The sequence below is a fragment of the Streptomyces sp. NPDC006798 genome, from assembly GCF_040635975.1.
GTDB lineage: Bacteria > Actinomycetota > Actinomycetes > Streptomycetales > Streptomycetaceae > Streptomyces.
The window spans coordinates 1-40510 of the sequence record NZ_JBEYIS010000060.1 but is presented as its reverse complement, the minus strand read 5'-3'; the positions used below and the strand labels follow the sequence as shown (position 1 = coordinate 40510).

39 protein-coding genes are annotated in these 40510 nt (G+C 72.3%); 24 read left to right on the top strand and 15 right to left on the bottom strand.

Going from position 1 to position 40510, the window contains the following annotated elements; genetic code table 11:
- Positions 1 to 106: 106 nt before the first annotated feature.
- Positions 107 to 409 carry a hypothetical protein gene (locus tag ABZ714_RS29820; RefSeq protein ID WP_358828465.1) on the bottom strand — a complete coding sequence of 101 codons (303 nt, stop codon included), beginning with the start codon at positions 407 to 409 and terminating at the stop codon, positions 107 to 109.
- A 124-nt stretch (positions 410 to 533) separates the two neighbouring features.
- Positions 534 to 1322 (bottom strand): hypothetical protein, encoded by a 789-nt coding sequence (locus ABZ714_RS29815; protein ID WP_358828469.1) that lies wholly within the window; start codon positions 1320 to 1322, stop codon positions 534 to 536.
- 209 nt (positions 1323 to 1531) lie between these two features.
- On the opposite strand from ABZ714_RS29815, the gene ABZ714_RS29810 reads away from it, so the two are divergent.
- From ABZ714_RS29810 to ABZ714_RS29795, 4 genes are all read left to right on the top strand, one after another.
- Entirely contained in the window at positions 1532 to 2821 is a 1290-nt protein-coding gene (locus tag ABZ714_RS29810) for a glycosyltransferase (RefSeq protein WP_358828464.1), read from the top strand.
- Positions 2822 to 2910: 89 nt separating this feature from the next.
- Entirely contained in the window at positions 2911 to 3876 is a 966-nt protein-coding gene (locus tag ABZ714_RS29805) for a YafY family protein (protein WP_358828463.1), read from the top strand.
- A 350-nt stretch (positions 3877 to 4226) separates the two neighbouring features.
- On the top strand, positions 4227 to 4355 hold the full coding sequence (locus tag ABZ714_RS29800) for a hypothetical protein (RefSeq protein ID WP_358828462.1): 129 nt from the start codon (positions 4227 to 4229) through the stop codon (positions 4353 to 4355).
- Between the two features lie 87 nt (positions 4356 to 4442).
- Positions 4443 to 4619, top strand: coding sequence for a hypothetical protein (locus tag ABZ714_RS29795; RefSeq protein ID WP_358828461.1), 177 nt, complete (start codon positions 4443 to 4445; stop codon positions 4617 to 4619).
- A 145-nt stretch (positions 4620 to 4764) separates the two neighbouring features.
- Here ABZ714_RS29795 and ABZ714_RS29790 read toward each other — a convergent pair whose 3' ends face one another.
- Positions 4765 to 5460 (bottom strand): flavin reductase family protein, encoded by a 696-nt coding sequence (locus ABZ714_RS29790; protein WP_358828460.1) that lies wholly within the window; start codon positions 5458 to 5460, stop codon positions 4765 to 4767.
- Positions 5461 to 5516: 56 nt separating this feature from the next.
- On the opposite strand from ABZ714_RS29790, the gene ABZ714_RS29785 reads away from it, so the two are divergent.
- From ABZ714_RS29785 to ABZ714_RS29775, 3 genes are all read left to right on the top strand, one after another.
- Positions 5517 to 6245, top strand: a complete 729-nt coding sequence (locus ABZ714_RS29785) for a winged helix-turn-helix domain-containing protein (protein ID WP_358828459.1) — start codon at positions 5517 to 5519, stop codon at positions 6243 to 6245.
- The gene (locus tag ABZ714_RS29780; protein ID WP_358828458.1) at positions 6223 to 6420 is read left to right on the top strand and encodes a recombinase family protein; all 198 of its coding nucleotides are present in this window, start codon (positions 6223 to 6225) and stop codon (positions 6418 to 6420) included. Before ABZ714_RS29785 ends, ABZ714_RS29780 begins: the two co-directional genes overlap by 23 nt.
- A gap of 717 nt (positions 6421 to 7137) precedes the next feature.
- The gene (locus ABZ714_RS29775; RefSeq protein WP_358828457.1) at positions 7138 to 7353 is read left to right on the top strand and encodes an I78 family peptidase inhibitor; all 216 of its coding nucleotides are present in this window, start codon (positions 7138 to 7140) and stop codon (positions 7351 to 7353) included.
- A gap of 105 nt (positions 7354 to 7458) precedes the next feature.
- Here ABZ714_RS29775 and ABZ714_RS29770 read toward each other — a convergent pair whose 3' ends face one another.
- Positions 7459 to 8481, bottom strand: a complete 1023-nt coding sequence (locus ABZ714_RS29770) for a phosphatase PAP2 family protein (protein ID WP_358828456.1) — start codon at positions 8479 to 8481, stop codon at positions 7459 to 7461.
- A gap of 472 nt (positions 8482 to 8953) precedes the next feature.
- Here ABZ714_RS29770 and ABZ714_RS29765 point away from each other — a divergent pair, with 472 nt between their 5' ends.
- Together ABZ714_RS29765 and ABZ714_RS29760 are read left to right on the top strand one after the other, a co-directional pair.
- Entirely contained in the window at positions 8954 to 10600 is a 1647-nt protein-coding gene (locus ABZ714_RS29765) for an MFS transporter (RefSeq protein WP_358828455.1), read from the top strand.
- 434 nt (positions 10601 to 11034) lie between these two features.
- Positions 11035 to 12225, top strand: a complete 1191-nt coding sequence (locus ABZ714_RS29760; RefSeq protein WP_358828454.1) for an acyl-CoA dehydrogenase family protein — start codon at positions 11035 to 11037, stop codon at positions 12223 to 12225.
- Between the two features lie 96 nt (positions 12226 to 12321).
- On the opposite strand, the gene sepF is transcribed toward ABZ714_RS29760, so the two are convergent.
- On the bottom strand, positions 12322 to 12768 hold the full coding sequence (gene sepF / locus ABZ714_RS29755) for a cell division protein SepF (protein ID WP_358828453.1): 447 nt from the start codon (positions 12766 to 12768) through the stop codon (positions 12322 to 12324).
- Positions 12769 to 13073: 305 nt separating this feature from the next.
- Between sepF and ABZ714_RS29750 the strand changes: the two genes are divergently transcribed.
- The 3 genes from ABZ714_RS29750 to ABZ714_RS29740 all read left to right on the top strand — a co-directional run bounded on the left by ABZ714_RS29750 (position 13074) and on the right by ABZ714_RS29740 (position 16101).
- Positions 13074 to 14258: a DUF5685 family protein gene (locus tag ABZ714_RS29750; protein ID WP_358828452.1), complete on the top strand. Its 1185-nt coding sequence runs from the start codon at positions 13074 to 13076 to the stop codon at positions 14256 to 14258.
- A gap of 402 nt (positions 14259 to 14660) precedes the next feature.
- Positions 14661 to 15461 carry a DUF1684 domain-containing protein gene (locus tag ABZ714_RS29745; protein WP_358828451.1) on the top strand — a complete coding sequence of 267 codons (801 nt, stop codon included), beginning with the start codon at positions 14661 to 14663 and terminating at the stop codon, positions 15459 to 15461.
- 163 nt (positions 15462 to 15624) lie between these two features.
- Positions 15625 to 16101, top strand: a complete 477-nt coding sequence (locus tag ABZ714_RS29740) for a hypothetical protein (protein WP_358828468.1) — start codon at positions 15625 to 15627, stop codon at positions 16099 to 16101.
- A gap of 52 nt (positions 16102 to 16153) precedes the next feature.
- Here the strand turns inward: ABZ714_RS29740 and ABZ714_RS29735 are convergent, their stop codons facing one another.
- Positions 16154 to 17083: a DUF4231 domain-containing protein gene (locus ABZ714_RS29735; RefSeq protein ID WP_358828450.1), complete on the bottom strand. Its 930-nt coding sequence runs from the start codon at positions 17081 to 17083 to the stop codon at positions 16154 to 16156.
- A 245-nt stretch (positions 17084 to 17328) separates the two neighbouring features.
- On the opposite strand from ABZ714_RS29735, the gene ABZ714_RS29730 reads away from it, so the two are divergent.
- The 5 genes from ABZ714_RS29730 to fxsT all read left to right on the top strand — a co-directional run bounded on the left by ABZ714_RS29730 (position 17329) and on the right by fxsT (position 25997).
- Positions 17329 to 17469: a hypothetical protein gene (locus tag ABZ714_RS29730; RefSeq protein ID WP_358828449.1), complete on the top strand. Its 141-nt coding sequence runs from the start codon at positions 17329 to 17331 to the stop codon at positions 17467 to 17469.
- Between the two features lie 57 nt (positions 17470 to 17526).
- Entirely contained in the window at positions 17527 to 19866 is a 2340-nt protein-coding gene (fxsB, locus tag ABZ714_RS29725) for a radical SAM/SPASM protein FxsB, inactivated metallohydrolase extension form (protein ID WP_358828448.1), read from the top strand.
- Complete coding sequence (locus tag ABZ714_RS29720; protein ID WP_358828447.1) at positions 19859 to 20623, top strand: AAC(3) family N-acetyltransferase; 765 nt, start codon at positions 19859 to 19861, stop codon at positions 20621 to 20623. Before fxsB ends, ABZ714_RS29720 begins: the two co-directional genes overlap by 8 nt.
- 111 nt (positions 20624 to 20734) lie before the next feature.
- On the top strand, positions 20735 to 22072 hold the full coding sequence (locus ABZ714_RS29715; RefSeq protein WP_358828446.1) for a TIR-like protein FxsC: 1338 nt from the start codon (positions 20735 to 20737) through the stop codon (positions 22070 to 22072).
- Positions 22056 to 25997: an FxSxx-COOH system tetratricopeptide repeat protein gene (gene fxsT / locus ABZ714_RS29710; RefSeq protein WP_358828445.1), complete on the top strand. Its 3942-nt coding sequence runs from the start codon at positions 22056 to 22058 to the stop codon at positions 25995 to 25997. The genes ABZ714_RS29715 and fxsT overlap by 17 nt, the downstream gene beginning before the upstream one ends.
- 80 nt (positions 25998 to 26077) lie before the next feature.
- Here fxsT and ABZ714_RS29705 read toward each other — a convergent pair whose 3' ends face one another.
- From ABZ714_RS29705 to ABZ714_RS29695, 3 genes are all read right to left on the bottom strand, one after another.
- Entirely contained in the window at positions 26078 to 26935 is an 858-nt protein-coding gene (locus ABZ714_RS29705) for an alpha/beta hydrolase (RefSeq protein WP_358828444.1), read from the bottom strand.
- Between the two features lie 228 nt (positions 26936 to 27163).
- Positions 27164 to 28282, bottom strand: a complete 1119-nt coding sequence (locus tag ABZ714_RS29700; protein WP_358828443.1) for an ABC transporter permease — start codon at positions 28280 to 28282, stop codon at positions 27164 to 27166.
- Positions 28283 to 28506: 224 nt separating this feature from the next.
- Positions 28507 to 29475 carry a lytic polysaccharide monooxygenase gene (locus tag ABZ714_RS29695; protein WP_358828442.1) on the bottom strand — a complete coding sequence of 323 codons (969 nt, stop codon included), beginning with the start codon at positions 29473 to 29475 and terminating at the stop codon, positions 28507 to 28509.
- 278 nt (positions 29476 to 29753) lie between these two features.
- Here ABZ714_RS29695 and ABZ714_RS29690 point away from each other — a divergent pair, with 278 nt between their 5' ends.
- A complete protein-coding gene (locus ABZ714_RS29690; protein WP_358828441.1) occupies positions 29754 to 30212 on the top strand; it encodes a pyridoxamine 5'-phosphate oxidase family protein in 459 nt (152 codons plus the stop codon).
- Positions 30213 to 30327: 115 nt separating this feature from the next.
- Here ABZ714_RS29690 and ABZ714_RS29685 read toward each other — a convergent pair whose 3' ends face one another.
- On the bottom strand, positions 30328 to 31017 hold the full coding sequence (locus ABZ714_RS29685; protein WP_358828467.1) for a response regulator: 690 nt from the start codon (positions 31015 to 31017) through the stop codon (positions 30328 to 30330).
- 128 nt (positions 31018 to 31145) lie between these two features.
- Here ABZ714_RS29685 and ABZ714_RS29680 point away from each other — a divergent pair, with 128 nt between their 5' ends.
- Genes ABZ714_RS29680 through ABZ714_RS29665 form a run of 4 tightly spaced genes read left to right on the top strand, consistent with a single transcriptional unit; the run spans position 31146 to position 34692 of the window.
- On the top strand, positions 31146 to 32129 hold the full coding sequence (locus tag ABZ714_RS29680) for a tripartite tricarboxylate transporter substrate binding protein (protein ID WP_358828440.1): 984 nt from the start codon (positions 31146 to 31148) through the stop codon (positions 32127 to 32129).
- Positions 32126 to 32686, top strand: coding sequence for a tripartite tricarboxylate transporter TctB family protein (locus ABZ714_RS29675; RefSeq protein ID WP_358828439.1), 561 nt, complete (start codon positions 32126 to 32128; stop codon positions 32684 to 32686). Before ABZ714_RS29680 ends, ABZ714_RS29675 begins: the two co-directional genes overlap by 4 nt.
- A 4-nt stretch (positions 32687 to 32690) precedes the next feature.
- Positions 32691 to 34190 carry a tripartite tricarboxylate transporter permease gene (locus tag ABZ714_RS29670; RefSeq protein WP_358828438.1) on the top strand — a complete coding sequence of 500 codons (1500 nt, stop codon included), beginning with the start codon at positions 32691 to 32693 and terminating at the stop codon, positions 34188 to 34190.
- A 19-nt stretch (positions 34191 to 34209) separates the two neighbouring features.
- Complete coding sequence (locus ABZ714_RS29665; RefSeq protein ID WP_358828437.1) at positions 34210 to 34692, top strand: GNAT family N-acetyltransferase; 483 nt, start codon at positions 34210 to 34212, stop codon at positions 34690 to 34692.
- A gap of 43 nt (positions 34693 to 34735) precedes the next feature.
- On the opposite strand, the gene ABZ714_RS29660 is transcribed toward ABZ714_RS29665, so the two are convergent.
- Positions 34736 to 35434, bottom strand: a complete 699-nt coding sequence (locus ABZ714_RS29660; RefSeq protein ID WP_358828436.1) for an NAD(P)H-binding protein — start codon at positions 35432 to 35434, stop codon at positions 34736 to 34738.
- 94 nt (positions 35435 to 35528) lie between these two features.
- Between ABZ714_RS29660 and ABZ714_RS29655 the strand changes: the two genes are divergently transcribed.
- Positions 35529 to 36206, top strand: a complete 678-nt coding sequence (locus ABZ714_RS29655; protein WP_358828435.1) for a TetR/AcrR family transcriptional regulator — start codon at positions 35529 to 35531, stop codon at positions 36204 to 36206.
- Between the two features lie 71 nt (positions 36207 to 36277).
- Here the strand turns inward: ABZ714_RS29655 and ABZ714_RS29650 are convergent, their stop codons facing one another.
- Complete coding sequence (locus tag ABZ714_RS29650; RefSeq protein WP_358828434.1) at positions 36278 to 36766, bottom strand: DUF402 domain-containing protein; 489 nt, start codon at positions 36764 to 36766, stop codon at positions 36278 to 36280.
- 53 nt (positions 36767 to 36819) lie between these two features.
- On the opposite strand from ABZ714_RS29650, the gene ABZ714_RS29645 reads away from it, so the two are divergent.
- Positions 36820 to 37200: a GntR family transcriptional regulator gene (locus ABZ714_RS29645; RefSeq protein WP_358828433.1), complete on the top strand. Its 381-nt coding sequence runs from the start codon at positions 36820 to 36822 to the stop codon at positions 37198 to 37200.
- Positions 37201 to 37270: 70 nt separating this feature from the next.
- Here the strand turns inward: ABZ714_RS29645 and ABZ714_RS29640 are convergent, their stop codons facing one another.
- The 3 genes from ABZ714_RS29640 to ABZ714_RS29630 all read right to left on the bottom strand — a co-directional run bounded on the left by ABZ714_RS29640 (position 37271) and on the right by ABZ714_RS29630 (position 40497).
- Complete coding sequence (locus ABZ714_RS29640; RefSeq protein ID WP_358828432.1) at positions 37271 to 38422, bottom strand: DUF5925 domain-containing protein; 1152 nt, start codon at positions 38420 to 38422, stop codon at positions 37271 to 37273.
- Positions 38423 to 38590: 168 nt separating this feature from the next.
- Positions 38591 to 39403: a polysaccharide deacetylase family protein gene (locus tag ABZ714_RS29635; protein WP_358828431.1), complete on the bottom strand. Its 813-nt coding sequence runs from the start codon at positions 39401 to 39403 to the stop codon at positions 38591 to 38593.
- Positions 39400 to 40497 carry a glycosyltransferase family 2 protein gene (locus ABZ714_RS29630; RefSeq protein WP_358828466.1) on the bottom strand — a complete coding sequence of 366 codons (1098 nt, stop codon included), beginning with the start codon at positions 40495 to 40497 and terminating at the stop codon, positions 39400 to 39402. Before ABZ714_RS29630 ends, ABZ714_RS29635 begins: the two co-directional genes overlap by 4 nt.
- Positions 40498 to 40510: the final 13 nt, after the last annotated feature.

Here is a 40510-nt window from a genome sequence, read left to right as displayed (position 1 = left end):
GTCGGCCCCCCCCCCCCCAACGCCGGACTAATCTCCCCCCCGGGCGGCCCCCCCCCCGGGGGCGGGCCCCCCCCCTCCTCGTCGTACCACCGACCCCGGCTGTGGGTCAGTGGCCCCGGCGGGGTGCCGGGGGGAGCGCCGGATAGTGCCGTACGGGATACGGCTGCCACCCCGCGCCCGCGTACGGCAGCCGGCCCCCGGCCCGGCCCGTGGCCTGGGTGGAGAAGGCGAGGAAGCCCAGATGCTCCTCGCCCGTCCGGTCCCCGGGCAGTGCCCGGAACGACCTGCGGTACTCGGCGTACAGCGCGTCGAAGATGGGCGTAGGGGAGAACTCCTCCGCCTCGTGCGCGGGGCGCATGCCGGGGATCGGACTCGGATACGGCTGGCGGATGGGGTCGTAGGTCTGCACGTACCTGCAACGACCCATGCCCCCGGCCCGTCACTGCCGCCGCGGCGGAACCACCCGGCCGCGCCCCCCCCTCGCCCCGGCCGCGCCCCGGGCGGGGGCGCGGCCGGGGCACGGGGTCAGCGGGTCACGTACCCGCCAGCGGCATCGCGGCGGCGACCAGCCGCCCGCCCGCCGCCGCCTTCTCCAGGGCGTCCCGCAGCAGGTCCTCCCGCGGCTGCTGGCCGATCGAGCCCACCGGCGCGCAGAACACCAGCACCTTGTGGGACTTGTTCACCGCCGTCCGCCAGCCGTCGGTGACCTGGAGCGGCTGATGGGCCTTCCACCAGGCGACCGCGCCCGGCTGGAGGATCGCGTGCAGCCGGCCCACGGCCAGCAGGACCGACCAGCCGTCGAGGGTGCCGGGGACCTCGTTGACGTCGTGGACCGGGGCGAAGCCCTGCTCGATCAGGAGCGGCAGGAACTCGTCCCCGTTCTCGCCCGCGGTGCCGGGGCGGGCGATGGGCGCGGTCGGCTCCACCACCAGCGCCGGGTGCAGATCCCCGTCCACCAGGATCAGGCCGCTGGTGACCCCGAGCACGGCCTGGCCGGGCGCGGTGTCGAGGGATGTGGGGTCGGTGGTCATGGGCACAGGGGGCTCCTCGGTACTACCGGTAATGGATTCCGCGGCTCCCCGGAGTTGCTCCTCGGCGAGCCGGACGACCTGCGAGGGCACGCAGGTCGCATGGGCGAAGGCGAGGACGGCCGTCTCCTCGCCGACGAACAGCACAGTGCTGGTCCGCTCCCGCTCGGGGTTGCCCGGGGTGCGGCAGGAAGTACAGGCGTAGACGGCCGGGGTCTCGGAATCACCGGCGACCAGCCGGTCGGCTTCCTCGTCGCCTAGCTCGGCGCGTACGGCCGCGCTGACATCGAGCATGCGGGGCACGGATGGCTCCTCGAACGTGATGGTGCTTTCGATGCGTATCGCACAGGGCCGGGAGGCTCCCCGGCTCACACAGGTTCAACGGGCGACCGTTGCCGGGGTCACGCATGGCCGGAACCCGGTCCGGCGGAGCATCCGCGACAAGTAGAGTCGGGGTCCGACCACTTGAGGCACAGACGTGCGACACGGAGACTCCGACGCGAATGCGCATTTCGTTCCTGCTCCACAACGCGTACGGCATCGGGGGCACGATCCGTACGACCTTCACTCTCGCGCAGGCACTCGCCGAACGGCACGAGGTCGAGATCGTCTCGGTCTTCCGGCACCGCGAGACGCCCTATATGGGGGCGCCGGAGGGGGTCGCCCTGCGCGCCCTGGTGGATCTCCGGAAGGAGAGCCCGCGGTACGCGGGCGATCACCCCGACCACGCCCGCCCCGCCCGGATCTTCCCGCGCGGCGACGGACGGCACCGGCAGTACAGCCGGCTCACCGACGAACTGATCGGGGCCCATCTGCGGTCCCTGGACGCCGATGTGGTGGTCGGCACCCGGCCCGGACTCAATGTGCACATCGCCCGGCAGGCCCGCCCCGGCACCGTCCGGATCGGCCAGGAACACCTCACCCTCGACGGCCACGGCTACCGGCTCCGCCGGGCGCTCGGCTACCGCTACGGACGGCTGCACGCCGTCACCACCGTCACCGAGGCCGACGCCCGCGCCTACCGGACCCGGCTCCGGCTCCCCGGCCTCCGGGTCGACGCCGTGCCCAACGGGGTCCCCGAGCCGACCGTGGCCCCGGCCGACGGCACCGCCAAGGTCGTCGTCGCCGCCGGGCGGCTCACCCGGGTCAAGCGGTACGACGTCCTGGTCGACGCGTTCGCCGAAGTGGTCGCCGAACGGCCCGACTGGCGGCTGCGGATCTACGGCAGCGGCGACGCCACCGGCGACGAGAACGCGGCGCTCACCGCCCGGATCGCCCGGCACGGACTGGGCGAACACGTCTTCCTGATGGGCAATGTCCATCCGCTGGACCCCGAGTGGGTCAAGGGCTCCATCGCGGCCGTCACCTCCAGCAAGGAGTCCTTCGGGATGACCATCGTGGAGGCCATGCGCTGCGGACTGCCGGTGGTCTCCACCGACTGCCCGCACGGCCCGCGCGAGATCATCGAGGACGGGGTGGACGGCCGGCTGGTACCGGTCGGCGACACCGGCGCCGTCGCCTCGGCCCTGCTGGAGCTGATCGGCGACGACGACCGCCGCCGCCGGGCCGGGGCCGCCGCCCTGGCCTCCTCCGCCCGGTTCGACGCGGTCGCGGTCGCCGGACGCCACGAGGCCGTCTTCACCGAGCTGATCGCCCGGAACCGGGCCGCCGAGGGCCCGCTGCGGGCCGTACGCGAGCCCGGCCGCCGGGCGCTCTGCCTCCTCTTCGCCGCCGTCCACGATCTGCGGTCCCTCACGGCCGCCGTACTGCGCCGGATCCGCCGGGGCCGCTGAACCGACCGCGCCGGAATCCGCCGGCCGCACCGCCGAGGACCGCGGATCGAGGACAGCGATGGTCCGCGATCCTTGGCAGACTGCCGGTCATGCTGGAGACCTCCGCACGACTGCTGCGCCTGCTCTCACTGCTCCAGGCCCACCGGGAGTGGACCGGGCCGGAGCTGGCCCGCCGCCTCGGCGTCACCCCGCGCACCGTACGCCGGGACGTCGACCGGCTGCGCGAGCTGGGCTATCCCGTCGACGCCAGCCCCGGCACCGGCGGCGGCTACCAGCTCGGCGCGGGCGCCGAACTGCCCCCGCTGCTCCTCGACGACGACGAGGCCGTGGCGGTGGCCGTCGGACTGCGTACCGCCGCGGGCCAGGGCATCGAGGGCATCGCCGACAGCTCCGTACGCGCCCTGGCCAAACTGGAGCAGGTCCTGCCGTCCAGGCTGCGCCGCCGCGTCGGCGCCCTGAACGCCTTCACCGTGCCGCTGCTGCGCACCCCCGCCGCCCGGATCGACGCCGCCGTCCTCACCGAGCTGGCCAACGCCTGCCGGGACCGCGAGCGGCTGCGCTTCGCCTACGAGGACCACAGCGGGGCCACCACCCGGCGGACCGTGGAGCCGCACCGGCTGGTCTGCACCGAACGCCGCTGGTACCTCGTCGCCTGGGACGTCGACCGGGCGGACTGGCGCACCTTCCGGGCCGACCGGATCCGGCCGACCCCGCCGCACGGGCCCCGGTTCGCCCCGCGTACCCCGCCCGCCGACGATCTGGCGGCCTATGTCTCCCGGGGGGTGTCGACCAGTGCCTACGGCACCCGGGCCGTGATCCGGCTCCATATGTCCGCCGAAAAGGCCCGTGAGTCGCTCTCCCCGGCGGACGGGACGGTGGAGCCGGTCGACGACGGACACTGTCTGTTGCGTACGGGAGCGGCGAGTCCGGAGGTGATGGTGATCCATGTGATGTTGATGGGGGTGGATTTCGACATCGTCGAACCGGTCGAACTGATCGAGCGGTTCCGGGTGGTCCGCGACCGGTTCACCCGGACGATCGACCGGGCCGGATGATCTCCCCGCCGGGGGCGGTACGGCGGGTGTGACCCGGATACGTGTCAAAGGGGCAATGCGTTGATCTTGAATCCCCGAAGGGGCCGGCCCGCCACCCGTTCGGCTCAGTGTCGTTGATGGCGATATCGAGCCGATATCCGGCCTGGGACGGGATTGTGACCTCGATCGAGCGGACCGCGTATCCGCGGTTCAAGCGGCTGATCACCGCGCATGAGCTGCATCTCGCCGCGTCGTGCTCAAGGACATCGACGCCGACGGCCCGGCCCGGCTGGCGCTTGCGGAGGTGACCAGATGACCGCCGAGACCAGGGCGGCCTTGAGGGGCCGGCCGAGGAGGCGCCGGCCGACGAGGTGGTCCGGAGGCTGGGCGGCAAGGTCTCCCCGGCCCTGCTCGCCTTCGCCAAGGCCCTGGTCGTGCAGGCCGGGGGCCTGGCCGCGGTGACGAAGACGGTGGAGGGGTTCGGCGGGTTCGCCCAGTAGTACCGGCAGATCGAGAAGGTCTCCGCCCACCGCGGCAACCTGTGGGAGCCGCTGCTGTACGGGCGGATCGGCCGGTACCGGGCGGTGATGTTCGACCTGGCCGAGAAGCCGGAGTTCACCGCCACCTCGGAGGACGGGCGGGTGCTGGACGCGCTCGCGCACGCCCAGCGGCACCAGAGCGCCCGCGGCGAGTACATCACCGCCTTCGACGCGCGGGGCCGGGAGATCACCCCGGAGGACCTGGCCAGATCTCGCCCTACCTGACCGAGCACATCAACCGGTTCGGCGAGTACTCCACGTACGAACTCGGCATCCAGCCCGACGCGTACGACCCCGAGCCGGACGTCGGCTTCACTCCGCTGCGGGACCAGGGCCCTGCTGCCGCCGGCTTCGGCCGGGCCGCCTGATCTCAGTGGGGCGCGGTGTCGGCGAGGGCGGGCTCTGCGGCAGGCCCCTCGGAGCTGCGGGGTGTCTGGGTGCGGTAGGAGTGGCCGAGTTCCGAGCCGAGTCCGAAGTAGTGGCGGAAGTTGTAAATGAGGGGGCTCCATGCGGCGGGGTCGATGTGGTCGGTGCCCGGAACGACGATCCGGGAGTCGGCGTGCACCTTGCACACGACTGCCTCGACGATGACGAAGTCCCCGGAGACGTCCGGCTGTACCCGTTCGGCACGGGCCTCCAGTTGAATCGGGCATCCGGCGACGCGAGGCGGCCGGACCCGATGGGAGGGCTCGCCGGTCATGCCTGCGGCGGCGAACTTGTCGGGCTCGAAGCGGCAGTCCTTGGGCTTGCCGGAGGGCACTGGATCCCGGCCGGTCAGTGGCGCCAGCCGCTCCACGGCCGGCCACTGGGCGGGGGCCGGCAGGTTGATGACCAGGTCGGGGCGGCTGCCGAGGTTGTACGCGGTCTGCCCCTCACGGCCCAGTCCGATCACAACCGTCTTCCCGAGGGCCCATGCGGATGATATCGGGGCAAGGTTGAACGAGCCGTCCTGATTCTCTGTCGACAGGAGCACCACTGGCGTCCCGAAGTACAGGATGCTCGGCTCGATCTCCAGGTGGGTGGCGACTGTCTGTGCGGGCAGGGTGCTGGGCGGTGCCGTGTTCATGGCCAGAAGCCTAGGGACCGGTTGTTTCGGCCGGGGCCGAAGTGTCATGGGGGACAATGGACCGCATGGACACGCAGCGTGCGCATGTAGCCGGTCCCGACCTGGCTACCGTGGCAAAGCTTCTGGCCGATGGCACGCGGGCGGGTTTCTGTCTGGCCCTGCTCGACGGCCGGGCTTGGACCGCGACGGAATTGGCGCGTCACGTGGGGGTGGCGCCCTCGACCGCGACAGAGCACCTGCACGCGCTCGTCCGCGGGAACCTGCTGGCTGAGGAACGGCAGGGCCGCCACCGCTATGTGCGTCTGGCCGGTCCGCACGTGGCCGAGCTGATCGAGAGCCTCGCCTCCATGGCACCCGAGCGCACCCCGGCCCCCCGCTCCCTGTCGGCGTCTGGCCGCCGTCAGGCCCTCGCCCACGCCCGTACCTGCTACGACCACCTCGCCGGGACCGTCGGAGTCGCCATCACCGATGCGATGCTCGACCGAAGGCTGCTGGACCTGGAGCACGGACTCGGGCTCACCAGGGCCGGAGCGACCTGGCTCGAGGATCTCGGCATCACCGTCCCGACCGGCACGCGCCGGCCATCGGTACGGTCGTGCCTGGACTGGACCGAACGCCGCCCCCACGTGGCCGGCGCCGTCGGCGCCGCCCTGTGCCGTCACGCGTTCGACACGGGCTGGATCACTCCCATAGGTACCACGCGTGCCGTCGCAGTCACCCTCCTCGGCCGACAGGCACTCCGCCGCCATCTCGGCCTGTCCGATGAACTCCTTTCGCAGAAATGAGGGCTTCTACGACCCGTCCGGACACGGCGCCGCCCTGTTCGTGTTCTTCGCGGGCATGGCCGAGTCCGAACGCGAGTACATCCGGGAGAAGTCCCTCGAAGGCCAGGCATCCGCCCGCGAACGCGGCCGACACGGCGGCAGGCCCGAGGCAGTCGGCGACGACATGGCCGCCTGAGGGCTGTCCCGTCATCCGCGGCGGATCGGCGCACGGCGTCAGACGCGGTGCGTCGCACGGCGGAGAGTCGTCCTCGTACTGGGCGTATTCGGACGATTCGGCAACGCGGCGAAGTGCCGTAGCCGTCGTCGTGCGCCCGCCGGGGATTACGGGACAGCCCTGACGCCCGGTCCTCGCGGACCAACGGCGTCCCCGTCCCGCAGATCGCCCGGAAGCTCGTCATCACCTCGGGCGAGAACAAGGGCGAACACCCGTCGGTCGCCACCGTCCACCGCATCCTCGCCGAGGCCGACAGCACCAAGTGAGCCCGGATGCCCATCAGGGCCTCAAGGTCAACTCATTGCCCCTTCGGCCCGTATCCGGGTCACACCCCTACGGGGCCCGGCCGGGGCGCCCGTGGACGCGTTCGTACGGCCGGTGGCAATTCGTCCCGGATACCGATCGGTAATTCGATGCCGGAATTCTCCGTGATCGACCGCTCCGGTGGAATTACCGCTCCGCGCGGCGTCGAACGACCTGTTCGACAAGCCCGGGTTTCCGCTCGAACGACCGTCGTACGACCCGGTCGGTGACGGCGCCCGCAAGGCCCCCGGGAAGGGATCGGCGGGCATCCGGTAACCGTACGGAAGGAGCCCGGGAACGCGGCCGGGAACCGGTGTCGGAACGGGCCGGGGCCCGGGCTTTCGTCACCGTCCGCTGCCGCCTACGGTGGAGGGCATGGCATCTCGACCGCAACCGCCCGCCGAGCCCGACGACGCCACGGAGGCATATGTCGGCCTCGCCGCCGACGCCGCCGGGCGACGGGCCCGCGCCCGGGGCTGGACGACCGTACGAACCCTGCCACCGGGGGCGATCATCACCCTGGAATATCTGCGCGGCCGGATCAACTTCGAGGTCGAACACGACACCGTGATCCGCTGCTGGCGCGGCTGACCCGCCGCGGCCGGAATCCGGGGAAAGGAAGGGGGGCGGGTCGCGGCGTACGGCCGAAAACCCACCCCCCGGACGTCCGCGGAATACCCAGACGGCTCAGCCGGCTCAGCCCCCGGTCATCGTGCGGGAGCCGGGGGAGCGCCCGCCGCCCGACGGGGTGACCGGCTCCCGGCCGCCCGTACGGACCGCTCCGGTACGGGTGCCCCCGGTACCGCCCGGCGACGAACCGGACGCCGCTCGTCGGCGGGCCGGGGAGGCCGGAGCGGGCAGGGTGGCCCCCAGTCGCACCACGGCACCCCGGGCACCCGTGGGCACACCGCGGGTCTCCGGCTCGCTCTGCGGGACCTGATGCGGCCGGGGCCCGCCCGCTGCCACCGGCAGCGACGGCAGGGACCTGCGCCGGGCCCGCCAGCGGTCGCGGCGCTCCAGCAGCCGGCTCTCGGCGCGGGCGATCAACGGCTCGCACCAGGGCAGGGCGAGCAGGATCAGCAGCCCGGCCGCCCAGCCGAGGAGGACATCGCTCAGCCAGTGCGTACCGAGATAGACGGTGGTGAGCCCGACGCCCAGGGAGACCGTCGCGGAGAGCGCGGACAGATGGCGGCGGGTCCGGGGCGTGGTGGCCATATAGGCGAGGATTCCCCAGGTCACCACCGCGTTGGCGGTATGTCCGGAAGGGAATATATCGCCGCCCGCGAACATCTCGGCCGAGCCGATCTGTGTCGCGTAGTGGGGGCCGAGACGGCCCAGGCCCAGCTTCACGGAGCCGACCGTCACATTGAGCAGCAAGAGGGCGACGCCGAGCGCCAGTATCGGCCGCAGGGTGTGCATGCGCCAGGAACGCCAGCCGAGCCAGGCCGCCACCATCACGGCCGTGGGGCCGCGCTGGCCCAGGACGACGAAGTAGTCGAGCAGGGCGTGCAGCTCCGGCCACTGCTGATAGGGCCGGAACAGCATCACCTTCCAGTCGACGAGCACGAGCCAGGTGGACGCCCATACGGCGACCACGATGGCCACATAGAACACGGCCGTCCCGCCGAAGAGGGCGAGACGGGTGCGGCTCATCCGCGGGATCTCTATCTTCGGCGGTTCCGGCTCCCGGTCCAGTCGGGCGAAGAGGTCGGTACGCACTCCATCGACGTTACAGGGAGTGAGTGTGCGACCCGGCCGATCCGGCCGCTTCGTGATGACCATGTGATGTGGAGTATGTCTCTTGACGCGGAATTTAAGACGGCCATTCGGGAAATCCCGGAGCAGCCGTGGCGTAATGCCCGGAGAGCGCCCGCCGTTTAGCCGCCGGACGGCCGGGTTATGCCGGGCCGTACCGGATGGAAAACCCTTTCGGTGCCGGTCCGGGACGCCCCAATTGCCGCTGATCGCATCGCCGTATGAATTTTTTCTCATACGGGAACCGGAGGCCGGGGTGGCGTACGCCACACTCCGCCGCGCCGGGCGGTGAGAGCTGGACCACCCAACGGGCCGCTGAACTCGCGTACGCTTGCGGCTCACTCGTACACCGATGCCGGAACGCCGCTGGGATCGTCCCCGTCCCTCCTGTCGGCCGGGTCCGCCGGGTGCGAGGGAACCAGTGGAGGTAACAGGCATGGCAGGGACGACCGGTGCCGTGGTGCGGCCGCGCGCCGCGGACGGCGGGGCCAACCGCTGGGTCGTCCTCCTCGTCCTCTGCGTCAGCCTGCTGCTGGTCGCGCTGGACGCCACCGTGCTCCATGTCGCCGTCCCCGCCGTCACCGAGGATCTGCGGCCCAGCGGGGTCGAGCTGCTCTGGATCGTCGACGCCTACCCGCTGATCTGCGCCGCGCTGCTGATCCTCTTCGGCACCCTCGGTGACCGGGTCGGCCGGCGCCGGGTGCTGCTGCTCGGCTACGGGATCTTCGGCGCGGCCTCCGCGCTGGCCGCCTTCGCCGACTCGCCCGCGATACTGATCGCGGCCCGGGCCCTGCTCGGGGTCGGCGGCGCGATGATCATGCCCGCCACCCTCTCGATACTCCGCTCCGTCTTCCCCGACCGCCGGGAGCGGGCCACCGCCATCGGTATCTGGACCGCGGTCGCCGCGGTGGGCGCGGCGACCGGACCCGTACTCGGCGGCTTCCTCGTCGAGCACTTCTGGTGGGGCTCCGTCTTCCTGATCAACATCCCGCTGATGGCGGTGATCCTGCCGCTGGGCGCCCGGCTGCTGCCGGAGTCCCGGGGCGGCCTCGACGGGCCGTGGGACGTCTGGGGCGCGCTGATGGCCGCGGCCGGGGTGCTCGGCCTGGTCCTCGGGGTGAAGCGGCTCGGCGTCGGCCACGGCGTCTTCGACGTCGCCACCGCCGTGCCCCTGCTGATCGGGCTGGTCCTGCCGGTCCTCTTCGTCCGCCGCCAGCGCCGCCGCAGCCATCCGCTGATCGACGTCCGGATGTTCGGCGTCGCCGCCTTCTCGACCTCCGTCGGCTGTGTGGTGCTCTGCATGCTGGCCCTGGTCGGGCTGCAGCTGATCGCCGTCCAGTACCTCCAGCTGGTGCTCGGGCTCGGGCCCATGGAGACCGGGCTGCGGCTGCTGCCGCTGACCTTCGCCGCGATGGCCGCCGGGGCCACCGGCTCGTACACCCTGAGCCGGATCGGCCCCCGGCGGATGGCGGGCGGCGGCTTCCTGCTCACCGCCGGTGCCGTACTGCTGCTGACCGCGATGGGCCCCTACGACCGGCCCATCCTGCTCACCACCGGTTTCGTTCTGCTCGGCTTCGGGCTCCAGACGACGCTCTTCGCCTCCTACGAGTCGATGCTGAGCGAGGCGCCGCAGGAGTACGCGGGCGGGGCGGCGGCGATCGGGGAGACCTCGTACCAACTGGGCGCCGGAATGGGCATCGCCCTGCTGGGCAGTGTGATGAACGCCGCGTACGCCCCCGGAGTCGCCGCCCTGCCCGGGGTGCCCCGGGAGGCGAGCGCCGCCGCGGAGCGCTCCCTCGGTGAGGCGTACCAGGTCGCGGACGGGCTCGGCGGGGCCGCCGGGGCCGTACTGCGGCTCGCGGCCCGGGACTCCTTCGTCCACGGCCTGCGGGTGACCCTGCTGGTCAGCGCCGCGCTGTTGCTGGCCGGCGCGGTGGCGGCGCTCCGGCTGCCGAGGACCATGGGCACCGACGAGGCGCCTGGTTCCGGCTGCCTCCCGGCCGCCCGGACGCCGGAGCCCCGCAGGCTCACGGCGCCCGTACCGCCCGCCCGGGGCGCGGGGCACGAGGTGGCCCGGCCTTAGGGCGTGTCTGACGGATCAGGCTGGATCAGCGAGCGGGGTCTGGTGCCGTGGATCGCGAGGCGGAGGAGGGAGTCCACGCGGTGGGGGTACGCCCCCTGGGCTCCGCCCGGGAGGTGCCCCCACCCGCGCCGCCAGGCGCAGGGGGCCGTAGGCGACCGACGACAACGCGGTGAGGCGCGGTGCCAGGGCACGCGAGCCCGGCAAGATCCGTCAGACACGCCCTAGGCCGTCTCCGGCGGTTTCCTCCCTCACCCGGTCGTAACGTCGCCCGGATGTTCGACGGCGGTCCCGCCGCATGCCGCCGTGCCGCCGGTCCGGCCGTGGCGCGGCTCTCACCCGAACGGGGCGGCGCCGCGGTGACTATCGCTGCTAGTTTCCCGGTTGCGGTCGCCGTCCGGCCACCGCCCGTGCCGACGAGCGCCGGAGGCCCCGCCGTGACCCAGCCCGTGAAGCCGCCGCCCTTCGACCCCGACGACCCGCTCGGTCTCGACGACCTCCTCGACGACGAGGAACGCGCCGTCCGGACGACGGTCCGCGACTGGGCCGCCGAACGGGTGCTTCCGCACATCGCCGGATGGTACGAGTCCGGGGAGCTGCCGGTGATCCGGGAGCTGGCCCGGGAGCTGGGCGCGCTCGGTGCCCTCGGGATGACCCTGACCGGCTACGGCTGTACGGGCGCGAGCGCCGTCCAGTACGGGCTCGCCTGTCTGGAGCTGGAGGCCGCCGACTCCGGGATCCGCTCCCTCGTCTCCGTCCAGGGGTCGCTGGCGATGTACGCGATCCACCGCTACGGCTCCGACGAGCAGCGGGCCCGCTGGCTGCCCGGGATGGCCGCGGGCGAGATCATCGGCTGCTTCGGGCTCACCGAACCCGACCACGGCTCCGACCCGGCCGGGATGCGGACCCGGGCCCGCCGGGACGGCACGGACTGGGTGCTCGACGGCCGCAAGGCGTGGATCACCAACGGTTCCGTCGCCGGGGTCGCCGTGGTCTGGGCCGGGACCGGCGAAGGGGTGCGGGGCTTTCTCGTACCCGCCGGGACGCCCGGCTTCGACGCCCCCGAGATCCGGCACAAGTGGTCCCTGCGGGCCAGTGTCACCAGTGAGCTGGTCCTCGACTCGGTCCGGCTGCCCGCGGACGCCGTCCTGCCCGGGGTCACCGGCCTGCGCGGGCCGCTGAGCTGCCTCAACCACGCCCGGTACGGCATCGTCTGGGGCGCCATGGGCGCCGCGCGGGCCAGCTTCGCCTCGGCGCTGGAGTACGCCAGGACCCGGGAGCAGTTCGGCCGCCCCATCGGCGGCTTCCAGCTCACCCAGGCCAAACTCGCCGACATGGCGGTCGAACTGCACAAGGGGATCCTGCTCGCCCACCATCTGGGCCGCCGGATGGACGCCGGGACGCTCCGCCCCGAGCAGGTCAGCTTCGGGAAGCTCAACAATGTGCGCGAGGCCATCGCGATCTGCCGGACGGCCCGGACCGTGCTGGGCGCGAACGGCATCTCACTGGAGTACCCGGTGATGCGGCACGCGACCAATCTGGAGTCCGTACTCACCTACGAGGGCACCGTGGAGATGCACCAGCTGGTCCTGGGCAAGGCGCTCACCGGCCAGGACGCCTTCCGCTGACCGGGCGGCAGAGCCGGGGACCGGGGTCGGCCCGGCCGAATCGAGCCGGGGCCGAGGCCGGGCGACGGGCGGCCGGGAGAACCGGACGCCCGTCGCTCAGCTCTGGTTGAAGAACCCGTCCCGGGGGTGACCGGGGCCCTCGCCGTTGACGATCCGGGTGTCGGCGGGGCTCAGCAGAAAGACCCGGGTCGCCACCCGGTCGATGGAGCCGCGCAGTCCGAACGTCAGCCCGGCGGCGAAGTCCACCACGCGCTTGGCGTCGGCGGGCTCCAGCGCCGTCAGATTGACGATCACGGGCACGCCCTCGCGGAACAGCTCCCCGATGTTCCGGGCGTCCCGGAAGCAGGTGGGGGAGACCGTCGCGATCCGGCGGTTGTCCTCCTGCGGGGAGGCGGAGGTGGCCGCGGCCCGGACGTCGGTGACCCAGGGGTCGCCGGGTTCGGCGCCCTCGGCGTACTCGCCGTCGTAGCCGTCGGCGTAGTAGCGGTCGTCGCTGTCCTCGACGAGCCCAAGCCAGGCACTCGCCTTGCGCACAGATCCCATCGACGCCTCCTTTCTCCGTGGTCCGCCGTCCGGCGGTCTGTTGTCTTCCCTGTCCCTATCGTCGTCCATCATGCGGATCGGGTGCCACGTGGATAGCCGACGTGCGGGGTATTCGTGACGCTACTGGTGCAGAACTTGTGGCGGTTCGTCAGGTTCTTTCCCGAATAAAGCGCATTATCTGCCCAGATGATAAAAGTCGAGCCGGACGGGTGACGGCGGAGCCGCGCAACAGGCGTACGCCGGTGTGGTTACGATGCGGCCGAAACGCGGCGACGCGCCGCGAACGCGCTGTACGGGGGGATGTTGTGTTCGGAATCGTCAGGCCATGTGCACATCGGCTGACCGAGGGTCTCAGGACCGAGTGGATGGCGCATCTGTGCGGCCTCTGTCTGGCGCTCCGCGCCGACCACGGCCAGTTCGCCCGGGTCGCCACCAACTACGACGGGCTGGTCATCTCCGTCCTGACGGAGGCTCAGTCGGAACGGCTCCCCGAGTCCCGGCGCACCGCCGGACCCTGCCCGCTGCGCGGGATGCGGACCGCGCCCGTCGCCCGGGGCGAGGGCGCCCGACTGGCGGCGGCGGTCTCCCTGGTCCTCGCCTCGGCGAAGGTCCGCGACCATGTGGCCGACCGGGACGGGGTGCTCGCCCGGCGCCCGCTCGCCGCCGCGGCCCGCAAGGTGGCCGCGGGCTGGGACCGCGGGGGCGCCCGCACCGGCTCCGACCTCGGCTTCGACACCGCCGTCCTGCTCGAAGCCGTGGACCGGCAGCCGGGGATCGAAGCCCTCGCCGGACCCGGTACGCCCCTGCTGACGGTCACCGAACCCACCGAGACCGCCACGGCGGCCGCCTTCGCGCACACCGCCGTCCTCGCCCGGCGCCCCGGCAACGCCGCGCCCCTCGTCGAGGCCGGACGCCTCTTCGGACGCCTCGCGCACCTGCTGGACGCCGTCGAGGACCAGGGCGCCGACGCGGCCTCGGGCGCCTGGAACCCGCTCACCGCGACCGGCGCCACCCGCGAGGAGGCCCGCCGCCTCGCCGACGACGCGGTGCGCGGCGTGAAGCTCGCGCTGAGCGATGTCACCTTTACGGACGACCGGCTGGTCCACGTCCTGCTCACCCATGAGCTGGAACGGGCCGTGGACCGCGCCTTCGGCCCCCACGAGGGCCGGGCCTCCGCGTCGGGCCACGGCGGGGGCAATCCGTACAGCGGCGGGAACCCGTTCGCCGGGGGCGGCGACCCCTACGGCGGCGGGGCCGCGGGCGCGTCGGGCCACGGCGGCGGCTCCGGCCCGGGCCCCGGCGGCGCCCCCGACCCGGGCGCCCCCCGCCCCCGGGGCTTCCTCGCGGGCTGCGCGGCGGCGCTCTGGGTCGGCTGCACCTGCCAGCCCTGCTGCCGTGGCCACTGGGAGGGCCCCTGGTCCCGCCGACGCCGTCGCGGCGCGAAGGGCGAGTGCTGTGACTGCCTGGAGTGCTGCTCCTGCGACTGCTGACGGGCCGCCTGCCGCTGGGCTTCGGGGTTTCGGGGTCGCGCCGTTGCGGGTAACGGTCGCCAGCCGCCGTCCCCCCGGTGGGTGGTTGCTCGCGGGCCCGGGTTGGCCCGGCGGCCTGGTGCCGTCGGCGGTCTGCACCACCGTCGTGGCTGCTCGCGCAGTTCACCGCGCCCCTGGGTTGCTCTCGTCGTCGCCCTCGGCAGGAGGCGGGCCCCTTTTTCCAGGGACGGGGGAGGGGAGAGCGTTGAGGGGCGCGGGGAACTGCGCGAGCAGCCACCCACCGGGCCGTGGGGCGGGATGCGACGGTAGGGAGTACGGCGGGGCCGCCGACCGCCGGGAGCGTCCCAGTGTGTGGGCTCCGCCAGTGGGGCCCGGCCCCGGGGATGTGGGATCGTGGGGCGTATGGAGACTGCGCCGCCCCGGGACCCCGCCGCCCGCTGGAGGGCCTGGCACGCGCGGCGGGTCGAGAGCGTCGGCGGGCCGTACGGGCCCCTCTCGCTCACCGGGACCCACTGGCTCGGCGACCATCCCGACGGGCGGATCCCCGGCCTGCCGGGGCGCTGGGCCGACGACGGGGACGCGGTCGGGCTGACGGCCGGGCCGGAGGACGGGCTCGTCCTCGACGGCGCGCCCTTCACCGGCCGCGTACGGCTCTCCGCCGACCACGGACCGATCGGCGAGTCCCGGGTGGCGTACGGCGCGCGCCGGCTGGTGGTGCTGGTCAGGGAGGGGCTCTTGGCCGTCCGTGACTTCGACCCCGACGCGCCCGCGCGCCGCGCCTTCGCCGGGATCGAGGCGACCCCCTACGACCCCCGCCGGGTGCTGCCGGGCCGGTTCCGTCCGTACCCCGAGCGGACCGGGGTCCGGGTGGAGAACGCCGACGGCCGCGCCCGCGGACTCGGTCTCGACGGAGAGATCGTCTTCGAGCTGGACGGCGCCGAACACACCCTGCGCGCCGCGGTCGAGGCCGACGGCTCCCTCTGGGCGGTGTTCTCCGACACCACCGGCGGGGACACCAGCTACCGCTTCCGCTTTCTGCGTCCGCGGCCACCCGCCGCGGACGGCTCGGTGACCGTCGATCTGAACCGGGCGCTGCTGCCGCCGTGCGCCTTCGCCGACCACTTCATCTGCCCCTTGCCGCCCCCGGGCAACACTCTTCCGGTGGCGGTCGCGGCGGGGGAGCGGAGCGTGTTGACGCACTGAGGGGGCGCACATCAGGGGCCCGTCCAAGCCGTGCGCTCAACCAGCGGTACCGTGCGCCCGTCCTCTCTACGGACGCGGGGTCCACGGCCCCCGGTGTTCTGGGACGATGTCCACCAGGTCGGAGCGCGCGGGAGTCTCGCGGGACACGGGGGGTCGCACGGCGGTGAAGCGGATCGGTATCACGGGCCACCGGATCATCCCCTCGGAGGGCTATCCGGACATCCGGGCGGCCATGCGGGCCGTCCTGGGGCGCCACGAGGGGAGTCTGGAGGCGTTCTCCAGCCTGGCGATCGGTGCGGACCAGCTCTTCGCCGATATCGCGCTGGAGTGCGGCGCGACCCTGACCGCGGTGATTCCCAGCGATGACTACGAGGACGGCTTCGCCCCGGGTGAGCTGGTCAGTTACCGGGACTACCGGCGCCGGGCCAGCCGTGAGGTACGGCTCGGCTTCCGGCACTCCACGGACGAGGCGTACTACGCGGCCGGGGCGTATATCGCCGACAACTGCGACCGGCTGCTGGCGGTCTGGGACGGCGGCCCCTCCCGGGGACTCGGGGGGACCGCCGACATCGTCCACTACGCCCGCGACCTGGGGAAGCCCGTCACCGTCATCTGGCGGGACGGCATGCGCCGCCCCTGACGGACGGCCGGGGCGCCCCCGGGCCCCGGGATGATGACAGGGCGACCAGGGGTCAACTGCGGTGCCGGACCAGCCAGTCGGTGTGCTGCGGCGAGACGATGCGCTCGGTCTCGTAGACCGCCGACGGCCACTGCCCCTCCGTCACCGAAGTCTCCATCGCCGAGTGCATCGCCGCCAGATCCTCCTCGACGAGGGAGTGCGCGGCGATCAGCGGCCGTCGGCGGCGGATCTCGCTCCAGGCGAGACAGGCCGCGCCGGCCGCCGACAGCGCACCCACCAGTTCCAGGGACTCCGCCACCGAGAACATGTGCAGCAGCGAAAGGGCGAGGGCGAGCAGGGTGAGGAGCCCGATCGTCGCCGACCACACCCGGGTCGCCCGGCGGGAGGTCTCCGCACTGCGGTGGTACCAGTTCCGCTGTTCGATGAGCCGGTCGCGGATATACGTCTCCTTCCGCGGCCCGAACGGCAGCCCCCGCAGCCGCCGCATCGCCGGCGTGATGAGTTCCCCCGCCGCTACCTCGGGAATGCTCGTCCGGGGGTCCTGCCAGCCCACTTTGGTCAGCTCCCGGAGCCCTTCCTCCAGACGGTGGACGAACAATTCGTCGGGATCGTCGGCGGCCGGATCGAACGGTGTTCCATGCACGGAATAGCGCCAGCACATCGACTTGATGTACTCGGCCGCCGAGCGGTTCAGTTGCCAGTGCGACTTCGCCCCGCTGCGGGACGCCCGGGCGCCGGCCAGGAGCACCCCGGCGTACGCCAACGCGCTCAGCGCGCCCGCCAGTTGGAAGCCGTCGACCGGCTGCCAGCCGGGCAGGGCCGCGGCCGCCGCACCCACCACCAGGAGGAGCAGTTGACGCCGGGTGGAGCCCACGGCCTCCCGCTGGCGGCGGATGGCCACGGCGTCCGTGTGATGGAAAAGCGCAGGTAGATCGGTATTTCGGAAGACCGTGCCATCGGGCGGGCCGGGATTGCCGGACATGCCTCCCCCTCTGCGGAAATGCCGTCACCCTGCGGTCGCCCCAGAGATGGAATCGCTTCCTCCGTGCACTCCTGACAGAATATGAAGCAACTCTAACTGTTAGGGGTTCACGTGCTGAGTTGCTCAGGGTGAACTTGAGAGTAGAGTCGTGCCGCCGGGCGCCGCAATGGTGCCTGGTTATCCGTGCTGTACAACCAGATCGCGCGCGATCATGTGTACACAGAACGAAAAAGGACGGCCCCCTCATGACGATCTCCGCATCCTTCGCCGCGGCGAAGCGCAACCGAGTCTCCCTGCCGCAGACCGGCGCGGCGAAGAAGGCGGCCGGGGCCGCTCCGGCCGCCGAACGCCCCGTCCGCACCGCCACGTTCAACTCGTCGCTCTAGTTCGCCTTGGTTCGCGTTTCGGCCACTTTGCCGGGACCGGGCCATTAGACTGGTGGAATGACAGGACCGCTGGTCCCATTCCGCGAGATCGTCCTCAAGGTCCACAGTCGGTGCGATCTCGCCTGCGACCACTGCTATATCTACGAACACGCTGATCAGAGCTGGCGTACCCGCCCGAAGGCAATCTCTGACGAAGCGATTTCCTGGACAGCTCTGCGACTGGCCGAGCATGCCAAAAATCATGCCCTGCCCTCCGTGTCAGTGATCCTGCACGGAGGGGAGCCACTGCTGGCGGGGCCCGCGCGATTGCGCCGCGTCTGCGAGGAACTGACCCGCGCGCTGGACGGTATCGCCGAACTCGATCTCCGTATCCACACCAACGGCTTACAACTGAGCCCCCGGTATCTGGATCTCTTCGCCGAGTTCGAGCTGAAGGTCGGGATCTCCCTCGACGGCGACCGCACGGCCAATGACCGGCATCGCCGCTTCGCCGACGGCCGGACCAGCCATCCGCTCGTCCTGCGCGCCGTCGAACTCCTCCGCCAGGAGCGCTACCGCCATCTCTACCTCGGTCTGCTCTGTACCGTGGACGTGGCCAACGACCCCGTCGCCGTCTACGACGCCCTGGCCGAACTCGACCCGCCGCGGATCGACTTCCTGCTGCCGCACGCGACCTGGGACCAGCCGCCCGCCCGCCCGGACGGATCGCCCACGGCCTACGCCGACTGGCTGCTGACGATCTTCGACCGCTGGGACTCCCGCGGCCGTCCCGTCCCCGTCCGGCTCTTCGAGTCGCTCTTCTCCACCCTCTCCGGCGGCCCCAGCCTCACCGAGTCCCTGGGGCTCGCCCCCACCGACCTGGTCGTGGTGGAGACCGACGGCGCCCTCGAACAGGTCGACTCGCTCAAGAGCGCCTACGAGGGCGCGGCGGCCACCGGATTCGACGTACTGCGGCACTCCTTCGACGAGGTCGCCGCCCATCCGGGGGTACGGGCCAGGCAACTCGGCCTGGCCTCCGTCGGCGAGACCTGCCGGAGCTGCCCCGTGGTCCGCTCCTGCGGCGGCGGGCTCTACACCCACCGCTACCGCTCGCCGGACGGCTTCGACCAGACCTCCGTCTACTGCGCCGACCTCGAAGCCCTCGTCCGCGGGGTCGAACGGCGGATCGGCGGCGAACTGGTGCCCCCCGCCGTCGTCGAGCCCGGCGCGCTGCTCGCCGACGACCAGGACGTGACCCGGATGCTCAGCGGCACCCTCACCGGCGAACTCGCCGACGGAGGCGGCCCCCACTGGGAGGACACCTGGCCGCTGCTGGTCGCCCTCGACGAGAGCGGCGACGTACTCGACCGGCTCTGGGGCCATCCGTACACCCGGGTCTGGCTGACCGACGCGCTCACCGCCGTACGCGAGGAACGGCCGGAGGCCCCCGCGCTGCTCCGGCGGCTCCCGGGCCGGCTCGCCGCCGCCCTGGTCCTGGACGGCTCGGGCCCGGAACTGCGGGTCCCCCGCGACGAGGACGGCGTGCTCCGGCTGCCCGCCGTCGGCGAACTGCGCCCCGGTGCGGGTGTCGGTGACGCTGCCGGTGACAAGGTCCCGCCGGGCGACACCGTCGTACGACCCGACGGAGACGGCTTCCTCGTCACCCTCCCCGGCCGGCCCGTGCTGCGGATCCCGCTGGAACCCGAGGCCGCCGCCCGGGTGCCCGGCTGGCGGGCCGTACGGCCGATCGGCGGCCGGGACGGGGTACCCGTACTGCGGCTGGACGACCTCGACCCCTACCGCGACTGCTACCGGACCCTCGCCGCCGAACGCCTCACCGACGAGGCCGTCGCGGAGTGGGACCGGCTGCTCGCCGACGCCTGGCCGCTGCTGCTGAGGGCCGCGCCCCGGCAGGCCGCCGAAGCCGCGGGCTGCCTCAGTACCCTCACCCCGCTGGCCGCGCCCACGGCCGACCGGGTCCCGGGACCGCGAACCACCGGATCCGGGACGGAACCCGGCTACGGCGGACTCGGTTTGGTCCGGCCGTCGTCACCCGGGGAGTTCGCGGCCGGACTGCTCCGCGGACTGCGCCGGGCCAAGCTGCGCGCCCTGACCCGGGTCGGCGGACTGTACGCCCAGGACGGCGAGTGGCGGCACCCCTCGCCCTGGCACCCGGAACCCGTACCGTTCTCCGTCCTGCTCACGGAGGCGTACGTCCGGATCGGCCTCGCCGCCCTCGAACCGGACGGCGCCATCGGGGCCGCAGCGGCGCTGGCCGCCCTCGACCGGGCTCCCGAACCCACCGCGGCCGGCCACCGGCTGCTCGCCGATCTCAGGGCCGAACTCGACACCCACCGGGTGGACTCCGCCGGGGCCGGGCGACCGGAACCGGCCGGCCCGGAGCCGTCCCGTGGCTGACCCCGCGATCGGCGCCCAACTGGCCGCCCTGGGCGTCGCCCCGGGGCCGCCGCTGCTCGTCCACGCGTCCCTGCGCGGCACCGGCCTCGACGCCGACGCCCTGCGGGACGCCCTGCTGACCGCCCTCGGCCCCGAAGGCACCCTGGTCGCCCCCGCCTTCACTCCGGCGAACTCCAGCACGTCCCAGGCGCATCTCGACCTGATCCGGGGGATGGCCCCGGACCGGGTCCGGGAGTTCCGGGCGGCGATGCCCGCCTTCGACCCGGCGGCCACCCCGAGCCAGGGCATGGGCAGACTGGCCGAGTCCGTACGCACCGCCGACGGCGCCGTCCGCAGCGCCCATCCGCAGACCTCCTTCGCCGCCGTGGGCGCCCGGGCCGCCGAACTGCTCGCCGGACATCCGCTCACCTCGCACCTGGGCTGGGATTCCCCGCTCGGCGCCCTGCACCGCGCCGATGCCCGAGTGCTGATGATCAATGTCGATTTCTCGGTCTGCACCGCGTTCCATCTCGCCGAGTACCACCCCGGTGCTCCCCGCAGAACCTACTCCTGTGTGGTTCGGCGGCCCGATGGGGGTAAGAAATGGACAACGTACGAAGATGTCGTCCTCGACGACCGAGAATTTGACACCATCGGTGCCGATTTCCCTGCCGGGCTGGTACGAATGGGGCAGCTGGGAGGGGGTCGGGCCCGGCTTTTCCCGATCAAGGCGGCGATCCGGCATGCGGATCGCTGGATGTCTGAAAAGCGGCGTTGATTGACTGAACCTCGGGGGGATGGAGCGCGCGGGCTCCGGAATGATTAATTCGCTCGCCACTCCCTTCGACGCCGGGGGCGAGGGCGGGAGTTCACACAGGACGGGGGTCGTGTGTCGGAAACAGCGCAACGTGCGGCGGACCATCGGCCGTACTTCTTCTTGAGTTACGCGCACACACCGCGGTACGGGGCGGGGGGCCCCGATCCGGACATGTGGGTGGAGCGGCTTTTCCGCGATCTCTGCGGTCATGTGATGGCCATGACCGACCTGCCCGCCGGAGCCCCGGCGGGCTTCATGGACCGGGAGATACGTTCGGGGGAGGGCTGGTCGGAGCGGCTGGGCGATGTACTCGCCAACTGCCGGGTGTTCGTCCCGCTCTTCTCGCCCCGCTATTTCGCCAGTGAGATGTGCGGAAAGGAGTGGTACGCATTCGCCCAGCGGGCGATCTACCACCAGGCCAAGAGCAACCGCCCGGCCGAGGCCATCGTGCCCGCGCTCTGGGTGCCGATGCCACCCGAACAACTGCCCGGACCGGCCGAACGGCTCCAGTTCAACCACCGCGCCTTCGGCGACCGCTATGTCACCGACGGCCTCTACGGCCTGATCAAACTCCGGATATTCGCCGAGGAGTACGAGGCCGCCGTCTACGAACTGGCGAAACGCATCGTCGCCGTCGCCGACACCACCCGGGTCACCCCCGGCAGCCCGGTCGACTACCGCCACGCGCCCAGCGCCTTCGGCCGGTCGGCCGGACCCCGGCCGATGCATCTCACCATCGCCGCGCCCACCCACCACGATCTGCCCGAGGGCCGGGCCCCCGACTACTACGGAAAACAGTCGCAGGAATGGAATCCCTACCATCCGGACTCCGCGCGCCCGCTCGCCTATGTGGCCAGGGACCTGGTCGGCTCGCTCGACTACCAGCCGACGATCTCCTCCTTCGACCACGAGACCATGCCCGACCCCGGGCTGCCGCCCACCCGGCCGGAGATCCTGATCATCGACCGCTGGGCCCTGGTGGACGACCGGCGCTGTGCCCGGCTGGCCGCCTTCGACGCCCATCCCCGTCCCTGGGTCACCGTCGTGGTCCCGTGGAACCGGGACGACCCGCAGAGCCGGCACTCCGAGGCGGAGCTGGCCGAACGGCTGGAGCGGACCATGCCCCACCAGATGAACCACGGCCGGCCCGCCTGCCGGGCCGCCGCCCGGGGGGTGTTCAGCATCGAGGCGTTCGGCCAGATCCTGCCCCAGGTCGTGGAGGCGTCCGCCCAGGAGTATCTGCGGCACGCCGAGGTCTATCCACCCGCGCCGCCTCCCGGCGCCGCCTCCCGCGGCGAACGGCCCAGACTCCGCGGCCCGATGGCCGACTACGGCACCACCCAGTACGTCCCGGACACATTGCGCGGACTCGCTCCCGATGCGGAGGACACGGATGACAGCCAGTCGTGACGGACGCATCGTCACGTTCTACTCGTACAAGGGCGGCACCGGCCGCACCATGGCCCTGGCCAACACGGCCTGGATCCTGGCCGCCAACGGCAAACGGGTCCTGGCCGTCGACTGGGACCTCGAAGCACCCGGCCTGCACCGCTTCTTCCACCCCTTCCTCGATCCGTCGACCCTGGGCGCCACCACCGGGGTGATCGATCTGATCACCGAGTACGCCTGGGCCGCGATCACGCCCGACACCGCCCGCCGGGACGACTGGCACATCGACTACGCGCGCATCCAGCCGCACGCGGTCTCCCTCACCCCCGAGATCCTCGGCTGGGAGTTCCCCGACGGCGGAACGCTCGACTTCGTCTCCGCGGGCAAGCAGAACCGGGAGTACTCCGCGACCGTCTCCACCTTCGACTGGGACAACTTCTACGACCGGCTGGGCGGCGGCCTCTTCTTCGACGCGCTCCGCGACGACATGAAGGCCAACTACGACTACGTCCTGATCGACAGCCGGACCGGGCTCTCCGACATCGCCGACATCTGCACCGTCCACCTCCCCGACGTCCTGGTGGACTGCTTCACCCTCAGCGACCAGTCGATCGACGGCGCGGCCTCCGTCGCCCGCCAGATCGACGAGCGCTACGGCGGCCGGAACATCAAGATCTATCCGGTGCCGATGCGGATCGACGAGGGCGAGAAGGAGAAGGCGGACGCGGGCCGGGCACTGGCCCGGGTCAAGTTCGACCGGCTGCCCAGCGGGCTCGCCGGCGACGAGCTGACCACCTACTGGGGCGCCGTCGAGATCCCGTACCGCCCCTACTACGCCTACGAGGAGACCCTGGCCACCTTCGGCGACGAGGCCGGACTGACCAACTCCCTGCTCTCCGCCTTCGAACGGCTCACCTCGGTGATCACCGAGCAGGACGTCACCGCCATGCCGAACGTCGGCGAGGAGACCCGGCTGCGGATCAAGGACGCCTTCACCCGCCGCCGCCCCGCCCTCCCGGCCGATCTCTTCCTCAGCTATGTGGCGGAGAACCGGATGTGGGCCGACTGGATCGAGGCCCAGCTGACCCGGGCCGGGTTCCGGGTCGTACCCCGGGACGTGTCGGTGGAACGGGACCCGGGGGAGAGCCCGATCACGCCCGAGACCGCGGCCCGTACCGTGGTGCTGCTGTCGTCCGCGTATCTGAAGTCGGCCCGCGCGGTGGAGGTCTGGTCCCGGGCGGCGGCCGACGACCCCGGCGGCGGCCGGCAGCATCTGCTGCCGATCCGGGTGGGCGACGTCCGGCTCACCACCCCCTATATCGACCGCAACCCGGTCGACCTCTTCCGGCTCGACGAGGTGCAGGCCACCAGCGCCCTGCTGCGGGCCCTGGACCGGCCGGTCCAGCTGCCCGACAGCTCGGCCCCCGGCCCCCGGTTCCCCGGTACCGTGCCCAAGATCTGGAACGCGCCGCCGCGCAACCCCGGCTTCACCGGCCGGGCCGTCGTCCTGGAGCGGATGCGCGACCAGCTCGGCGGCGGGATGTCGGTCGCCGCCGTACTGCCGCAGCCGCAGACCATCTACGGCCTCGGCGGGGTCGGCAAGACCCAGGTCGCCATCGAGTACGTCCACCGCTTCATGGCCGACTACGACCTGGTGTGGTGGGTCTCCGCCGAGCAGATCGACGATGTGGTCGCCAGCCTCGCCGAACTCGCCGTACGGCTGGGGGCCCAGGCGGGCGAGGACATGTCCGCCGCCTCCCGGGAGGCGATCGACCTGCTCCGCCGGGGGGTGCCGTCGACCCGCTGGCTGCTGGTCTTCGACAACGCGGACGACCCGGAACAGCTCAAGCGGTTCTTCCCGCCCCAGGGCCCCGGACACATCCTGGTCACCTCCCGCAACCAGACCTGGTCGCAGTACGGCGACGCGCTGCCGATCGACGTCTTCACCCGCGAGGAGTCCATCGAGCACCTTCAGCGGCGGGCCCGCGGACTGAGCGACGACGACGCCGACCAGGTCGCCATGGCCGTCGGCGACCTCCCGCTCGCCGTCGAACAGGCCGCCGCGTGGATCGCCGAGACCGCGACACCGGTCGCCGAGTATCTGGACCAGCTCAAGGAGCAGACCACCAGTGTGCTGGCGCTCAACCAGCCGCCGGGTTATCCGGAGCCGGTGGCCGCGACCTGGAACGTCTCCATCGAACGGCTCAAGGAGCGGTCGCCTGCGGCGGTACGGCTGCTCCAGCTCTGCGCCTTCTTCGCGCCCGAGCCGATCTCCGCGAATCTGCTCTACAGCAAGGAGATGATCGACGCCCTGAAGCCGTACGACGCCTCCCTCCAGGAGAAGCTGGTACTGGGGCGGGTGATCCGGGAGATCGGGCGGTTCGCCCTGGCCAAGGTCGACCAGGTCAACAACAGCATCCAGGTGCACCGGCTGGTGCAGGCCGTCATCCGGGCCCAGCTCAGCGACGAGGAGCAGCAGCAGGCGCGGCACGCGGTCCACCAGGTCCTGGCCGGGGCCAGGCCCGATGACGACGAGCCGATCGACAACCCCTCCACCTGGCCGCAGTTCGCCACCATCTGGCCGCATCTGGCCACCTCGGAGGCGCGCAACTGCCGCGAGCCGGAGACCCGCAGGCTGCTGATCGACCGGGTGCGCTACCTCTGGAAGCGGGGCGACTGGGACTCGGCCGCCGCCACCGGCAACGAGGTCCGCGAGACCTGGCGCGCGATGCTGGGCAACAACGACTACCAGTATCTGTATCTGCGCTTCCACCTCTCCAACATCATGCGCTCCCAGGGGCGTTATGTGGAGGCAAAGGAACTGGACGAGGTCACCCTGGAGCGGCAGCGGGAGGTGCTGGGCCCGACGCATCCGCATACGTACATGACCACCAGCGGCCTGGCGATGGACCTGGGCACGCTCGGGCAGTACGGCAAGGCGATGGAGCTGGCGACCGAGGCGCACGAGGGCTTCAGCCAGATCTTCCACGAGTCCCATCCCAGGACCCTGGCGGCGGCGAACAACCTGGCGCTGAATCTGCGGATGGTCGGCCAGTACGCCCGCGCCCGCGAGCTGGACCAGGACGTCTTCGACCGGCGGACCGAGGTGCTGGGCCCGCTGCATCCGTACACCCTCTCCTCCGCCACGTCACTCGCCCGCGATCTGCGGGAGGTCGGCCGGTACGAGGACTCGGTGGTGCTGCTGGCCCGTACCTACGATCTGCTGAAGCAGCAGCTGGGGCGGACGTTCCCGGGGACGCTGGCGGCGGCCAAGTCCCTGGCGGTGTCGCTGCGCCGGGCGGGTCAGCTGGAGGACGCCCGGCGGCTCACCACGGCCACCCGCAACCGCTACCGGGCGCAGTACACCTCGGCCAATCCGGACTCGCTGGCCTGCGATCTCAATCTGGCGGCGGACCTCTTCGCGGCCGGGGAGCCGGTCGCGGCCCGGGATCTGGCCCAGGAGGTGGTGGACCAGTACATGGTGGTCCCGGGCGAGAAGCATCCGTACACCCTCGCCGCCATGAACAATCTGGGCATCTTCCACTGGGGCTGCGGCGATCCGGAGACCTCGGAGCAACTGCTGGTGCAGGTGGTACGGCGGATGAGCGCGGTCCTGGGCGACAGCCATCCGCATGCCCTCTTCAGCACCATCAACCTCGCCAACGCCCTGGCCGACCTGGGCAATCTGGAGGAGACCCTCCAGATCGAGCAGCGGACGGTCAGCAGGCTGCGGGAGGTGCTGGGGCCGCACCATCCCGAGGTGCTGGCGGTCGCCTCCAATCTGGCGGTCACCCTCGGGATGCTGGGCCGCAAGGACGAGTCGGCGGCGCTGCGGAACGAGACCGTGGAGGAGCTGACCCGGCAGCTCGGCGACGAGCACGCGCTGACCCGGATCGCCCGGGACGAGCGCCGGGTGCACCGTGATCTGGAGCCGCTGGCGGTGTGAGCCGACGGCAGCGGGGGAGGGGCCGGGACGCCTCGGGCGGCGTCCCGGCCCCTCGTCCGTCCGCAGGCCCGGCCGGGCCGTTACAGATCCTCGATCAGCCAGTTGAGCACCCTCGGCAGGGCGTGCAGGGCGTCGAAGTGCGCTGCGGCCGGCTCCAGTACGGCGGTCGCCCCGGGGATCCGTTCGGCCAGCCAGCGGGAGTGACCGACGGGCGAGAACACGTCCTTCTCGCCGTGCCAGAGCATCACCGGACCGCTGATGTCGGCCGGGTCGAAGCCCCAGGGGCCGCAGAAGGCCATGGCGTCGTCGATCCAGCCCCAGGCCGAGGTCCGCAGCGCCTCCTGGTAGTTGCGGAGCAGCATGGACCGTACGCCCGCGTCGGCGACGACGGCCCGGTCGGAGTCGGGCAGCTCGTGCCGGAGATCGTTGAGGAGCTTGATCGGGTCCTTGCGGATCTCGTCGGAGCGCAGGGTGAAGAGTTCGGTGAAGGCGACGGGGTCGTCCAGGGCCGAGGTGTAGGCGTCCACATTGGAGGCGGCCATCCCGTCGAACCAGTCGAGCCCGACCGCGTCCCGGGGCGCCAGGGTCACCAGCGCCGCGGTCCGGTCGACCCGGTCCGGCATCAGGGCGGCGCAGGCCAGGGCGTGCGGCGCGCCGCCGGAGCGGCCGACGACCGAGAACCGCTCCAGCTCCAGTTCGTCGGCGATCGCCCGGACGTCCTGGGCGACATCGGCGACGCTGCGGCCCGCGAGCCGGTCGGAGCCGCCGTAGCCCGGCCGGTCGTAGACGATCAGCTGCATGCCCCGCTGGTAGAGCACCATGCCGCGGGGCGCCGGGCCCAGTCTGCTGCCGGGGGTGCCGTGGAGCAGGAAGACCGGCTTGCCCTGTGGATCCCCCAGCCGTTCCGTGATCAGATGCCGCCCGTCGTCCGTGCGCACCCGACGTCGCACTCCCGTCCCCCTTTTCACCCCGATCGCCCTGGGCCGTGCCTGCGGGATCCGTCGGCCACGAGAAAGTTCCCAGGTGCGGGCCGGCCGCCGCATACGCGCGTTCCCGGCCCTTTGATGATTACCCATGGAGGGGCCGGGGATCAGCAGGTTTTGTCATCACTTGGCGGCGGATTCGAGAGCCGGTGGCCGGATCGGGCCTCCGGGCGTGCGCCGGTGCTATGCCGGGGTGGTGCTTCCGGGCCCGGGGGACGCCGGAGCCGCCGCGTCGGCGCGCTCCCCGGCGCGGCGGCGCAGTACGGCGCAGACCATGGTGACCAGGGCGCCGCCGACCGCCCAGGCGGAGATCACCAGCATCGGTCCCAGGGCGCCGTTGCCGCGGAAGTAGCTGATGGACCGGGCGGCGTAGGTCCCGGCCCCGGGGGGCAGGGCGGGGCCGACCGCCTGCCAGAACGGTGGCAGCAGCGGATACGGATAGGCGCCGCCCGCACTGGGGTTGCCGAGGACCACCACGATCAGGATGGCCAGGCCGATCCCGATGATCCCGGCCAGCCCCTGGAGAGCGAGGGTGAGCGCGCCGACGGCGAAGACCAGCAGGGCGCCGAGCCCCCAGAGGGCGGGCACGCTGCCGGGCAGGGCGTCGAGTACCGGTCCGGCGATCACCGTACCGAGCAGTCCGGCGACGACGGAGTAGATCAGCAGTACCCCCAGCCTGATCAGTGCCCGGTGGGGGTTGGCGGGCCGGGCCCCGGCGCTGACGGCGAGTACGGCGGCGCAGAGGTAGCCGCCCACGCACCAGCCGATGACCAGGTAGAACGAGGTCAGACCGCGGGCGTCGCCGGGGGCGTCGGGGACGACGTCGAGTACGTCGACGGCACGTCCCTCGGCCTTCTCGGCCCGGGTCACGACGGCGGTCAGGGCGTCGGAGAGCGAGGCGCCGGACGCGCTGGCCACCAGCAGCCGGTCGGGTCCGGCGGGGGAGAGCAGCAGGGCGCCGTCGACCTCGCGGTTCCCGATCTGGCGGCGGGCGGTCGCCTCGTCGGCCACGGCGCGCGGGTCGAGCGGGTCGCCGGGCAGCGCCGCGAGATCCCGTACGGCCCGGTCGGCGGCGGCCGGGGTGGGCGCGACGACGGCGAGCGGGATGTCCGTCGGCTTCGGATGGTGGAAGGCGCCGATGTAGGAGGTGATGAAGCCCAGCTGGAGGGCGAGCACCCCGATGATCAGCAGCGCCGCCCGGAGCGTGACCGCGTCCCTGACCTCGTCGAGGAAGCCCGGACGCGGGGGGATCCGGCCCGGGGTGTGGGGGGTGGGCGGGTCGCCGTCCGTAGTCCGCGTCATGGCCCCACGGTCGGGGTACGGCGCCCTGCCCGCAGGCGGGACGGGGCCGAATGGGGGCATCCGGGGCTGCGGGGAGGGTGACCGCGGTGGTCCGGGGCGGGAGACGGACCGCGCGTCCGGGACCTGGAAACCGTACGGCCCCGGAAAACGGACCGCGCGTCCGTCAGCGGCTGACGGACGCGCGGTCGTGTGCCGCCGTGGCGGCGGAAGGCCGTGACCCGGGGTCAGCGGCCGACGGACGTCGCCCGGCGACGTGCCGACATGAAGACCACACCGGTACCGATGGCGAGGACCAGCCCGCCACCCGCGGCGATGTACGGCGTGCTGCTGTCGCCGCCGGTCTCCGCGAGGGCCTTGGACTCGCCCTGGGCGGCGTGGCCGCCGCCGTGCGCGTCGGCGCCCTTGTCGGACTTCTGGCCGGACGCGTACTTCGCGTTGGCCTTGGTCTCGGCGTGCGAGTCGCCACCGTGTCCGCCGTGGTCGACGGTGGACTTGGCGGCGGTCTGCTCCAGCTGGGTCTCGGTCGGGGCCTGGGCCCGGGGGGCTCCGGCCGTACCGCCGCCGAAGACCACGTCCGAGCAGGTGTAGAACGCCTCGGGCGAGTCGGAGCGCTGCAGGACCGAGAAGACCAGGTGGCGGCCCTGCTTCTGCGGGACGTTGCCCTGGAACACGAACGAGCCGTTCACCAGCTTGGGGTTGGTGACCGAGACGAACGGCTGGCTCTCCAGGTCGGACCACTTCAGCGGCTTCGTGGGGTCGTAGCCGTCCTTGGTGATGTACAGGTCCATCGTGCCCACGTGGGGGGCGGTGGCCCGCCACTGGAAGGTCTTCGAGCCCGCGGACATGGGGGAGGACGGCCAGTCGGTGCGCGGCGCGTCCAGGCCCTTGTACTTGTCCCGGCCGACGGAGCAGAGCTTGCCGTCCGGGATCTGCGAGCGGTGGGCCCCGGCCACGGCAGGCAGGTTGACCTCGTTCCAGTCGTACAGCGGCTGGGTGCCGCCGGCGGCGACGAGCGCCTTACAGGCGGCGGAGTCGGGGCTCTCCGGTCCTTCCGCGTGGCACGCGGCGATTCGGCTGACCGGGTCCGTCATGGAACCGTGGGCGGCGGCGGGGGTGGCCGTCAGCCCGGCCAGCGCCAGCGGCGCGAGGCCGAGTGCGGCGGCGGCCATGGTGACCTTGCGGCGAGCGGTCATCGTGACGTTCTCCTCAACATTGGGGGGAGCCGGAGCGGTCCGAAGGGGATGCGCAGCCCGTCGTTCACCTCTTGCGCATTGGTCCGGACCAATCTCCGGCATCAGCCAAGCTAACCCGTCCGAGCGCCGAAGTCCCGTGCCGGAACGGGAACATGGCGATCCTTATCCTTGTTTTAAGGAGGCGCTAAGCGCGGGCTGAGGATCCGGCGGCACGGTTTCCCCGGCCCGCCCGGCGTGCCGGATTCGTACCCTCGAAGAAAAGCGGAGGAAGAGCGTCCATGGCAGCAGGTTCTCCTGCCCTCAGCAGGGAAGAGCGCGATCAGTTCCTACTCGAACCCCATATCGGGGCCCTCTCGGTGGACTCCGGGGAAGAGGGGCGGGCGCCGCTGACGGTGCCCATCTGGTACCAGTACGAACCCGGCGGCGAACTATGGGTGACGACCGCGGTCGGCTCGCGGAAGGCGAAGCTGCTCACCGCCGCGGGCCGCTTCTCCCTCATGGTGGACCGGGTGGAGCCGACCGTGCGGTACGTCTCCGTGGAGGGGCCGATCGTCGGTTCCGAACCCTGTACCAGGGAGCGGATGAGGGAGATCGCGGCCCGCTATCTGCCGGCCGACAAGGTGGAGGCCTATCTCGACTACTCCCAGGCCGAGTTCGGCTACTCGCTGGTCTTCCGGATGCGCCCCCAGCGCTGGCTCAGCGCCGAGCTGGGGGCGTCGCCCGTGCCGGAATCGTAGGCCCCCGCCTGTGAAGGCCCGCTGATCCCCCGCACCATCGGTGCCACGGGTCACAGCGGGCCGACGGGGGTACGGCACGGAGTGCCATCGCGGTACGGGGGTACGGCCCGGCGCCTCAGCGCCGTCCGGCGATCCGGTACCGCCGCTCGGGCCGGCCGGTCCCGCCGTACCGCAGCGTCACCTCCACCCGGCCCGTCTCCACGAAGTACTCCAGGTAGCGGCGGGCGCTGACCCGCGACAGGGAGCCCGCCTCCGCGCACTCCGACGCCGACAGATCCCCCGGATGCTCCCGCAGGATCCGCTCCACCAGCTCGGCCGTATGCGGCGCCAGCCCCTTGGGCAGCCCCCGGGCCCCGGGCGGCCGGGTGCCGAAGATCTGGTCGACGTCCTCCTGCCGCGCCTGCCCGAGCCGGTCGAACCGGGACCGCAGCGACGCCACGTGCCGCAGCTGCTCCTGGAGCGCCGACTGGCTGAAGGGCTTGATCAGGTAGTGCAGGGCACCCGCCCGCAGCGCCGCCCGTACCAGCTCCGCGTCCCGCGCGGCGGTGATGAACAAAGCGTCCACAGTGGCCCTGGCGGGGTCCCGTTCCTCGGCCGCCCGTAGCTCCCGCAGGACCCCCAAACCGTCCATATCGGGCAGATAGATATCGAGCAGCACGAGGTCCGGCCGGAGCCGTTCAGCCGCGCGCAGCGCCTCCGCGCCGCTGTGGGCCACCCCGGCCACTCGGAAGCCGTCCGTCGCCGACACATAGCGGCTGTGGAGCTTGGCGACCATGAAGTCGTCGTCCACCACCAGCACATTCATCACGAGCTCACGCTAAGCCGGGACCACAATGACCACAACGTCCGTTGATTCCGGAAGAGAGACACTTTCTTAACGCGACGGCAACATGTGGGCCACCTCACATCAACTCCTACCGAGAGGCGGCTCACGTGCGATTGCGCACTCCCCTCGCCCTGCTCGGGGCGGCGTTGCTGGTGCTCGTGGGGCCGCCCCTGCTCAGCACGGGCGACACCTCCGAGACCGGCACGAAGATCCCCGGGCTGCGGTTCATGGTCCCCAACACCCCGGGCGGGGGCTACGACATCACCGCGCGCACCGCGGCGAAGAACGCCGAAGACGCCAACCTGACCCACGACATCGAGGTCTTCAACCTCCCCGGTGCCGGCGGCACGGTCGGCCTCGCCCGCCTCGTCTCCGAGCGCGGCAACGGCAAGCTCGCGATGTCCATGGGTCTCGGTGTCGTCGGCGCGGTGCACGCCAACAAGACCCCCAAGACCCTCGCGGACACCACGCCGATCGCCCGGCTCACCGAAGAGCAGGACATCGTCGTCGTCTCCAAGGACTCGCCCTACAAGACGATCCAGGACCTGCTGGAGGCGTGGAAGGCGAACCCGCGGAAGCTGGCCGTCGGCGGCGGCTCGTCCCCCGGCGGCCCCGACCACCTCGCGCCGATGCTGATGGCGCAGGCGGCGGGCATCGCCCCGAAGTCGGTCAACTACATCCCCTTCGACGGCGGCGGCGAACTGCTCGCCTCCATCCTGGGCAACAAGGTCGCCTTCGGCGTCTCCGGCGTCGGCGAGTACCTGGACCAGATCAAATCCGGTGAGCTGCGGCTGCTGGCCGTGACCGGCCCCAAGCGGGTGCCCGGTCTCGACGCCCCCACCCTGCGCGAGGCCGGCCTCGACACCGAGTTCACCAACTGGCGCGGCATCGTGGCTCCCCCCGGCCTCTCGGAGAAGGAGCAGGAGAAGCTGGTCAATCTGATCAAGAAGCTCCATGCGTCCCCCGAGTGGAAGGAGTCGCTGAAGAAGCACGGCTGGGACGACGCCTTCCTCCCCGGTGAGGAGTTCGGCGAGTTCCTCGACGAGCAGAACAAGCGCGTGGACCAGGTGCTGAAGGAGCTGGGGCTGTGAACACTTCCGAGACTCCCGCCGCCGGCCCCGCCGAGGGCCCGGGCCGGGCCGCCCCCGAGGGCCGCCGCTCCTGGCTGCGCGACCACTCCGAGCTGGGTGTCAGCGTCCTGCTGTTCGCCATCGGGGTACTCGTCCTCACCGACGCCCTCACCATGGACGTCTCGATCTCCGAGCGGGGCCCGGTCGGCCCCAAGACCGTCCCGATCGTGGTCGGTATCGGACTCCTGGTGGTCGCCGTCCTGCTCGCCGTCGACGTCATGCGCGGCGGCCGGGGAGAGGCGGAGGGCGGCGAGGACATCGACCTCAGCGAGCCCAGCGACTGGCAGACCGTTCTGCTGCTCACCGGTGTCTTCCTCGGCTTCGCCGTCCTGATCGGCCCGATCGGCTTCCCCATCGCCGGAACCCTGCTCTTCTGGGGTGCCGCGTTCGCCCTCGGCAGCCGCCACTACCACCGCGATCCACTGATCGCCGCGGTGATCGCGCTCAGCACGTACTACGTCTTCAACAACCTGCTCGGCGTCCCGTTGCCGGGTGGCCCGCTCATGGGGGTGCTGTAGCCCGATGGATTCGATCAACTCACTGATAGACGGCTTCGGCACAGCGCTGACGCCGATGAACCTCCTCTGGGCGGCGATCGGTGTCCTGCTGGGCACCGCGATCGGTGTCCTCCCCGGCATCGGCCCGGCCATGGCCGTGGCCCTGCTGCTCCCCGTCACCTACGGACTCGAACCGACCGGCGCCTTCATCATGTTCGCCGGTATCTACTACGGAGCCATGTTCGGCGGCTCCACCACCTCGATCCTGCTCAACACGCCCGGTGAGAGCGCGGCGGTGGTCGCCGCGATCGAGGGCAATCCGATGGCGAAATCGGGGCGCGGCGCCCAAGCCCTGGCCGCCGCCGCGATCGGTCACTTCGCGGGCGGCATGATCGGCACGATGCTGCTGGTCATGCTGGCTCCCAAGGTCGCCGAGCTGGCCGTGGACATCGGCGCCCCCGACTACTTCGCGATCATGGTCCTGGCGTTCATCGCCGTCACCTCGGTCCTCGGCTCCTCCCGGATCCGCGGTCTGGCCTCCCTGCTGATCGGTCTCACCATCGGTCTCGTCGGTCTGGACTCCATGACCGGCCAGCAGCGGCTCACCTTCGGCTCGCTCCAGCTCGCCGACGGTGTGGACGTCGTCATCGTCGCGGTCGGTCTCTTCGCCATCGGCGAGGCCCTCTGGGTCGCCGCCCATCTGCGCCGCGGCGGCGCCCCGCCGATCCCGGTCGGCCGCCCCTGGCTCGGCAAGGACGACGTCAAGCGGACCTGGAAGCCGTGGCTGCGCGGTCCGTTCATCGGCTTCCCGTTCGGCGCGATCCCGGCCGGTGGCGCGGAGATTCCCACCTTCCTCTCCTACGTCACCGAGAAGCGGCTCTCCAAGAACAAGAACGAGTTCGGCAAGGGCGCCATCGAGGGCGTCGCGGGTCCGGAGTCGGCGGCCTCCGCCTCGGCGGCCGGCACCCTGGTCTCGATGCTCACCCTCGGTCTGCCCACGACGGCCGTGGCCGCCGTGATGCTCGCCGCGTTCCAGCAGTACGGCATCCAGCCCGGCCCGCTCCTCTTCGAGCGGGAGCCCGACCTGGTGTGGGGCCTGATCGCCTCCCTCTTCGTCGGTATGGTGCTGCTGCTGGCGCTGAACCTGCCGCTCGCCCCGGTCTGGGCGAAGCTGCTCCGGATCCCGCGGCCGTACCTCTACGCGGGCATCCTCTTCTTCGCCGGAGTCGGCGCCTACGCGGTCGGCGGCGAGGCCCTCGACCTGGTCATCCTGCTGATCATCGGTCTGATCGGTCTCGGGATGCGCCGTTACGGGCTGCCGATCCTGCCCGCGGTCATCGGTGTCATCCTCGGCCCGGGCGCCGAGATGCAGCTCCGGCGGGCGCTCCAGCTCAGCGACGGCAGCGTCTCCGGCCTGGTCAACACCGGCTTCTCGGTCACGGTGTACGTCATCATCGCGATCCTGCTGGCCTGGCCGCTGCTGAAGAAGCTCTTCCTGCGCCGCCGCGCCGGCGTCTCGTCCTGAACCGGGATGTGAGCTGACCATGGACACCCGCCCAGCCGTCACCGCCGATGTACCGCTGGTGAAAGCCGTGACCGACGCGGCCTACCACCACTACATCGACCGGATCGGAACCGTGCCCGCCCCCATGAAGGCGGACCACACGGCCGATGTGGCGGCGGGGCGGGTGTTCGTCATCGGCGAGCCGGTCCTGGGGGTGATCGTCCTCGTCCCCCGCGAGGACCATCTCTTCCTGGAGTCGGTCGCCGTCCACCCCGACGCCCGGGGATCCGGCCTCGGCCGGGCCCTGCTCCGGCTGGCGGAGACCCGGGCGCGGGAGCTGGGCCTGCCGGAGATCCGGCTCTACACCAACGCCCTGATGTGGGAGAACCAGAACCTCTACGCGCGCTACGGCTACGAGATCACCGAGCGCCGGGTCGACGGCCCCTACGACCGCATCCACTACCGCAAGCCGCTGCGGCCCGAGGCGGTCGCCGCCCGGGGGATCCGCCGCCGGGAGATCTGAGCCCCGCCTTCCCCGCGAGCCCCGCCGTACCCGCGAGACCGGCTCAGCCGCCGTGCTTCAGCGCGCTCGGGGTGAGCCTCCCGACGATCGCCGGGGCCTCCCGTACCAGCGCCTCGTCGGCCAGCGCCGTCACCATGAAGAGGGCGAAATCGGTCCGCCGGGTCCGGTCGCCGGCCAGTACCGGATCGCCCACATGCCGGCTCCAGACCGGGAGCCCCTGGCTCTCGCCCTCCTCCAGCGTGCTGCCGCGCACCACGGTCCACCGGGTGTCGCTGGCGAAGATCCGCCGGCATGCCTCCACCTGGTCGTCGATCTCGACCGCGCGGACGAGCCTGCCGATGACGGCGGAGATCCGGACGCCCCAGAGGAAGAGCCGCGAATACCGGTCGCGGCCGTCGCGCGAGATGTGCCAGCCGCAGGAGAAGACCAGCCGGGCCCCCGGCCGCGCGTGGTCGAGCACCGCCTGGGCCGTCCCCGACGAGTACTGCCGCACCCCCCACGGCACCAGGACCGTGAGCACCCCGTCGCACCCCTGGACCGCCCGGCGGATCACCTCCGGGTCGTTCGTGGGTCCGGGGACCACGGTGATCCGGTCCTCGAAGCCGGCCAGCTTCGGCACGCTCGCCTCCCGGCAGACCCCGACGACCTCATAGCCCCGGTCCAGGGCGTGCCGGACCATGTACCGGCCCAGCTTTCCCGACGCCCCGATGACGCAGACCTTCCCGATGTGCTCCGTACCCATGGCGCGACCCCTTCGCCGACCTGTTCACCTTATGGTGTAAGGCAAGCTAACCTTATGGCGTAAGGCGGTCAAGGGACGGAACGGAGGAAGGCCGATGGCCAAGGGGGTCAGGGGCGGACCCGGAGCGGCGGCGCGTACCCCGCTGAGCCGGGAGCGGGTGATCCGTACGGCGATGGCGGTGGCCGACGAGAAGGGCGCGGCGGCCCTCACCATGCGGGCGGTCGCCGCCCCGCTGGGCGTCGAGGCGATGTCCCTCTACCACCATGTCGCGGGCCGGGAGGACATTCTCGACGGCATGGTCGACGCGGTCTTCGGCGAGATCGAACTCCCGCCGCGCGACACCGACTGGAAGAGCGCCGTACGGCACCGGGCGCACTCCGCCCGGACCGTACTCGGGCGCCACCCGTGGGCCGTCCCCCTGCTGGACTCCCGTACCCGGCCCGGACCCATGACCCTGCGCCACCACGACGCCGTCATCGGGGCACTGCGTGCCGGGGGATTCTCGGTCCGGCTGGCCGCCCACGCCGTCTCACTGATCGACAGCTATCTCTACGGCTTCGTCGTCCAGGAGCTGAGTCTGCCGTTCCGGAGCCCGGCCGAGCACGACGAGGTGGCGGGCGCGGTCCTGGCGGAGCTGCCCGCCGACACCTACCCCCATCTCGCCGAACTCGTCACCGAGCAGATCCGGGGCTCCGGCTACGACCCGGCGGCCGAGTTCGCCTTCGGCCTCGGTCTCGTCCTCGACGCGCTCCATCCGGACGAGCCGGCCTGACCGCCGCCGCCCGGCCCGGCCCCGTACCGGCCGACGGCCCGGGACCGGCCCGTCGGGCCGCGCGGTCCCGGCTACGCCAGCAGCGCCGCACCGCCGTCCGGGCCCGTGGCCAGGGCCGCCAGCGCGTCCAGGGTCCGCCGCGCCGAAGCCGCCGCCTCCGGGTCGCGGTCGGCGAGGCCGCTCGCCGCGAACTCGTCCTCGTCGAGCCGGAGCGGCGCCCCGCCGTCCGGCGGCACCCACAGATCGAGGTCCAGATCCTCCACCGTCAGTACGTCCCCGGCCACCCGTACCGGCCGGGTGATGTCGCAGTACCAGCCCTTCAGCCCGCCGCCGGGGCCCCGGACCTCCTTCACCGCGTACCAGCGGTCCCGCCAGTAGTACTCGGTGAAGACATCGCCCGGCTCGAAGCGGACGAAGCCGAAGTCCCGTACGCCCGGCGCCGCCCAGGGCGCCTTCACCACCAACCGGACCCCGTCGTCGGCGATCAGCTCCGCCGGATAGACGATCTTCGTACGGCCCGCTTTCGTCAGCCGTACCCCGACGGCCGTGCCGTCCGCCATTCCGCTCTCCTCCCCGTCGTCCCCACGGCCGTTCCGTGGGGCAGAATTCGCCCGTGACCCTCTCGATCGACATCGACGACGCGTCCGGCGTCGCCCCCTTCGAACAGCTCCGTGCCCGAGTCGCCGAGCTGGCCAGGTCCGGCGCTCTGCCCGTCGGCTACCGGCTGCCCACCGTGCGCGGCCTCGCCGACGACCTCGGCCTCGCCCCCAACACGGTCGCCAAGGCGTATCGCGCGCTGGAGGCGGACGGGGTGATCGAGACCCGGGGCCGCAACGGGACCTTCGTCGCCGCCGCCGCGGATGCCGCGGCCCGGGAACTGGCCCGCGCGGCCGCCGCCTTCGCCGAGCGCGCCCACCGTCTCGGGGCCGACTCCGAGGCGGCCGGAGCCGCGGCCCGCGACGCGCTGCGCGCCGTCTACGGCCCCGGCTCCTGACCGGTCGCCGGTACGGCCCGGGGCGCCCGGCGGTCTGCAGCGCCGACCCGTATCGTCTACCCGCCCCGGATCAGAGGTAGAGCCCCGCCGAGGGTGCCGTCGACTGGCCCGGGACCGAGGCCGGGGTGCCGCCCCGGCGCAGCGCGTACAGCTCCGCGAGGGTCGAACCCTCCCGGCCCACGCCCTCGTCGGTGCCCAGCCAGGCCACCGACTCCGCGCGGGTGAGCGGACCGACCTCGATCCTGGCCAGACAGCGCCCGGGGCGGACCACCGCCGGATGCAGCCGCTCCAGATCCTCGTTGGTGGTGACCCCGACCAGCACATTGCGGCCCTGGCCGAGCAGCCCGTCGGTCAGATTCAGCAGCCGGGAGAGCGCCTGTCCGGTGGCGTGCTTCGCCTCGCCGCGGATCAGTTCGTCGCAGTCCTCCAGCAGCAGCAGCCGCCAGCGCTTGCCGCCGGGGGTGCCGTCCCCGCCGGAGTCGTCGTCGGCGTAGTCGTCTTCTTCGTCGTCGCGGCCGATGGCGATGTCCATCAGATAGCCGACGTCGTTGAAGAGGCGCTCCGGGTCGAGGACGCAGTCGACCTGGCACCAGTCGCGCCATGACCGGGCCAGGGTCCGCAGTGCCGATGTCTTGCCGGTCCCGGGCGGTCCGTGCAGCAGCAGCAGCCGTCCGGTGATGTCGTCCGGGGTGGTCTTCATCAGCTCGTCGAACGCGGCGCCGACCGGGGCCGTGTAGTTGCCGCGGACTTCCTGCCAGGAGCCCGCGGTGATCTGCCGGGTCGTCCGGCGCGGCCCGCGTCCGGGGGAGAAGTACCAGAACCCCATGGTGACGTTGTCGGGGGTGTCCTCCGCCTGGTCCGCCGCGTCCCGGGCGGCCAGCTCCAGCACCTCGCGGGCGAGTTCGTCCGAGGTCGCGGTGACGGTGATGTCGAGGGTCTGCTGCCAGCGGGCGGCGAGCAGGGTCCAGCCCTCGCCTTCGGCCAGTACCGCGCTCCGGCCGTTGCCCCCGGACGACCGGCGCAGCACGGTCGCGCCGGGCGGCAGCGACGGGGCGTCCCGTTGGGCGGGGTCGATATTGGCGGTCTGGGCGTAGGGCTGCTCACCACTGGCGAACCGGCTGATGAACAGGGCGTCGATGACACTCGTCGGCGTGTCGTCGTCGTCGAGGGTGAGCCGGATCGGTACGGCGTCCTGAGGTCGCGGGACTGGCATGCCGCCCATGATCCGTCACCGGTGCGGGTGACGCACCGGCTTTTGCGACCGCGTGGCGCGCGTCTCGCCGGGTCGGGCGCCGACGGGGCCCGGACGGCGGTACGGCGCCGGGCGCACCGGCCGCCCCGTACGGCCCGGCCCCCTCGACGGGTGGCGGGGCGTACGGCGCGGGGCGGTTCAGCCGCGGGGTCCGGCCGTCTCCCGCAGCAGGGCCGCCGCCCGGCGGGTACGGCGCACCGCCGCGTACCCCTTGGTCAGGACGCGGTCCCCGGCGAAGGTCCGGCGGATGGCCCGGCCCTCCACGATCCGGGTGAACTCCTCGATCCCGGTCCGGCGGCGGACCGTGAGCCGTTCGATGGCGTACGGGCCCTGGGCGGGCCTGGCCAGCCCGTTGCCGACGGCGAAGGACTGGGCGAAGCCCGCCGCGCGGACCGTCTCGCGGACCCGGCGGCTGGAGTAGCCGTAGGGATAGGCGAAGGAGCCCGGCACCTCGCCCAGTTCGCCCGCGACGACGTCCCGGCAGTGCTCGGTCTCGAACCGCAGCCGGGCGTCGTCGATCTGGTCCATCTGCGGATGGCTGTGGGTGTGGCCGCCGATCTCGGTACCGGCCGATGCCAGCTCCCGTACCTGGTCCCAGTCGAGCATGGTGTCGAGGGCGCCGCCCTCGTCGTGCGCGCCGCGCAGCCAGCCGGTGGAGACGAAGAGGGTCGAGGAGAAGCCATGGGCGGCGAGTACGGGCAGGGCGTGCCGGTGCACACCCTCGTAGCCGTCGTCGAAGGTGATCAGGACCGGCCGGGCCGGCAGCGGACTACGGCCGCCGGACCGCCAGGAGGCGCCCAGTTCGGCGGTGGTGACGGGGGTGAGGCCGCGTTCGGCGAGCACCGCCATCTGTTCGGCGAAGGCCGCGGGTGAGACGGAGAGCCCGTAGGTCTCCTTCGCCGGGGCGTCGGCCACGGCGTGGTACATCAGTACGGGTACGGGGGTGTTCATCGGGCGCCGCTCTCCCCGGGGGCGTCGGTACGGTCGGATCCGGCGGTTCCGGCCGGAGGGAGCGGCTCGATCGGCCCGGAGGCGAAGGTCACTCCGCCCCGGCGGGCCCGCAGGGTGCCCAGGGCGTAGCCGCCCGCGGCCGCGGCGACCCCGGTGACGATCGCCCCGGCGCGGCCCGCGCCGCCCCGGCGGCCCCGGGCCGCGTCCCGCAGCCCGCGGAGCACTCCGGCCGGGAGTACCCGGGTGGTGTAGCGGCGTTCGGACTCCAGTCCCTTGCCCGCGCCGACGCTCTTGGCGACGAGCGCCTTGGAGAGGCCTTCGGCGTAGGTACGGGTGCGGAAGTAGGCGAACCGCTCCCGGGCGGTGGGCACCTTGTGGTGGATCACCGCCCGGTCGTCGATCAGCAGGACCGCGTCCGGCAGCGCGTTCGACAGCCGGATGCAGAGTTCGGTCTCCTCGCAGCCCAGCGGTCGCTTGTCGCCGTCCCGGCCGATACCGGTGGCGAAGCCGCCCGCCGCGTCGAAGGCCGAGCGGCGGAAGGAGGCGTTGCCGCCGAGGACGTTGCGGACCTCGACCTTCCCCGGGGGCAGACCGCGGTAGGTGCAGCCGACGACCCAGTCGAATTCCTCGGGGAACCAGGCGGGCCGGTGACCGGAGGCCCAGGCCGCCTCGGTGCGGCCGCCGACGGCGACCACCGCCGGGTCGTCGTAGGCACCGGCGAAGACCCGCAGCCACTCCGGGTCGGCGACGGCGTCGTCGTCGAGGAAGGCGACGAATTCACCGCGGGCGGCGGCGATCCCGGTATTGCGTCCGGCGGAGAGCCCGCGGGGGCCCGCGTTGGCCATCACCCGTACCCCCCCGGCACCGGCCGGGAGCGCGGCGGATCCGGGGACGTACTCCTCGAACTCCCGGGCGAGCCGGTCCAGCAGGGCCGGGTTGTGATCCACCACCAGGACCGTCTCCAGGGCGGGCAGCGACTGGGCCCGGACCGAGGCGACGGCGGCGAGGATGTCGTCCCAGCGGTCGTCCGTATAGGCGCAGACGACCACGGTGAAGCGGCGGGGCCCGCGGTGCGGCCGGCCCCCCGCCCGCAGCGGATATCCCCAC

Excerpts from the sequence above, each read along its gene's own strand:
- ABZ714_RS29690 (WP_358828441.1), top strand. The coding sequence starts at position 29,754 with ATGGCAGCAGGTTCTCCTGCCCTCAGCAGGGAAGAGCGCGATCAGTTC.
- sepF (WP_358828453.1), bottom strand. The coding sequence starts at position 12,768 with ATGGGATCTGTGCGCAAGGCGAGTGCCTGGCTTGGGCTCGTCGAGGAC.
- fxsB (WP_358828448.1), top strand. The coding sequence starts at position 17,527 with ATGACAGGACCGCTGGTCCCATTCCGCGAGATCGTCCTCAAGGTCCAC.
- fxsT (WP_358828445.1), top strand. The coding sequence starts at position 22,056 with ATGACAGCCAGTCGTGACGGACGCATCGTCACGTTCTACTCGTACAAG.
- ABZ714_RS29780 (WP_358828458.1), top strand. The coding sequence starts at position 6,223 with ATGAACTCCTTTCGCAGAAATGAGGGCTTCTACGACCCGTCCGGACAC.
- ABZ714_RS29650 (WP_358828434.1), bottom strand. The coding sequence starts at position 36,766 with ATGGCGGACGGCACGGCCGTCGGGGTACGGCTGACGAAAGCGGGCCGT.
- ABZ714_RS29815 (WP_358828469.1), bottom strand. The coding sequence starts at position 1,322 with ATGCTCGATGTCAGCGCGGCCGTACGCGCCGAGCTAGGCGACGAGGAA.
- ABZ714_RS29810 (WP_358828464.1), top strand. The coding sequence starts at position 1,532 with ATGCGCATTTCGTTCCTGCTCCACAACGCGTACGGCATCGGGGGCACG.
- ABZ714_RS29775 (WP_358828457.1), top strand. The coding sequence starts at position 7,138 with ATGGCATCTCGACCGCAACCGCCCGCCGAGCCCGACGACGCCACGGAG.
- ABZ714_RS29670 (WP_358828438.1), top strand. The coding sequence starts at position 32,691 with ATGGATTCGATCAACTCACTGATAGACGGCTTCGGCACAGCGCTGACG.
- ABZ714_RS29795 (WP_358828461.1), top strand. The coding sequence starts at position 4,443 with ATGTTCGACCTGGCCGAGAAGCCGGAGTTCACCGCCACCTCGGAGGAC.
- ABZ714_RS29660 (WP_358828436.1), bottom strand. The coding sequence starts at position 35,434 with ATGGGTACGGAGCACATCGGGAAGGTCTGCGTCATCGGGGCGTCGGGA.
- ABZ714_RS29805 (WP_358828463.1), top strand. The coding sequence starts at position 2,911 with ATGCTGGAGACCTCCGCACGACTGCTGCGCCTGCTCTCACTGCTCCAG.
- ABZ714_RS29695 (WP_358828442.1), bottom strand. The coding sequence starts at position 29,475 with ATGACCGCTCGCCGCAAGGTCACCATGGCCGCCGCCGCACTCGGCCTC.
- ABZ714_RS29790 (WP_358828460.1), bottom strand. The coding sequence starts at position 5,460 with ATGAACACGGCACCGCCCAGCACCCTGCCCGCACAGACAGTCGCCACC.
- ABZ714_RS29765 (WP_358828455.1), top strand. The coding sequence starts at position 8,954 with ATGGCAGGGACGACCGGTGCCGTGGTGCGGCCGCGCGCCGCGGACGGC.
- ABZ714_RS29640 (WP_358828432.1), bottom strand. The coding sequence starts at position 38,422 with ATGGGCGGCATGCCAGTCCCGCGACCTCAGGACGCCGTACCGATCCGG.
- ABZ714_RS29665 (WP_358828437.1), top strand. The coding sequence starts at position 34,210 with ATGGACACCCGCCCAGCCGTCACCGCCGATGTACCGCTGGTGAAAGCC.
- ABZ714_RS29635 (WP_358828431.1), bottom strand. The coding sequence starts at position 39,403 with ATGAACACCCCCGTACCCGTACTGATGTACCACGCCGTGGCCGACGCC.
- ABZ714_RS29685 (WP_358828467.1), bottom strand. The coding sequence starts at position 31,017 with ATGAATGTGCTGGTGGTGGACGACGACTTCATGGTCGCCAAGCTCCAC.
- ABZ714_RS29700 (WP_358828443.1), bottom strand. The coding sequence starts at position 28,282 with ATGACGCGGACTACGGACGGCGACCCGCCCACCCCCCACACCCCGGGC.
- ABZ714_RS29730 (WP_358828449.1), top strand. The coding sequence starts at position 17,329 with ATGACGATCTCCGCATCCTTCGCCGCGGCGAAGCGCAACCGAGTCTCC.
- ABZ714_RS29785 (WP_358828459.1), top strand. The coding sequence starts at position 5,517 with ATGGACCGCATGGACACGCAGCGTGCGCATGTAGCCGGTCCCGACCTG.
- ABZ714_RS29745 (WP_358828451.1), top strand. The coding sequence starts at position 14,661 with ATGGAGACTGCGCCGCCCCGGGACCCCGCCGCCCGCTGGAGGGCCTGG.
- ABZ714_RS29655 (WP_358828435.1), top strand. The coding sequence starts at position 35,529 with ATGGCCAAGGGGGTCAGGGGCGGACCCGGAGCGGCGGCGCGTACCCCG.
- ABZ714_RS29735 (WP_358828450.1), bottom strand. The coding sequence starts at position 17,083 with ATGTCCGGCAATCCCGGCCCGCCCGATGGCACGGTCTTCCGAAATACC.